A 57,671-nucleotide genomic window follows, 5' to 3' on the forward strand; every position below is an offset into this window, starting at 1 on the left:
CAACGGTCAACGGTCAACGGTCAACGGTCAACGGTCAACGGTCAACGGTCAACGGTCAACAATCTCATTCTTCTTTCAAAAACTTCAAATTCCGCTGTATTCCTTTCCATTTTGTCCGGCTGAGTGCTGAGTGACGGAATATCTTCCTGAACGACTCTTCCGTCATATGCTCCCATTCCGTAGTGGCAAGGTTCAGGATCTCGGGAATGGGGTGGAGGCCAGCTTCTTTATGAGGTTTGCTGAAGCGATTCCAGGGACAAACATCCTGGCAGGTATCGCAGCCAAAAGCCCAGTCGTCAAATTTTCCTTTCATCTCGTCCGGGATCAGCGAGTCTTTCAATTCGATCGTAAAATATGAAATGCATTTACTCCCATCCACCACTTTTCCCGGAAGGATAGCATCGGTAGGGCAGGCATCAATGCAACGGGTGCAGGAGCCGCAGTGATCACGTGCAAAAGGGTCGTCATAGCTCAGCTCAAGGTTGGTTATGAGCGTTGCAATAAAAAAGAAGGAGCCGTTTTTTGGAGTGAGCAGGTTGCCGTTCTTTCCGATCCAGCCCAGTCCGCTTTTTCGCGCCCAGGCCCGTTCGAGCACAGGAGCTGAATCCACAAAACCACGCCCATCCACGTCTCCGATCTTTTCCCTGATCCTTGCGAGGAAGTCATTCATTTTCGCCCGGATAATTTCATGATAGTCATTTCCAAATGCATATTTGGCAATACGAGGCGATCCTGTATCCTGCTGCTCCGAAGGGTAATAGTTCTGGAGTAACGTAATCACCGATCTGGCACCCGGAACCAGTTTGCCCGGGTCTACCCGAAGCTCGAAATGATTCTCCATATACTTCATGGAACCATGCATTCCCTGGTTAAGCCATTGCTCCAGCCTTCGCGCGTCTTCATCCAGGCGAACTGCTTTCGCAATACCGCAATAGTCGAAGCCCAGGCTTGCAGCAGTTTCTTTGATAAAACGGGTATGAGTATCAGTATTTTTCATGCATAAAAGCGGGACAAAGATACCCTCTAAAATCTGGGATATTTTATGTAAACTTGTTCCCGTTGATTTTCAAACCGATACCACCAAACTCCACCCGCATGAAAGTTCGATTCCTGCTATTGTTTCTGCTATTTCTGGAATTCACACCCATCTTCTCCCAGGAAAAGGCAAAGATCAAATTCGGGAAAGTAAGCGTTGAAGACTTTAAAGCAAAATATACGGTAGATACAAGTTCCGGCGCCGTTATCATCGGCGATATAGGTTCAACAGACTTCGTCGGCAACACAAAAGGAGGGTTCTCCATCGAATTCAAACGCTACTGCCGCATTCATGTACTGAATAAAAGCGCCTATGAGATCCTGGAAGTAGAGATCCCCATTTATACACAGGGTGACCGTGAAGAAGAGCTGAGCAGCCTGAAGGCCGTTACCTACAATCTTGAAAACGGGAAAGTAGTAGAGACAAAAGTTGATCCTAAAAACGATGTATTCAAGGAAAGGATCAGTCGCAATAAAGTGATCAGGAAATTTGTGTTTCCAGCCGTACGGGAAGGCGCGATCATCGAAATGGAATATAAGCTCAAGTCTGATTTTCTTTTTAACCTGAGACCATGGAATTTCCAGGATAGATATCCGACACTTTGGAGTGAATACATTGTAGGTATGCCCGAGTTCCTTAACTATGTTTCATTGACGCAGGGATATCAGGCTTTTTATATCAAAGAGCAAAAAGATAAACGGGAATCGTTTGCCGTCGAAGTGCCAAAACAGGGCGTGCTGCAAGGAACCGGCAACGAACGGATCAACTTCTCTGCGGGTATAACTTTTTTCAGGTGGGTAATGAAAGATCTGCCAGCTCTCAAAGAGGAAGGGTTTACTTCCACTATCAGTAATCACGTTGCCAGGATAGAGTTTCAGCTGTCAGAATACAGGGAACCATTTGTTCCCAAAAAAGTAATGAGCACATGGAATGAAACCATGCACGTGCTCATGAATGATGAAGACTTTGGCCTTTCATTGCAGCAGCCAAATGAATGGCTCGATGGAGTAATGCCTGGTGTGCTGAAGAATGCATCCACTTCCCTTCAGAAAGCCAGAAATATCTATGAATGGGTAAGGGATAATATGGTCTGCACCCGGCGCAATTCGTTTTATCTGACAAAGTCTCTGAAGAATACTCTGAACACTAAAACAGGTACGGAAGCAGAGATCAATCTGTTGCTGATCTCGATGTTAAGGAAGGCTGGATTGCAGGCAGACCCTGTGATCCTCAGTACGCGCAGTAATGGCTATACTTATGCGTTATATCCTTTGATCGATCGCTTCAATTACGTGGTCATCCGTCTGTTGATAGATGATAAGAAATACTTTCTTGATGCCAGCAGGCCTCAGCTGGGGTTTGATAAGCTCGGGTTCGACTGTTATAACGGCCATGCGCGGGTGGTTGCTGACTCAGCAGAAGGAGTGGAGCTGAAGTCCGAATCGTTGATGGAGAGATCACTGACCTCTGTTTTTTTATCAAATAGTGCAGAGGGAAAACTGGTGGCCGGTCTGCAACATGCCCCGGGCTATTATGAATCATCCGCCATTCGTTCGGCAGTAAAAGATAAAGGGCTGAATGCTTATATGGATGACTTGCGAAAAAATGTGGGAGATGATGAATCAACGGTCAGTGAGGCAAGTATCGATTCGCTGTATAATTATGAGTCTCCGCTTGTCGTCAAGTGTAAAATAACCTATCCTGCAGATAACGCAGATGTATGGTATTTTGATCCCGTATTTATGAAGAGCTGGGCGCAGAATCCATTCAAATCGGCAGAAAGATTCTACCCTGTAGAAATGCCCTATGCCGTGGATCAGACTCACTTGTTCCGGATGGATGTTCCGGAAGGATATACTGTGGACGAATTGCCGAAATCGGTCATTGTAAAACTGAACAAAGAAGATGAAGGCAATTTCGAGTATCGCACAATGGAAGCAAATGGAGTGATCACTATCCGGTGCAGATTAAGGATCAGCCGTACTTATTTTGATCCGGAAGAATACAATATGCTGCGCGAGTTTTTTGATCTTGTAGTGAAAAAACAAAGTGAACAGATCGTATTTAAAAAGAAAAAATGAAGACAATACTGTCAGTTCTTTTGATGTTATGCTTCACCTCATTTTGTTATGGTGTTGATGGTGGGTATGCTGTTTCAGGAATTTCCCCTTTACTCCGGATGAATGCCAATGCTGTGATCAGGTTGGAGGAGGTAACATTCAATATAAAAAGTTTGAAAGAAACAGTGCGTACCAATCATTATGTGATCACCGTGCTGAATGAAAAAGGTGACCGATGGGCAGAATTTTCCGAATACTATGATAATCTCCGCTCTATTGAATCAATGGAAGGAATACTTTACGATCCGTTTGGCAAAGTGATCAGGAAGGTGAAGAAAAAAGAGCTGAAGGATTACAAAGCTGGCTCTGAGGGAACGTTCATTGATGACGGCCGGGTCAAGGTCCATAACTTTTATCAGCGTTCTTACCCTTATACCATTGAGTATACGGTTGAGATCCGGAATAAATCCTCTATGTTCTTCCCGATGTGGGCTCCGCGTCCCGCCGCAGGGATCGCGGTTGAGAAAAGCACAATGAAGGTTATATGCCCTGCAGGCTATGAATTCCGCTATAAGGCATTTATGTACAATGAAGAACCGGTTGTATCTTTTGAAAAGAATACCCGGACCACTTTCTGGTCTGCTTCCAATCTGCCAGCCATACAAAAAGAACCTCAGGCCCCGATGTGGCATGAGATCTCCGCAACCGTATTGCTGGGTCCCGGAGATTTCCAGGTCAACGATTTTAAAGGAAGCATGAATACATGGACCGATTTCGGACGCTTCATTTATTCGCTGAAAGCCGGCCGGGATATATTGCCCGATAATATAAAACAGGAGGTGCATCAGATAGCCGATCCCGTTGCTGATATCAGGGAGAAGATCTCTTTATTGTATCAATACATGCAGCGCAATACGCATTATGTCAGCATCCAGCTTGGCATCGGAGGGTGGCAACCATTCGATGCAAAATATGTAGCGGCAAACCGGTATGGTGACTGTAAAGCATTGGTGAATTACATGTCAGCCTTACTGAAAGAAGCAGGCATTCCCTCTTATTATACCCTCGTGTTGGCCGGAAGGGATTCGCGGTATATGACAGCAGAATTTCCTTCGCAGCAGTTTAATCATGTGATCTTATGTGTGCCCGTACAGCAGGATACCATGTGGCTGGAATGTACCAGCCAGACATTACCAGCTGGATATCTGAGTGATTTCACTGCGGGAAGATCTGTGCTGCTGGTGGATGAAACTGGCGGTAAACTGGTAAGAACTCCCGATTACGGCATCAATGAAAATCTTCAGACACGGTATATAAACGCAAGCCTTAAAGAAGACGGTTCATTAAAAGTAAAAGCCACAACGAATTACCGGGGTTTATTGCAGGACAATCTGCATGGTCTGATCAATAACCTGTCGGGGGATAAAGTGAAAGAATACCTGCATGAGCAGTTGGATTTTTTTACCTACGATGTTGACAGGTTCGATTATAAAGAAGAAAAAACAGCAGATCCTTTTATCGACGAGACACTTGATATCAGTGTGAGTCATTACGCCTCAGTCACCGGGAAGCGCCTCTTTATTGTGCCTAACATCATGACAAGACTCTCTCAGAAACTTTCCGCAGACTCTATCCGTCGGTATCCTGTGGAACTGGGTTTGGCGTACCGGATGACCGACAGCGTGGAGATAGATCTTTTGCCAGGATACGAACCGGAATCATTGCCTGCAGACATGAATCTCTCTACACCCTTTGGCACTTACAGAGCTGCAACCCGGATCACAAACGGTAAGATCATCTATTCCCGAAGGATAGAAAAATATGGAGGGAAATTTCCTGCCGATCAGTATCAGCAGCTGGTTAAATTCCAGGAAGCGATCTATAAAGCTGACCGGGCAAGACTTGTGTTGGTCAGGAAATGAGACCGCTTCCCGGTAAACTCAAAGATTTATGTCGAAGCCAAGTGTGGCAATCGCTTCAAGATAAGTAAAGCCATGTGATACACGATTGCCTTTGCTTGCTGTTGTATTTGCTAACGCATTTACATACCGCACATAGCCTGTTTTCCCTGTTACTTCAAGGAAGATCCTTTTGAAAGGATACAATCTTGCACCGGCTTCCGTACTGATATTGTATCCGGCTACGTGGAACTTATTATTCAACCTGTCACCTCTCCAGGTAAAGTCTGTACGCGGGATGTTGATACCAGCGCCCGCTTTCCAAAGGTATTTTACGAGGCTTCTGGTACGTGCATGATTCTGAAAGGCCGTATAAAATTGTACGTAATTGATGTGAAGCCAGTTTGCTCCGTCTGTATGCTCAAGGTGAAGAAATGTCTTTGGATTAAGAACACTGTCTCCTTCCACAGGCTTTCCGTCTATGATACCGGTAACACGGGCAGTCTGGCCATCTGTAACGATATACTTTGTATGGTCAAAGTTGATCTCAATGGCTTTGCTGCGTTTATCATTTAAATAAAAACCGATCCGGTAGTTATACTGGGGAATGGAGATCTCTGTTGGCTTCTTAAGGATCGCATCAAAATCCCCGGAGTCATGCGCGCGGACATTATGCAGCGTGAAGTTGTCGCCATTACTCATTTTGAAATGAATATCGCTGCGACTGTAAGCATCTACATTGTATCCCCACTGGAAGTAGATGCCTTTGATCAAACGATTTTTCTTTACCTGTAATTCCTGCTGTGCGTGTAACATTTCCAAACCTGCCAGAAGGCAGGCCGACAGAACTATAAATTTTTTCATCCGGCAAAGTTAGGGCCGGCGCTGTAACATGTATAGCACAATTGTGAAGAACGGATTTGGGGGAACGGACGTCGGGCGGCAGGGTATTGGTTTAGGGATGGATTCCGCAATTCAGTAATTCGGTAACCTCTGACCGGCGTTCAGCTGTCAGAGGAAGATCTATTGACAATTGCCTCCAACTCCTTCATCCACAATCTTTTTGAGCTCAAGGTGTATCCCTGCTTTTTCTTCGTTCAACAATGTTTTCGTAAAAACTAGGTAGGCATACCCCCTACAAAAGTCGATCATCGGCCAGCTTCCGAACAATCCCGGGCTTGCGAGAACGGTTGCTTTGCCATCTTTTTCCGTCACCGCCCAGCTGCCCAGTGTATAGCCGAACCCTTGCGTCGCTTTTGGGGTATATTTAATCTTTAAAGCGTCTGTCTGGACCTGAAGCAGGGTATTTACCGCTTCTTCGCTTAAAATCTGCTTACCATTTGCCTGGCCCTTGTTCAGCAGCATTACGAGAAATTTCATGTAGTCATCCGGAGTGGAAAAAGCTCCGCCGGAGGGGTTTACCGGGCCGCCATCAACCGTTGTAAAACTCGTCTTGCGCATGCCCAGCGGTGTGAAAAGTTTTTGCTTGATCAGTACATCAAATCGTTTTTTGCTGATAACTTCCAATACTCTTCCGGCGATATTTACCCCGATCTGGCCATACCAGAAATCGTTGCCGGGATTCGCCCTGATCTCGCGTGCCGCAAAAGAATTAACTTCTTCTTCCAGTGACTGGAACTTCGTACGTTGGAACATCTTTTTCAGAAAATTAGCATTGTCATCGATACCTGTCATATGTGACAGGCAGTTGCGAATGGTGATATAGCTTTTGCCATAACGGTCAAATTCGGGCAACCAGCGGCCAACCTTGTCATCAAGCGAAAGCTTTCCTTCATCGATAAATTGCATCACAAGGGCCGCGGTAAGCCATTTACTGCTGCTGGCAATCGCAACCGGAACGGATGTTTTGGTGTTATAATCACCCAGCTCTTTTTTGTAGATAAGCGTGTCTTTCCAGATCATCACCACTGCATCGTTGCCAAGCAGCTTTTGACGGCTTTTGAGTTCGGAGCTCAACCGGGCAGTATCTAACTGCGCTGCGGCGGGCTGCAAGATTAACAGGGAAAGGGCTACAGATATGACTTTCATGCAGTTTGAAAGAGATTTATATGACATTCTTACTGTTTTTTTGGCTTGGAACACTAATTGGGTGTTACGCAAAGTATATAACACGAATTATGCGGGTCAGCATTTCGTGTTGGGAAGATAGGAGAGGTATCGCTGATTACAGCATACTGTTTGTTAAATAAAATCAACGCTAATATTTTAGATATGAACTTAGGAAATTTTACCATAAAAGCAGCGGAAGCCTTTCAACAGGCGCAGCAGATCGCATTTAATTCGCAGAGCCCGAACATTGAAACGGAGCATTTGCTGAAGGCGTTGCTTGACCAGGAAGATTCTCCGGTGGAGTATCTCCTGAAAAAGAATAATGTTACCATAAACCTGGTGGAAAGCCGCCTGGAAGAATTGATGGCAAAATTGCCCAGGACCTCAGGCGATGCCGCCCAGCAGATCAGCCGCGATGCCAACCAGGTAGTATTGCGTGCGGGAGCTGCATTGAAACAGTTCAGCGACGAATTCGTTACACCGGAACATATACTTCTTGCCATCGTACAGGGCAATGATGAAAGTGCCAAAGCACTTAAAAATGCCGGGTTAACAGAAAAAGGGTTGGTTGCAGCTATCCGCGACTTGCGCAAAGGAGATACTGTTACGTCACAAACCCAGACCCAGGAGTTCAATGCGCTGAATAAATATGCAAAGAACCTGAATGAACTGGCAAGACAGGGAAAACTTGATCCGGTGATCGGGCGTGATGAGGAGATCAGACGCACACTGCATATTCTTTCACGACGCACAAAAAATAACCCGATCCTTGTAGGTGAGCCGGGTGTTGGTAAAACCGCCATTGCCGAAGGTATCGCGCATCGGATCGTAAATGGAGACGTTCCTGAAAACCTCAAGTCCAAAGTGATCTATGCGCTGGACATGGGACTGCTTATTGCCGGTGCAAAATATAAAGGAGAATTCGAAGAACGCCTGAAAGGTGTTGTAAAAGAAGTGAGCGGGAGCGATGGGGAGATCATTCTTTTTATCGATGAGATCCATACCCTCGTGGGCGCTGGTGGTGGCGAAGGTGCCATGGATGCCGCAAACATTCTGAAACCTGCCCTGGCCCGCGGTGAATTGCGTGCAGTAGGTGCCACAACATTGAATGAATACCAGAAGTTCTTTGAAAAAGATAAAGCCCTTGAAAGGCGCTTTCAGAGAGTGTTGATCGATGAGCCGGGTATTGAAGACGCTATTTCTATCCTTCGCGGATTAAAGGACCGCTATGAAACCCACCACCACGTTCGTATCAAAGACGAAGCAATTATTGCGGCAGTGGAGTTGTCGAGCCGCTATATCACCGATCGGTTTCTACCCGATAAGGCGATCGACCTGATTGATGAAAGTGCTGCAAAACTTCGCCTCGAGATGAATTCTATGCCGGAAGAACTGGACAGGCTTGTACGGCAGATCCGCCAGTTGGAGATCGAACGTGAAGCGATCAAAAGAGAGAATGATGAAGAGAAACTGCGGCTGCTGAATACAGAGATTGCAAATCTTTCTGTAGAGCGGGATACTTTCAAAGCAAAATGGAAGGAAGAAAAAGATATTGTAGAGAAAGTGCAAAGTGGTAAGGCTGCCATAGAGCAATTAAAACTTGAAGCAGAAAAAGCGGAACGTGAAGGAGACTACGGTAAGGTGGCAGAGATCCGTTATGGTAAGATCAAAGAGCAGGAAGAACTGATCACACAGTTCTCCGGTCAGCTTGCCGGGATCAGCGAGAATTCAAGGATCATGAAAGAAGAAGTAGATGCAGAAGATATCGCGGAGAGTGTAGCAAAGATGACCGGTATCCCTGTTACTAAAATGATGCAGACCGATAAAGAAAAACTGCTTTACCTGGAAGAACATCTGCATGAAAGAGTGGTGGGCCAGGATGAAGCGATCACCGCGGTAGCCGATGCCATCCGACGCAGCCGCGCGGGCCTAAGCGATCCGAAGAAGCCGATCGGTTCCTTCATATTCCTCGGCACAACAGGCGTCGGTAAAACGGAACTCGCGAAAGCGCTGGCTGAATACCTTTTCGATGATGAAAGTATGATGACCAGGATCGACATGAGCGAGTACCAGGAAAAACATACTGTCAGCCGGCTGGTTGGTGCACCTCCGGGATACGTGGGCTATGATGAAGGTGGACAACTGACCGAGTCAGTTCGTCGCAAGCCTTATAGTGTTGTATTACTGGATGAGATCGAGAAAGCACACCCTGATGTATGGAATGTGTTACTGCAGGTACTTGACGATGGCCGTTTGACGGACAGCAAGGGCAGAGTGGTGAATTTCAAGAATACCATTATTATCATGACCAGTAATATTGGTAGCCACCTGATCATGGATGCGTTTGAAAACGTGAGCGAGAAGAATATTGAAGATGCGGCGGATAAAGCAAAAGTGGAAGTGATGAATTTGCTCCGTCAAACGATCCGCCCGGAGTTTTTGAACAGGGTAGATGAGATCATCATGTTCCAGCCGCTGCTCAAAAGGCAGATCATGGGTATCGTGAAGATCCAGCTTGAGAACCTGAAGCATCTGGTGTCACAGAGTGGTGTGCAGCTTGAATTCAGCAACTATGCGCTCGAATATCTTGCAGACCAGGGATTCGATCCACAATTTGGTGCACGCCCGTTAAAGCGGCTGATCCAGAAAGAGATCGTCAACCAGTTAAGCAAGCGGATACTTGCCGGCGATATCGATAAAACCCATCCTGTGCTGGTGGATGTGTTTGATAATACAGTAGTGTTCAGAAATGAAACACTTGAGTTGGAGAGAAAGTAGGAGAACCTATTCCTTCATTGTCTAATGAAGTTTTTATAAAATGAAAGCAAGGTGAAGAGCCTTGCTTTTTTTATTTGCTTATGCAGGACGGTAATAGGCGAAGAGTCTTCCTTTGCAGTTAAGGTGTGGAGCCCAAAAAATAAAGCAGGTTTTTTCGGGTGTACCTCCCGGAAACAAAGAATACCCAACAGCAAAGCTCCGGCGGATCCAGCAGGTCAGATGATCTTATAGTTCTTATATTCTCCCGGAAACCACCCCGTCCATTTGCCTACAACCCGTTTGAACCTGTCTTTCGCCGAAGCATACTTCAGTGAAGGATCCGGATGGAAGGCCCAGTTCTGCGCGTTCACTCGCTCCTGCATAACCGCAGGATGTGTACCGGTGAACAGTTTGACGGGCTGGGTCGCTTTCTCGTAAGTATAATCATTCATATACTCTGTGTAACCGGAGATAGCGGCGGCATTATTGTCATAAAGTTTGATCTTTTGTTTTTCCTTTTCCCGCATGGCCTCCGGTTTGCGGACCCAGCCATAGTGGTAGATATAGGCGTTGATCAATTTTACGCGAAGCTTATCATTTGGCTTTTTGCGAAACCCCTGTGCATCCCGGTAGGAAAAGATCTCTTTATTATTCCGTACGATCCTGATCTCCCGGCGATACCATCCTGCGTTAACGCCAACGTACGCATAAGAACCAAAGAAATGCGTATAGTGAAACAGGAACCCATCTACTTTTTTATCGTCCAGGTACTGCTGCATAGACTCCCGCATGACGGGGTGATACTTTTCATGGATCACTTCATCGCCCTGGATATAAATGCACCAGTCGTATTTATCAGGAATAGCCTGGAAAGCCTTATCCGTTTCCACCGCCAGCACTCTTCCCTGAACCAGGCCTTCTTCCCAAACCGTTTCAATGATCGTGATCTTGGGTCCCAGGCTTTTGATCTGTTCAAGCGTATCGTCTGTTGATTTACCAACAGCAACGATCACTTCATCGCACAGCGGAAGGATGGACCTGATAGCTTCCAGGAATGGGTATTCAAGCTTTACGCCATTACGTACAAAAGAAAAACCACAGACTTTCATAAAACCGGGGGTGATGTTTTGGTGACAAAACCCTTATCGGATAGCAAATGTAAGCTGAAGGCTTCATAGTTCGATGGCCAATGGCTGATGACGGGATCCCGGCATCAGCCATCGCTGAAAACGTCCATAAATACCTGTCGACAGTTATCAGGCCTTATAAGCCACCGGTCACCAGGATATTACCTGATTGCGAACACTACGGACACGTCGAATTTAAGTTTGATCTTTTTGAAATCTATAGCCTCACCGCCGTCAGCCATTTCATAGCCGGCATTGTTTGAACGTAAGGCAACGTTTGCATACATTGGTTGCATCCATTCAGCAGGTTCGTTGATGGTCACGGCCTCTCCCAGTTTTTCGCCGATCGCTTCTGTAAGGTATATGCCTTTTTCACGTGCGGCCTGGATAGCCTTGATCTTTAGTTGTTTTTTAAGGTCGGTCATGCGGCTGTGGCTTGTTGAAACGATCCGGAAGCTCTTTGTTGCTTCGTCATCCAGTTTCTCCACAAGCTGATCCATTTGTCTGCTGCCGGAAAACTTTACCTGGTAAATGATCTCTGCCAGCATATCCGGAGCCTTCTTTTTCTTTACTTCGTAATAATTATTATTACCGGCGTAAGAGGCAATGCTGATCAGTGAATCGGACAAACCAACTGCTTTGCAGGCGGCAAGGAAATCAGCCTTGATCTTTTCCAGGTCTCTTTTGGGATCTCCTTTCTTCAGATATTCCATGAGGCGGATCTGAACATAGATCTCATCAGGAACGATCTCGAGTTCGGCACTGCCATTAACGGTAATTGTTTTAGGAAATGGGTTAAGCGAATATCCTGACTGACCCTGCTGGGCGATGGTTGTCTGGGTAATCAATAGAATGGCAAATACTGCCGCAAGCGTCTTCATTATTCTTTTCATAATCGATGTTTTCTTATTGATACGTTTTAAAAAAGGAATACACAAAAGGTTTTGCGTATTCACTTTTCTTTAGCAATTTCATTGTAGTGACAATCGTGTAAGCGATAACGTGGGTTCAACCCAAAACAAAATATGATATGTTACGAAGAGCATTGCCGGCAGACTTACCGTTTATATTTGACCTGTACATGCATCCTGCAGTCAATCCGTGGCTGTTGTATGATCCGATGACTATCGAAGCATTCGAACCTGTCTATCTCGAACTCATCCGTGAAGATGTTAAATACATTTTTTCGGATGGAGTGCAGGACGCAGGAATGGTAAAATTGATCCCATACAAATACAGGACGGCGCATATCCTTTATGTGGGCGGGCTGGCGATCCACCCGGATTTTTCGGGCCGCGGTTACGGAAGACTCCTGATGCAGGATGTGGTTGCAAAAGCCCGGGAGGATAACTTTAAACGGTTAGAACTAAGCGTGACCATCACAAACGGAAAGGCAATACAGCTATATGAGCAGGAAGGATTTGTGAAGGAGGGAATATTGAAGGGGTACAGCTATCTCAGCCGGGAAAACAAATATATGGATGAGGTCTTAATGGCCCGGCTCCTGTAGATATGAGGAGGATTTTGCCCAATAATTTATGCTGGAAATGACACGATCCAGCCCTCTTACGGGTTAGGAAAAATGTTGATAAGTAAATGATCAACGAACGCTTTTTTCCAATATTTTTAAAATATGCTAGACCACTACCACCTTCTTCAAACGATCTATTCTATCGTAAAGGAAGATCCGCAGCCGGAAAAATATGCCTGCCGGCCGCGGGAACTGATCCTGCGTCAGTTCCAGGACTGGTCATTTATCAGCCAGCAACTGAACCTGCTTGAAACAGAAGAGTTGATCATCACAGAACAACATGACACTCTTATCATACGCATTACACCTCTCGGAATGGAAATGGCGAGAGGGCGGGAAGTGGTTGATCGTTAACCGTTGTCCGTTGACCGTTGTCCGTTGACCGGAATTCGAGTGAGGTGGAATAGAATTGCATCTTCGGGTACAAATTAAAAGCGTGGGGCTACCGTTGATAAACGATAGCCCCACGCTTTTAATTTGTGTCGGTCAACGGTCAACGGTCAACGGTCAACGGTCAACGGTTCACCGCTTCCTCCTGAAACGAAACATGCTCCAGCAAATGCCAGAGCATGTATTCATTGGGAATATTATCGGACAGTGGCTTACTTAACCTTGTTAACTACTACGTCCTGGATCAGGCGAGAGTTCTTGCTGATTGAGTATACTACTGGTTTACCAGCTTTCTTATCAGTGATCTCGAAAGTAACATCAACATCACCAAGCTCTTCAGTGTTCAGCATGAACTTTTTAGAGATGCTTGTTCCTTTTACATGGTCTTTGTAGAGAACATTGTTGAACTCGTCGCGAACAACGATTGTGTATTCGTTCTCAACTGTGCCATTGTAGCTCAGGTGGAATACTGGTTGATTTTTCAGGTTGCCGATGAATTTCAGCTCAAGACCTGAAGGATTTGTTTCGTTTGCAGAAGCTGCGTTAGCAAATACCAGGGTCAAACTAAGAACCAGGGCAACAGCAGCGATACGGGTGTTAAATAATACAGTTTTCATGACTTTACTTTTAGGTTTATTTATAATATTATGCTATACAAAGTTTGTGGGGCAATCGAAGCAAGTAGACCGAGGGGCAAGCTTCCTGGTGATGTTTGACCGGCTACTGATGAACCGGTGTATTTTTCTCTCTTGCTGACACAAAATTACGTCTGCGATTTTCGTGTTGCAAACCATAATATGTCTGTTTTCGGAATGCTAAAGGATCGCGTCATCCTCTGAAACCCTTGCCAGCAAAGGGTTTTAACATAAAAAAAACGCTATGCCCAACACATATTTTTAATTAAATAATTCTTCAGAAAAATCATTTCCAACTGAAATAGTGGGGTAATTACCTGTAAGATCGATGGAAACTTACTCGCAGCTGGCACAAAAATGGTGATAAACGTCCTGGAATTTCAAAAACCATCTATTATTGCGGCAGTAATTTGTTTTGCGGCGCGGTATAATACAATAAGGAGTAAAAATATCTTCTCCAAAACTTTTTTTCTCAGAAGGGCTTATAAAAAGCTGATTAACAGCCAAAAAATGACCTTTTTGAAAATTAGCTTTTTTGGGCATATGTAGGGGATCAAAAAGTACTACCTTCAGCCGCAACGAGGTTGATCAGAATTAACTCAACCAAAACATAAGGAGATTGTTATATACATGACGCCCGGCCGATAGAACGGACAAAAGTCAAAAAGGAGAGATACTAATATGGCATTTAAAAAAGAGATCGAGGAGATCATTGAACCGAAGGACATTTTTGTAGGACAAAAGGACGCCCCTGTAACCCTAATGGAGTTTGGCGAATACGAAAATGAGGATTGCGCAAAAGCCAATGAAGTAGTTAAGCAATTGCTGGAAGAATATGAAGGAAAGATCCGCTTTAACTTCCGCCACTTCCCACTAACCCGTGTACATCAGCGCAGCCTGAAAGCTGGCGAAGCTGCCGTAGCGGCAGCCCAGGAAGGTAAATTCTGGGAAATGCACAACGTATTGTTCAGCAACCGCCGCAGCCTGGGTACAACCAGCCTTAAGCTCCACTCTAAAGAAGCCGGAGTAAAAAGCAAAAAGTTCCTGGACGATCTTGTGAATGGTGTGTTTGGCTGGCAGGTACAGGATGACCTTAAGGAAGGCCTGGATCGCGGAGTAAAAGAATTACCCGCATTCTTTATCAACGATGAACCATTAGTTGGTAAACCAACTTATGCAAATCTCAGTGCGGCAATTGAGCAGGCCCTGAAAAAAGGCAAAAAGAAAGCCCCTGCGAAACAAAGAGCGTAGTAAAGTAAAGATTCAAAAGTAAAAATAAAAAGACCTGCGAAAAGGTAATGAATTTCGCAGAATGAGAGTTTTTGACTTTTTACTTTTGAATTTTACTTCGGTTACAACGATAAATAAGAAAGGCCCGCATTTGCGGGCCTTTCTTATTTATCGTTGTAACCGTGGGATATTACCAACGGCTCTTAGAAAAAGAAGGTTTGTTGTTGCTTCTTTCTTCACGAGGTTTTGCGATCATTACTTTGATAGCGCGACCTTCTACGATTCCACCGTCCAGTTCAGCAATTGCTTTTTGAGCAGCAGCGTCATCAGGCATTTCCACGAAACCGAAACCTTTGCTACGGTTAGTGAATTTGTCCATGATAACTTTTGCAGAAGAAACTTCACCATATTCAGTAAAGAACTCTCTGAGATCTTCGTCTTGTACGGCGAAGCTTAAATTTGAAACGTAAATGTTCATCTTGAAAATGAAATAATTAATAAAAAATTCTTGAGAATAACGCAACGTAAAGAAGACTAACTATTAGCAGAGTGCTTAGCAGAAAAAATCGTTCAATTACAAATACTTGCTGTTCGCTCAAATTGACAGGCAAATATACAACAAAAAACTCACAAAACCCGGTTGATGTATCTTTAACATTATGATAAAGCAAAATGAAGCCGAATACTGGCAGTTAGGTCCCGTTGATGGGATCCCAATATTACTTCAACCTGTCGCACACGCGCTCCTGCAGGCACGCAAAGAAGTGAAAGAGATCATGACTGGTTTTCCCGACCAACTTCTCTGGAAACGCCCTGCAGGACTCGCTTCCGTCGGATTTCACCTCCACCATCTTTCAGGAGTGCTGGATCGACTGTTCACTTATGCCAGGGCTTTACCTCTTACTGATGAACAATTGCACTACTTAAAAAATGAGGGAAAAGATGATATTAGAAATGGATTAATGCTGCAACTTGTTGATCATTTTTCTGAAACCGTTACAGCCGCATTGGCTCAACTCACCCTAACTCCGGAAAATACACTTACTGAACCACGCGGTATCGGCCGTAAACAAATACCCACCACCGTGCTCGGCTTATTGTTTCACGCAGCTGAACATACGCAACGGCATGTCGGGCAGTTACTCGTAACTGCAACAATAGTTAAGCATCAATGCGCTTCTTCGCCACACGAATGATCAAACATCAGCTACCTTAAAAGGTTTGACCTCTATCTGTTGCCACACCTGGCCAAGTATATACGGCTCTTCAGCCATCCATGCTTTCAATGCTGCATCTGATTCAAACTGGACCACCATCATGGAGCCTTTCATTTTGCCGGCATCATCCAGGATGGCACCTCCCAGCACAAAATTGCCGGACGCTTTCAATGCTTTCGCTTTTTCAAAATGCAGGGGCCTGACGGACATACGCCTTTCCAATGCCGACTCGTCAGTACCATCCATCCCGGTAATTAGATACTGTTTCATGATTATTTAGATTTTCTTGTTTAGATTACAAGGTAAGCTGTCTGCCGGAGCTCAGACTCAGATCACAGACATTAAACTTATAAACTTCTTGCTAATGGGAAAAATAGAGTTTAAGGCGACCCTTCATAAGTTTGATGAAAAGGGGGATAAGACCGGTTGGACTTATATTGAGATTCCTGCCGGGCTTGCGGACAAGTTAAAGCCCGGGACAAAGAAAGGATTTCGTGTAAAAGGACAATTGGATCAACATAAGATCTCCATGGTATCGATCATTCCCATGGGAGGAGGCGCTTTCATTCTGCCTTTTAACGCAGCTATGCGAAAAGGTACAGGCAAAAAACATGGTGCCATGCTAACGGTCAGGCTGGAAGAAGACAAAAAGCCTTTTCAATTCAATAAGGACTTTCTCGAATGCCTGGCTGACGAGCCATCCGCGCAAACTTTTTTTAATACGCTTACGGGCTCCGTTCAACGATATTTCAGCAAATGGGTTGATGAAGCAAAAACAGATCAGACCCGCGCCAAACGCATTGCACAGGCAGTTAATGCACTAAGCCGCAGTACCAGCTTCTCTGAAATGGTCAGAAACCTTAAAGAAGAGAAAAAGAAATTTCAGTGAAGAAAGAACCTCTCAAAATACTCCACCGCAGGGCCGGAAGAGATGTTTTGAGAGGTTTCGTTTTCTTGATCCTGTTAAGGAGTATGAGTCGTTAATAAGGGCCGCCGGATCAGTTTTTTTAAAATTACACTATTGCAGCCAGTTCAGGAAAGAGCTCATCCTGTTCAACCTGCTGCTGTAAAAGCCTGGACGCATAATAAGCACAAAGTTTATTCGGGTTATATGTTGCAAACTCTTTCGCGAGTTTATTTAAGTTCTCCTTATACGCGCTGTTGCCAAGTAATTTCGTTACGGCTTTTTTTATCTCACTTGCGGTGGGATTCTCTTTCCTTAGGTTGATCCCCAACTTGAAATACCCGACACGTGCATTGATCTCGTTCTTTCCTTCATGTACGCCTGCAACGATCATTGGCACTTTGTTTTCTATACCCAGCATCACGCCGCCATACCCGCCATTGGTGATGTAGGCATCCGCATAAGGCATGATCTCTGAGAAAGGAATAAAGTCGGCAATGATGATATTCTTCTGTGGAAATCTGCTTTGCAGTTCAGCCGTGCCGCTTCCTCCTGTTGTTGCTATAACAAGTATATCAGTATCCTTCAAGGCTTCAAGTGTTGGAACAATGATCTTTTCGATATTTTTTTCAACCGTGCCCTGGGTTACGATCACCATTTTTTTATACTCCGTCAATCGTTTGTCAAACCACGATTGTAATGTTCTTTTTGATGAAAAAGGTAGCAATGCTCCCGCAAAACGAATATTGCTGCTAAGGTCGCTTCTATAATATTCAAACCCCGGCGTGCCGCTTTGAAGAAATAATGTTGTTTTCTTTGGTAAAAGATCAAATACGGTCTCCCTGTTGTGCGGTATGTCATACTTATCAAGGATTTCATGCAATACCTGGTTGGGCCGCTTGAATAAGATCTTATCGGAGATCTTTCTTAGTAAAGCCTGTTTGATCTTTCCTATTAGTGAATAGGACGGAGTCATACCAAGTCCAGAAGGAGGAAGATCTTTCGAAGTCTCAGTCAATGGCAGCACACCAATGCCGATCACCGGTATTTTCATCAGGTCTTTTACAAAAGGAACTCCTGTAAATGCACAATCCGCGATCAGCAGGTCGAATGCAAAGCTGGTGCTGTATAGTTGCAGCAGATCTGCATAATATTCCGGACCGCGAAGAATGAAAATGTTCGTAATGTCAAAACGCAGTTTTGCAATCATTCCGTTGATCTTTTCCCTTTCAGGAAATGCATTATCAACATCCGAAATATCCATGGCTGCTTTCATCGGAACATGCGGTATCCCCATTTGCTTTAGCCTGGGTGCATATTTCTCAGACGTATACCATCTCACATCGCAGCCAAGATCCTGGAGATAAACCGCAAGACCCGTCAATGGGTTGAAGTGTCCGTCCGCTGGAAAATTGGCAAAAAGAATTTTCTTTCCGGCCAGGTGCCTGATCAACTCGGTATTGTTCATCGTTACAGATTTTAATTGTAAAACACGAAGTCAGAAGCAATATTACACCGGCTATGAACCGCGGGAAATACAAGACTGTACCAGCTGTCAGGCCCACAGCTTCAAATGTGTCGTGAGGGAAATGAAGTGGCGCGCAGCGCTGGGGAAGGGCTGCGGAACAGATGGCAGACAACAGGCCAGTGTGATGAAATTAACCACAGAAGGGAAAGAGCATCGCCTGTAGTTTAGAACTGCCCCGGGTTCTTCCGATCGTCTGCGGTCAGTGGCCTAAGCCCTCTTCCCCCTTCGCCCATTTTTCCCCATATTTGCAAATGATTTCTTCTATCCATGATTTCCGTAAGCCGTTCTTTATCGGCGTAGCAGGCGCAGGCATGAGTGCAATTGCGCAATATTTACAGGGAAGCGGCAAAGCTGTATCTGGCAGCGACCGTTTTTTTAAGCCGGGCGAATTCAACGAAACAAGACAGAAGCTGGAAGCCGAAGGAATTGCCTGTTTTGAACAGGATGGTTCGGGTATTACTCCGGAAACAGATCTCGTAGTAGTTTCAACAGCCGTTGAAGATACCGTCCCTGAAGTGCAAAAGGCAAAGCAACTTAATATACCGATCATCAAACGTTCTGAACTGCTTGCACTGATAGCCGCCAGTAAAAAAACGATTGCAGTAGGCGGCACGAGTGGCAAAAGCACTACCAGCGCGATGTTGTTTGATATCCTGGAACATGCAGGTCTTAAGCCCGGTATTATCAGCGGAGCCGGACTGGTAAGCCTGATCAAAAAAGGACTTATTGGCAATGCCCGGGTAGGTGAGTCTGAGTGGCTGGTGATCGAAGCGGATGAAAGTGACGGATCGATCGTTCAATACAAACCGGAAATAGGATTACTGTTGAATATCGATAAAGACCATAAAGAGATCGAGGTATTGATGGATGTGTTCGCCACGTTTAAAGCCAACAGTCAGCGGTTCGTGGTAAATCGTTCTCATCCGCTCGCGATGCGGTTATCTTCCGATATAAAAAATGATTTCTCCCTGCAGCCCGATCATCCCGCCGGATATACGGCCTCCAATTTCACGCAGGATGGGTTGACGATCGGATTCAGCGTAAATAATGAAACTGACTTTCATCTAAACCTTTTAGGCCGTCATAACATGGAGAATGCGCTGGCCGCAATAGCAGTCGCTGCGCAAATTGGTGTGCCGCTGAAAGTAAGTGCTGAGGCGTTGAAAAAGTATGAAGGTATTTATCGCCGCAACCAGGTATTGGGAAATAAGAACGGCGTTTGGGTGATTGATGATTTTGCTCATAATCCCGTGAAGTGTGCCGCAGCGATCTCTGCCTGTCAACCCGTGGCTCCGAAAGTGATCGCCTGGTTCCAGCCGCATGGTTATGGTCCGACCAAATTTCTGCGGAATGATTTTGTACAGGAGATCTCTGCCGTCCTTCGCGCATCTGATGAAATATGGATGAGCGAGATCTTTTATGCCGGAGGAACCGCGGTGAAAGATATCTCGGCCAATGACCTGATCGGCGATCTGCGGGCAGCTGGGAGCAATGCTTTTTTTATTGAAGACCGTAATGAGCTGTTGAACGCGATACGGTCCCATCTGACCCCTAACTGTGTATTACTGCTCATGGGCGCAAGGGATCCTTCACTCGAAAGTTTTGGAAAAGAAATTTGGGAGAACCTGTAGCAACGCTTTAGCGCTGCTGCAGGAGATACCAGCAAAGTGTCATCAGCAAACCATATTTAGCTTTATCCCACACCGGTTTGTGGCCAGATTGATTGCTGATCATATTTTCAGGCAGAGGGAATGCACACACTGCCAGCGGGCTTTCCTTAGATTCCTGATAGATCGTAACAGCCTGATCGCGCTGGCTGTCTATATTGTAAAAGAAACGCTCTTCGTCGAGTTCAATAAAGTTCCTGTTATTTTCAGAACGGGCATGTCCCATACGGATGCCATATTCATTACACAGTACAGTCTTGTTCTTCAATAGTCCTTCCTGCCTGATCAGGAAAACGCGCCGTTCCTCGGCAAACTCAACACGGGCTGCGCTGGAGGCAGGGTGAAAAGCCAGCGTAACCAGCTTTTTGCCATTGTTCCATAAAGCAAAAACAGATTCTTCAATCGTTGAGGTAACAGTTTCCCATTTCATAAATGCAGGGTTTTAAGGTTAGCAATGACGCGGAAAAAGTACAACGCTTAGATGAGATGGATGGCTGATAACTTAAAATTAATGTTAACTTCATATTCGGCGCTTTGCCGTGAACAAACTGTGGACAAGTGGCCTGTAATCCACAGCTTTATGTGATATTTGCAGGGTCAATGGTACGATTATGCTTACATCTGATGAAAAAGGCTTCCTGGAGCGGGCGATCGCTTTATCCCGGCAGGGGATGGTAGAAGGAAATGGCGGTCCTTTCGGCTGCGTTATCGTAAAGGATAATGAGGTCGTGGGAGAGGGATATAATATGGTGACTTCTAGAAACGACCCAACGGCTCATGCGGAAGTAGTGGCTATCCGTAATGCCTGCGCCAACCTCAACACTCACCAGCTTACAGGTTGCGATGTTTATACAAGTTGCGAACCCTGCCCGATGTGCCTTGGCGCTATTTACTGGGCTCGTCCTTCCCGCGTGATCTACGCGAACACACGCGAAGATGCAGCACTGATCGAATTTGATGACGCATTTATTTACAATGAGATTAATGCACTGATGGAGGACCGTCGGATCCCGTTCCAGCATGAGCCACATCCAATGGCGAAAGAGGTCTTTCAGCAGTGGGGAGAGTGGGTAGGCAAGAAGCGCTATTAGGCCGGTTTTTTTTAGATGAATGGGAAGTATCCTTGCACTCGCAATGATCTCTTTGTTCCGAAAGTTTTTCCTTACCAGGACACTTGTCTGAACAGGATCTAAGGCACCCGGGTATGATAGACTATTTCAATACTTTCAGAAACCCGAGATATCCCTGTTTATTTTGCTGCTTTTGACACAACGATATAACTGATAATAATAAGCAGGATAATGATCACCACCGAGATAACGATCCACGATTGATCAGGAAGCTTCAGCTTATCGCGGCGTTGTTTCTTTCTTTCCGTTTTCTTTTTCAGGTCACGGTTGAGCATTTCAACCATATGACTCACCTGGCGTTTATCAGAAAATTCCTGAAGGCCGTCCAGCGCGTCAGCGGCAAATTCATTTTCCGCCAGGATCTTTTCTACTTCATGCTTTTTTTCTGCGGATAGTTTGTCCTGCAGATACAGCATTAATGTCTCCTGGTCGATCTCAGTTGATAAATTAGATAATATGTCTTTCAGGTTTTCCTGCATGACGCTTTATGAGGCCTTTAATTTTTTTTCGATCAGTATTTTCAGATTTCTTTTCCCGTTTTGTATATGGCTTTTTACCTGCATCATTGTGTAGCCGGTTTCGTCGCTTATTTCCTGGTAGCTTTTTTTCTGCAGGTAGAACAAAGTTACACATTGCTGCTGCTCACTGTTCAATTCCTTCAGAGAGTCTTCCATCAGTTCCAGCGTATGATCTTCCTGGCTCATCCGCTGCAGATCAGTGTCTTCGCCAGGGGTTGCAAGCAGGCGTTCGGTCAGCTCTGCGGGGATCTTACCCTGCCGGTCACGCAACTTCATCAGACAGTGGTTTTTTGCCACCATGTAAAGCCATGATTTGAAATAGGAAACTTTGTACTTTCCCAGTTCCTGTATCACTTTCAGAAATATTTGCTGAACACTGTCTTTGGCTTCCTCCTCATTTTTGAGATACTTCATGCATACACCCAGCAACAGCAGTGTATAGCGCTGAAGAAGGATCCCCAACCATTCATTATTATGGTCGCGTTCAAACCGCTCGAGCAGCTCCTGGTCCGTGATATGGTCAAATTTTTCAGCCTTCACAAACGAAAAATAGGTAATTTGATTTTGGGGTCAAAGTCAAAATCAAAAGTAAAAATTAAAAAGTGAAAAATACAGCCGAAAGATCGATGGCTGTTATTAACAGAGCTCTTTTGATTTTTTGTCTGACTGCATATATGATGCAGAGAGGAAACAATTTCATAATATTCACGGGAAATCATTTTAATATTTTCGCGCTATGGATTATGCGATCATAAAGGTGCCGGCCGCACCTGTCAGAAGGAAGGCGAGGCATCAGGGAGAAATGACCAATCAGTTGTTGTTTGGTGATACAGTAAAAGTGTTGAAGAAAAAAGGTGATAAATGGCTCAAGGTTCGAAACCTCTCAGACGGATATGAAGGGTGGGTTACACGTACCCATGTAGCTGAAGTGCCTGAAAAGGAAGCAAAAGCCGGAAGTGTAGCTCCGTTCGTAACCGGTGAGCTGATCAACACGATCACCATCAACCAGGTGCCTGTACACATTCCGATCGGTGCGACGCTCCCTGCCTGGGATGGCGCGCGGGGAAAGATCAATGGACTGGTATACCAGTTCGATGGCAAAGCTGTAAAACGTTACGGCGCTACTCCGGATGCTTCCCTTATAAAATCCACTGTTGCCCCATGGTTGAACGCTCCATATATGTGGGGAGGTAAGACCATCTTTGGTGTGGATTGCAGCGGGTTTGTGCAGCTTAACTTCAAGATGATGGGGGTTGACCTTTCGCGTGACGCATGGCAGCAGGCACAGGAAGGCAAGATCGTAGATAAGATCAAAGATGCTGTTTGCGGTGATCTCGCTTTTTTTGATGATCACGATGAGATCGTGCACGTAGGTTTGCTCTTGAGCAATGATACGATCATGCATGCCTCAGGGAAAGTGCGGATCGATCAGATCGATAAAAAAGGGATCATTAATACAGATACAGGCAAGCGAACTCATTCCTTAAGGGTTATAAAGAGGAGTTGGTAAAGAAGCGAAATTGTTGTTTGTTTTCAATCGTAAGGTCAGGTTCAGAACCGGCCGCTGTGTATTGTCTAACGTGCCCCAGGCAACAGTAAGCGGGGCCAGGCCATGCATGGCTACAAAATAATTATACGCGGCACCGACGATCTTTCCGCTCTCGTCTTTGAACTCAATGAAATCCGTATCAAAAAAACGCTTCCGGTATTTGCGGTAGATCTTTTCAAATTCGGCCTTTACCTCTTTTACCCCTTTCTCACTTTCTTCAGCGAATGCGGTCAGTTGATAAACAAGAATGGTATCTCCGGGAGGCATACTGTCTATATACTGCACAGGCGTTTCCTTCAGCATGATCTGAACTTTGCCAGGTTTGAAAAAGAAAGGATTGAACTGGCCGTAGAGGCCCTGGAACGAGAACAATGAACTGTCTGTACGGAGTTTGGTTTCTTTCACAGTGATGCCCTCATCTTTCAGCAGATGTTGCATAAATGCGCTGAACTGGCCGAGGAAAGGGTCTGAACGAAAATAACTGTGAGTAAACTCGACCAGCCCTTCGTACTGTGCGAAAGAGTTTGCAGATAAGCCAACTGATAACAGTAGAATGATGTAAAGTTTCTTCATTACAGGTTCCGGTTGTGGTTGATGCAGCAATTTAAGCTTTTTGCTTTCCGAACGGTATCATCCTCATCTGATTTTAACAAATGTGCTTAAAACAGGATCTGGCGTATGGAACCGCATTATGCGGGCCATACGCCAGATCATTGATAGAGGTGCCCGGCTATTATTTAGCAGGATAGTTCTCCTTGTAAAAATCAATCGCTTCCTGGATCACTTTATAGGCAGTTTCCTTATCCTGGAAATTGTCGATCTTCACTTCTTTATTCTCCAGTACTTTATATTGTTCAAAGAAGTTGCGTAACTCAAGCAGGTAATGTTGAGGAACATCTTCGATCGTGTTGTAATGGTTAACGGAAGGGTCGTTCGAAGCAACAGCAATGATCTTATCATCCAGTTCTCCATTATCGATCATCTGCATATTGCCGATCACCGTTGCTTCTACAAGGCAAAGCGAATGGATCGATTGAGAGCAGAGTACCAGGATATCCAGTGGATCGCCGTCTTTTCCGAGAGTCTGTGGAATAAATCCATAGTTCATCGGATAGTGGAAAGAAGAGTAGATCACACGGTCAAGCATCAAAAGACCGGATTCTTTATCTACTTCATATTTGGAGCGAGAGCCCTCCGGGATTTCGATCAGGGCAGTTACTTTTTGGGGCGCTTTGTTTCCATAGTTTACGCCGTGCCAGGGATGATTAACTGTGAGCATTGGTAAAGTTTAATGTTTCGCTTTTAAAAAATTAGCGGCTGGCAATCGTTAAAAAGTGCTGAGCTGTGACGGAATATTTACTGTCTGGCAGAAGTGTCCATCACTTCTCAGCATTTGGGTTATAGTTTACAACAGGCAAACCTGTTTTCCGTTTTTCTGAATATTCAACCAGGTATCTTGACACCCAGTACCATACGGTACTTGCTGGCGTCTTTGACGAGAGGACTCATTGTAAGTCTCTGAGAATAAGAGCAATTAAGTTTTTTTTCAGAAATAGGGCCTGTTGCTGACCGCATTGGGCGGCAGCATTTGACATCATGGCAAAGAATCCACCGGCATTGCTTCTAACCCTTGTTTGAAGATATATTTGAAATCTACCAGCCACTGACCGTTCTGGCTGATCACTTTCAACGAATCTTTTTTGTTCCTGAAAGAATTAGAATAATAGATCACGCTGGCAGAGTCATTGATCTGGCGGGTTTCGTGGATCCGGATAGACGCCTCTCTGTATTTGTTCTTTTCTTCCTTGGTCAGATTTCTGCTCATCCGCTCCATTAGGTGCAGATCCTGCAGATTCAACGAATCATTGACCATAAAAGTACCTGCTTTCTCAAAATCACCATTCAGCGCGGCCTGGATAAAGTTCCGGGCAGCATCGATCGCATTCTCTGATTTGATCTCCTCAGCGTTTTTACACGCCACAACGCCTGTCAGGCAAATGATCAGGGCGGCTAACAGATTTTTTTTCATTGGCTGCAAAGTAACGAAAAAGGTGGGGAAGGAGGAAGAGGGATTTTAGGCGTCATTCACCGTTCACCGTTGTTCGAATACCGTTCACCATTGTCCGAAGAAGCGGCTGAATCCGGAAGCTGGCGTATAAGATCATGAAAACCCTTCGTAATGAAGGGTTTTCATGATCTTATACGCCAGCTTCCGTCGTGTTTGCCGGTGAACGGACAACGGTGAACGGGCAACGATTTTAATCTTTCTTCAACGCCTTATTCAACGAATCCAATGCCTTTACACTTTCCTGCATTTTAGCACTGATAGAGTCTGGGTTTAATTGCTCCAGAGCCTGATTGAGAGAGTCTATATTAGCTTCCTGACCGTCTTCTTGCATTTTCTTGCCGGCCATTTCAGCCATAGAAGCTTTGTCGAAGGCTACTTTCCACGCACCATCTTCTTTTTTGAGGATGAATTCGCTTGTTTCGTTTTTCTTTTTGTCCGTTACAGGAACGATCGCTTTATCGCCATCGATACGTGTTTCGCCAAATGTCATATTCGCTTCATCGTATTTCATGTCTTCTTCCATTTCTTTCGACTTCATGTTCTCTGCTGTTTTCATAGCCATTTCCAGCATGCTCAACATGGATTCGCTTTCTTTGGTAGCAAATTTTCTTGCTCCTTTCAGGTCTTTATTTGACATGGCTTTAAAGAAACCGATCAGCGTTGCTTTAGGATCTGAGTTGCTTGGTCCGGATTTGCAGGCAACCATGGTAAGCATCAGGCCAGCGCAAATGGAAAAGACGATTTTTTTCATTTTTCGTGTTTTTGATTATTAGTGTGTAAATGTAGTCAAATCAGGATGATCTGTCAATAACCTTCATGTGGGGTGTTCATTATCTTCAATAAACGGCAGCAAAAACCTTTTTACAGGCAGGATGCGTGAACAGGTTATCTGGTGCGAGGTAATCCAGTCCGGGAATTTTAACGGGTATGAACATTGAATCGTTCTGAAAAGCCCGTTGAAACATTTTTGCCGTGAACTCACTGCAATACATCTTATCGTCAGTCGCCAGGTCGAATTTCATATCAAAAGTGATCTTCTCTGCAAATGCTGTTTTCGCCTCATTTATAAGCCTGCGTGTTTGGATGGTATCCATCCTGAAACGGAATACACCAAAACCCTTATTCGCTTCGGATGCTACAAACAGTTTCAAAGGTTCCCGCAGCAATGCCTGGTCCGGGTTGAATTCTCCTCCCAGCGCATGATAAACGAAAATGCTATCGTGTTCAATGCTGGCAATGCCGCAATGCGAATAAGTTTTATCTGTCTGGCAGAATTGCCGGAGACTGTTACTGGTAAAATCGTTGCCCGTCCGGGTGACCATGTCACCTGTCCTGATCACTGCGATGGCGGAGGCCAGTTGCGCTTTGTTATCTTTTGGTGTGGGCTGGAGAGCTGACTGCGTAATTGTTTCTTCTCTGGCAGGAGTTTTACACGCTATACAAAAAAGCAAGAGACAGCTGGTGAGCTGCCTCTTGCTTATACGAAACAGGTTAGTAAAAAGTAAAGGGGGCATTAGCGTTGCTGTGTTACCGGATTCTCTCTTTCATGTTCTTTGTTGTACGCACGGATGATATGTTTCACCAGTCTGTGACGTACCACATCTTCTTCATCCAGTTCGATATGAGCAATGCCGTCGATATTGCGGAGGATGCGTACGGCGGTCGAAAGTCCGCTTCGCTGATTCCTGGGCAGATCCACCTGCGTCATGTCTCCCGTGATGATAGCTTTTGCATTAGCGCCAATACGTGTAAGGAACATCTTCAGTTGAAGATCCGTCGCATTTTGTGCCTCATCAAGGATAATGAACGCGTTATCGAGGGTTCTTCCGCGCATATAGGCCAGCGGTGCGATCTCGATAGTGCGTGTGCTCATATAATAGCCGAGTTTATCAGCCGGTATCATGTCATCCAGCGCATCATATAGCGGCCGGAGATATGGATCGATCTTTTCTTTCAGGTCGCCTGGCAGAAAACCGAGGCTTTCGCCGGCTTCGACCGCAGGCCTTGTCAGGATGATCTTCTTGACCTGTTTGTTCTTTAAAGCCCTCACAGCAAGAGCTACCGCCGTGTAGGTTTTACCGGTACCTGCTGGTCCGATGGCGAAAACGACATCGTTCTTTTCAGCTTCCTGTACCATTTTCTTTTGATTGGCTGTACGCGCACGTACAGACTTTCCGTTTGGCCCGAATACAAGCACTTCATTGGGATGACGTTCTACAAAGTGGTCAACTGTTTCACCGTCATCGCCGCCCAGCACCTGCTCAAAGTAATTCTCTGTCATGTGCCCGTTCTTTTCGAGGTAAGACACGATCAGCGTGATCTTTTCCTTTGCATTTTCAATCTGCTCGGGAGAACCGCTTAGCTTGACCTGTGTACCGCGTGAAAGGATCTTGAGGAGAGGGAATTTCTTTTTTAGAATGTCCAGTTTGCCGTTGTTAACACCGAAGAACTCGATAGGGTTTACGGTTTCGAGGTTGATGATTGTTTCAGTCAATGCGGATTAATTTAATCTTAATACAAACCGGCGAGAGGTAATGGCCGGGTTCGTTTGCGTCTTCTGAAATTTGTTACAGAAGCTTTACCCCTCTTTCCAAATATAACTTGGAATCATAATCACTTCCTAAAGTTACTTATTCACAAATGTGAATTCTCTTTCAGGGATGTTAAAGTGTTTTTTGATTGCCGAAGAACTTTGTTTGTGTAACAATTTCAGGTATGAAAAGTTTGTGCCAGAGTATAGTGATTGGTGAAGGTGGGGTTTAAATTTTAGTGAAGGTTTCAATGCCGGAAGTCCGGCAGCCTTTTTGGGGAATGTTTTTGTTTCGACGGGGAGCGTCGAGGACTCCTTTTAGTTGTTTGCCGGGCGGGCAAAGGGCGCTTTTTTTCGAGGGTTGCCTTGAAGTGACCTTCTACTTTTTTTGCCGGCGGGCAAGGCTTTTTTTCGACGGGAGGTCGAAAGACTCCGTTTACTTTTTTTGCCTTGATGCAAAAAAAGTAACAAAAAAAAATCAAGGCTGGGAAAAAATGGCTAAAAATGGGAGGATGTCACCTGCACCCAAAAAAACTCGCCGGAGGAGTATGATGAATTGATTGGCGTGCTGGATCAGACAGTTTTTTGGCGCCTTCGCACACCTTCGGTGTGGCTCAGACGGTGCCAGCCTCCCATTTTCTTAACGCCATTTTTTCCAAGGCCGGGGGCGTTGAGAGAGGAGGATTCGGTTGCGAGGAAGATTTGTTGCATCCCAGTAATAGTATCATAGTTTGAAACTGGTAATCTTTCTATTTGACACATTTTTATAAGAGAAAAATAAGCCTGCGAGAACCGTGAGGCTACATTTATGAAAGGCCTTCTACCTGCTTTGAGCCGGGGGTGGCCTAGCGCAAATGGCGTTAAAAAAATTATGGGCGTAACCGACGAGCCGAAGGCGAGGGCGCTAAAATATTGTCTGAGCCAGCACGCCAATCAATTCGACATACTCCTCCGGCGAGTTTATTTTAGTGCCAGGTGCAGCCCATAATTTTTAGCCATTTGCGCGTAGCCTTGATCTTTTTTTGTTACTTTTTTTGCATCAAGGCAAAAAAAGTAAACAGAGTCTTCGAGGCAACCCCTCGAAAAAAAGCGCTCTTGCCCGTCCGGCAAAAAATGTAAGCAGAGTCTCCGAAACAAGGAAGATCGGTTGCGAGGAATATTCGTTGTATCTCAGTTACGCTATCACAAATTGACGTGTTGCTATTCCTGATAACAGAAAACAAAACTTGCTAGAACCGTGAGGCTGCATTTATGTAAAGGCATCCTGCCTGCTTTAAGAGCGGCGGCCTAGCGCGAATGGCGTTAAGAAAATTATGGGCGTAACCGACGAGCCGAAGGCGAGGGCGCTAAAATATTGTCTGAGCCAACACGCCAATCAACCCCAAACATTCTTCCGGCGAGTTTATCTTAGTGCCAGGTGCAGCCCATAATTTTTAGCCCCCGCATCGAGTGCGGGGCTGGCTATTTGCGCGTAGCCTTGATCTTTTTTTGTTACTTTTTTTTGCATCAAGGCAAAAAAAGTAAACGGAGTCTTCGAGGAATCCCTCGAAAAAAACGCCCTTGCCCGCTCGGCAAAAAAAGAGTCTTTCGACACTCCCGTCGAAGAAAAGCCCGCCGGGCTTCCCCGGCCCAGCAACATCACCATCTCGCTACAACCTTAAAGTTCACCAACCTCGGCGTCAGCCTCTGCGGCATCGCATATGTCGTATTTGAAAAATCCTTCACCAAAAGATAAGAGATCGTATTATCCCTGTCGATCAGGTTGAATACTTCCAGGCTTGCCCAGATATTATCAAAACCAAGAAAAGGGCTATGACTTCTTCTCCGGCTTTTATCCGCGTCGAGAAGAAGCGCACTGAAACCAATATCCACTCTGATATAGGCTGGTATCTCCAGCGCACTGCGGTATTGCACATTATTGGGAATACTGTACGGAAGATTCGTGCCATACAGCAGGTTAAGATACATCTTGAAATTCTTGTTGGTCGCCAGGTAATCCTGGAAGAACATGCCAAAGGTGATCCTTCTGTCAGTAGGGCGTCTTACCCAGCCTTTCTCAACCAGAACGCTGTCTACCGGTTGATTTTGTGCATCAAGCGTGTATTTCTTATATGTATCGCCGGTAATATCTTCTTTGGTGTTCATAAACCCAATGCTGATCCAGCTCTCCGCATCCTTTACCAGTTCTCCATAAAGGCGCATTTCGATGCCTGCCGCGTATGCTTTAGCGTTGTTTTCGCCAAAGTAACGTACCCGGACGTTGTCCATATCGTACGGCACCACATCCGTCATATGTTTGAAATAGGCTTCGGTAGTCCACCGCATCGGACGTCCGTAGCCGGTGAAATTGTAGTCAAATCCAAGCACACCCTGCCAGCTTTTCTGTGCTTTCAGTGCGGTGTTGATGCTGCCATCATACCGGCGAAGTTCCCGGTAAAATGGAGGCTGATGGTAAGCGCCTGCGGCAAAACGAAAGATGAAGTCTCGCTTCCAGTTGGGCTTCCAGCTGGCGCCGATCCTTGGTGAAACCAGCAGTTCTTTATTCAAAGAATTGTAGTTGAAACGGACGCCGGCAGTTAGAGTGTACGTGTTCAGAGAATCTCCCAGCACAATGTTATCCTGCAGATAGCCGGAGAATTTATCGATATCAAGATCCGCGACTGATTTAACTGATTTGGCCAATTGGAATGATGAAGGATTCAGCGGCAATGAATAACCGGCTGAATCCTGGTACTCCCATTCATTCAACCTGTCATTGATCTGCGTTCTGTCATACCCCGCACCCCATTGGAATGCATGTTTGCCCCGATCGAAATTTCCTTTATGTGAAAAATTCCAGTTGGTGATATTCAGTTTATTCCGGGAAAAATTCTGGAACACCCCTGCGCCAAGCGGGTTAACGATCATTCCAAATGTTGGCTGGCTCTGATCAAAATCGCGATCACCAAAAAGGTAAGCTCCGGTGATGTCAACATTCTCCTGCTCATCATTCTCAAATCTTGATACAAGCCATTTCAATCTCAGCTGCCGCGTAACCTGGTTGGTAAAAGCCAGGCCGGCCATATTGGTTTTGTACTGATCTTTTTCCTGTCCTTCAAAATAAATATCCAATCCGAGATTAGCGGTAAAGTAGGGGGAGAATACGGAACTGGTGAGTTGGGAAAATGCAGGGACCAGGGAAAATTTGGTCTGGGATAAGGTGCCGAATAACTCCGCCTGCCAGCGTTTGCTGAGCTGGTACTGGAACATCGCCTGCACATCTGCGGAAGATGGCACATAGTTGCCCTGTGTTTCCTGACGGCTCAGCAGATTTCTGTTGCTCCTGTTCCGCGCACCTATCAGGTAGCTGAACTTATCATTCCTGCTGGTGCCTTCCAGATGAAGACCTTGCTCAAGAATGCCCACGTAAGCTGAGCCACCAAAACGTTTTGGTTTTTTATACTGGATGTCCAGCACGCTGCTCATCTTATCTCCGTACTTCGCCTGGAATCCACCGGTATAAAAACTGATATTTCTAACCAGTTCGGGATTGATAAAACTCAAACCTTCCTGTTGTCCATTACGGACCAGGTAGGGACGGAACACTTCAAAGTCATTTACATAGATCAGGTTTTCGTCGAAGCTGCCACCGCGGACAGAGTACTGGGATGTGAGCTCGTTATTGGAACCAACAAATACCTTCAGTAAACTTTCCACACCTGTTGTAACCGAGGGCAGGTTGATGATCGTTTTTGGATTGGGGCGGATCAGACCGGCTTCACGGCGGTCACGCTGATCTGTCACCACCACCTCCTGCATCACACTTGCCGTTCTTTCAAGACGGAGAACGATGAACTCTTCTTCGTTCTCATTCAAGAGGAAGTTCTTTTGTTCCGTCCGGAACCCTGTGTAGCTGAACACCAGCGCAAATGCCCGGTCAGCCGGCACCTTTATCCGGAAATAGCCTGTGTCATTGGTGGTGATCCCCGATTGGTTTCCAAGTTGAGTAATGGAGACATGTGAAAGATAGTTCTCCTGTTCATCGATCACGCGGCCGGCAACAAATGCATATTTTTTCTGCGCGAAGCAGGAGAGCGATAGCAGTATAAAACTGATCGCTAAGGTCAGGAGCTTACAGGTATGCAAGGGTTTCAAAGATAGGAGAAGGCGCGCAGTCATGTTAAGGGTTTCGGTTCTCTATGGAAAAGCATTATCGTGCAGCCTTTAGCGCCGCGATCGTTGCTTTCGGATCTTTTGATTTGAAAACGGTGCTTCCTGCAACAAGTACATGTGCACCGGCCAGGATGATCTCCGCCGCATTTTGTTCAGTCACCCCACCATCGATCTCTATCAGCGTGGACAGGCCTCTTTCATCGATCATTTTCCGAAGCTGTCTGATCTTTTCGATTGTATGCGGAATAAAATGTTGTCCGCCAAAACCAGGGTTCACACTCATCATACATACCACATCGGTATCATGAAGTATATCACTCAGATCCGATACAGGAGTGTGCGGGTTGATCGCTACACCGGCTTTCATGCCCAGGGATCTGATCTGTTGCAGATTGCGGTGCAGATGAGGACAGGCTTCTATATGCACGGACAAATTATCGGCCCCTGCATTTTTGAACTGTTCCGCATACAATCCCGGTTCAAGGATCATCAGGTGGACGTCGCAGACCTTGGTGGTCGTTTTACGGATGAATTCAATGATCATCGGACCGTAACTGATATTTGGAACAAAGCGTCCATCCATCACATCAAGATGAAACCAATCCGCTTCACTTTCATTCAGCATCTTACATTCTTCTTCCAGCTTCAGGAAATTGGCCGCCAACAGTGAGGGTGCAACAATAGCCATGCGATAATTTTATTAGGTAAATATACGTAATGGAGGGGAGAGGCCGGGGGGTAAAAGGTTTAAAAGTTTAAAGGTTTAAAAGTTTAAAGTTGCAATTGTTGTGTACATCCCGATGAAACTATCAAACTTTGAAACTATTAAACCTTTAAACTATTAAACTTTTAAACCGTCACTTTCAACTTATCTTACTTTCTCCATCGCCTCCTTCGCTTCAACAAACGTTTTGTCGAGCGAGAATGCTTTTTCATAGCTCAGTTTTGCATCAGCTTTCTGACCCTGGAGTTCCTGGCATCGGCCGATCCAGTACCAGGCATCCGCGAATGCGGCATCGACGGTGATGGCCAGCTGAAAGGTCTTTAAAGCTTCCGGTATTTTTTTCTGGTTGAAAAAGATCTTTCCTTTTTCGATATAGGCATTGAGATAGCGATGGCTTCGCTGGATCGTCTGGTCAAAAAAACGAAGGGCGTTGGCATTGTCGCCGGTATTCACATAATAAAGGCCTTTCACATACAACGGATCTGCGCTCACTTTCATAGAATCTCTCAGAAGCATGGTGTCGGCCAGTGTAAGTGCTTTTGGGTTCTTTGTTTCCGCATATTGATACATCAGTTTGTTCGCGAGTTGGATGTTGGAGGGTACCAGCTGATGCACTTTTTCCAGTGCTGCGATCGTGCCGGGTGCATCGTTTTTCTTCTCCAGGAGTTCTGCTTTCAATGCCAGTGTATTTAACTGGTTAGGGTCGGTATGAAGTATTTCTTCACAAACCAGGATCGCTTTATCGGTTTCCTTTTGTGCATCGTAAGAGCGCGCCAGTAGAATGCGGAGGAAAATACTTTGAGGAAGGTCCCTGATCGCCTGCTGTAAAAATGCGGTTGCTGAATCCGGCCTTTTCTCCAGCAGGATATTCCCTACTCCGATCGCATATGGTTCCTCTGCATTGATCGACCAGGCTTTCCGGAAATCGGCAAGGGCTGGTTCGGGAAGGTTATTGCGATTGAGCAGTACCGCTCTTCTGAAATACAGATCGTCCCGATCGGGTTCCCGGCCAATGCTATCGGTAATGGCGGCATAGGGAGGCTGTGCCAGGAGCTCAGCATAAGCAGCTTCATTTTTATTGCCACCACAGGATACCAGCAGGATCGTCGAAAAAAGCAGGAGTATGGAAACTTTCATATGTTTTTGTTTTTCCGGATGCCCGGAATTAGCGACGGGAAGCGATCTATGACAATTGTCTGACAAATCAGATCCCGCCCAAAAATACCTTTGCGGGCGCTTATATAAACGAAGAAACATGAAAAAACTTGCTTTAGGTCTCTCAGTAATTGGGTTTTTAGCCCTGTCTTCCAATGCACTGCTGGCTCAGCAGCACGGAACACCCGTGGCAGATACGCTGCATTATCCCGAGGAGACACATTTCAAAAACATTCAGCAACTCACTTTTGGTGGCGATAATGCGGAAGCGTATTGGAGCTACGACAGCAAGTGGCTCGTGTTTCAGCGTACCAGTCCAAAAAACGGCATCGCCTGTGACCAGATCTTCATCGGAAAAGTGCCGGAAAAAGCCGGTGAGAAATTCGAATATAAAATGGTCAGCACCGGCAAAGGCAGGACTACCTGTGCCTTTTTCACCAAAGACAACAAACACATTATCTATGCATCTACTCACCTCGGTGCGGATACCTGCCCCCCCACACCGGACCGTGCGAAGTATGGCAACAAATACATCTGGCCACTATATCCCAGCTATGATATTTTCATGGCTGACCTGAACGGCAAGATCGTAAAGCAATTGACCAACTCAAAGGGATACGACGCCGAAGCGACCTTAAGCCCTGACGGCAAAAAAATGATCTATACCAGCGATAAGGACGGTGATATCGAGCTTTACATCATGGATCTTGCAACAGGCAGGGAACAACGCATCACTAACGCACCCGGCTATGATGGCGGCGCCTGGTTCAGCCCCGACGGTAAAAAGATCATCTGGAGAGCATCCCGCCCCAAAACAGATGCAGAAGTAAAAGAATACAAAGAACTGCTTGCTGAACATCTCGTAGCTCCTACCAATATGGAAGTTTGGGTTGCCAATGCCGATGGCAGCAATGCCCGCCAGGTAACTTCTTATGGACAGGCAAACTGGGCTCCAAGCTATATGCCAGACAGCAAACGGATCATCTTCGCCTCAAACCACGAATACAAAAGAGGGTTTCCGTTCAACATGTATACGATCAACGAAGACGGAACCAATCTCCAAAAAGTAAGTCGCGACAAAGGCTTTGACGCATTCCCCATGTTCTCTCCCGACGGTAAAAAGATCGTCTTTGCCAGCAACAGGAACAATGGAGGAACGAGAGATACGAATGTGTTTGTGGCGGAATGGGTCGAGTAAGAAGTTTAATGGTTTAAAGGTTTCAGAGCGGGTGCAGAGGTTTGGAAGGTTTGATCTGTTTCCATAAGTTAGTATATTGAGAAAGGTTGCAAAACTTAGGCTTTGCAACCTTTCTCTTTTTTGTAGTAGCGCTATAAGTTCTGAAACTTACAACGTGTCAGCCTTCCAAACCTTTCCAATCCTTTCCAATCCTCCCAAACTTTTAAACCCTTAACCATTAAACTTTCAAACTTCCTTACCTTTGGCGGCAAATCATCCACATTATGGCTACAGGCATGTTACACCTCCACAATTTACTCCGTTGGGTAGTTTTGATACTTCTGCTGGTTTCGATATTTAAAGCGTATACAGGCTGGCAACAGAAAAGATCTTTTACAGCTGGCGATAGAAAGGTCTGGTTGTTTACACTGATCTCTTCCCACATAAATCTTTTGATCGGACTTTTTTTATTGTTCTTGGGAAAGCAATATGGCATCCTGAAAATAAAAGATCAGTTACCGGAAGGCATCAGCATCATGTCCAACAAACCGCTTCGTTTTTTCTGGATAGAGCATCCGGTATTCATGATCATTGCAATCATTCTCGTCACGGCAGGATATAAAATGGCAAAGAAGCCTATAGCTGACGAATTGAAATTCAAGAGAGCTTTCTGGCTGTTCTTCATCGCACTATTGGCAATACTGGTGGCTATCCCATGGCCATTCAGGGAAGTTATCGGCCGCCCGCTCTTCCCCGGCATGCACTAACGCGAATGAGCACGAATGGCCGCGGACTAACACGAATAAAAGCACTAAAGCAGAGAAGCTATTGATCAATTCATCAGTAGCTTCTCTGCTTTAGTGCTTTTATTCGCGATCATTCGCGGCCATTCGTGTTCTATTCGCGATCATTCGCGGCCATTCGTGCTCATTCGCGTTCGCGTTCTATTTGCGTCCCAGCTCTATTACTTCGCCATCCTTCATATCCTTTCCATCAATCACGAACCGGATCAGCGTTCTCATTTTATGCCAGCCCTGTTTGCCGGCGGCGCCGGGATTCATGTGAAGGCATTGATGTTGCTGATCAAACATTACTTTAAGGATATGGGAGTGCCCGCTGATGAAAAGCAGGGGTTTGTGGAGCAGAAGCTCTTTTCTGGTTTCAGGATTGTATTTTGGTGGAGCGCCACCGATATGACGCATCATCACTTTTACGGACTCGCAGGTGAATACAAGTTGCTCCGGATAGTTTGAGCGGATATCCGTTCCATCGATATTACCGTACACGCCGCGAAGTGGTTTGAACTTACGAAGTTTTGCCGCAAGTTGGTCATTGCCAAAATCGCCTGCATGCCAGATCTCATCGCAATTGTCAAAATGCTTGAAGACTGCTTCGTCGAGAAAGCCGTGTGTGTCGGATATGAGTCCTATTCTTGTCATAGATCAATCGATCAATCCGTTTTGTTTTAATTGTTGCAGGATCATAACCGCGCCGGGCGCCTGATTTTGTTGCTGCAGATATTCTTCCAGGGAAAAGAAAGCAAGTTCGCCGATCTCAGCTGAAGCGGTTGGATCTATTTCTTTTTGAAGAAGAAAGCAGTCCTGTTCCATGATCAGGCCGGTTTGCTCACCGAAAGCCGGTGCGGTGATATGCGTATAGAATTGCAGATCGGTAGCTTCAATTTGCGTATTCAACTCTTCCGCGATCTCCCTGCAAAGCGCTGCGAGCGACGTCTCGCCGGCATCTACTTTCCCACCGGGAAGATAGAAGCATTGTTTGTTGCGGCTGAAGGCAAGGAGCAGTTTTTTGTTACGGATATAAAGAAGGCCTGCTGTTGCGAGTTGCATAAGCGTGTTTGTTTTATAATGTCTAGGCCAGAAAGGTAAGCAATAACTTAAAAAATGAAGTTTAGGGATGATATTCGTGTTAATAAAGATCAGCTTTCCGTTTAGCTTAATATTTTTATTTTATATTTTAGAGCGGACTTGGAATGACTTATGGAGGATTGATTCAGGAGAACACCGAATGAATTTTTCATAATATCTTTTACAGGGGCTCTTCGTATTACAAATGAAAAATAAAACCTTAGAAATGCTTGATTCGAAAATTCAAAACCTAAAGAATGCTCTCTCTGAAGTTGCTCCCCGGATAGTTACTTTATCTCTTAATCAAGGCGCTTCGGATGATGAAATTGAGGTGCTGCAATCGCTGACAGGTAAATCCCTTCCCGATGATCTGAAACAGCTTTACAAATCCATCAATGGAAATATTCAGGAAGAGAACTGGGGCAATTTCTTTTATGGCCTTACTTTTTATTCGATCAGCGAATCGATCGATGAACTTAATTCCAGAAAAGATTTTTCGGAACAACACGACGCTGTTAAATTGAAATATTCTGATGCGCAGATTGACGGATCGGATCTTTATAACCCCAACTGGATACCCGTTGCAACTGACGGAAGCAGGGATAGATTATTTGTTGATATGGCTCCATCAGATTCAGGTACTCCGGGACAGATAATTTATATTGAAGGCACCGACCTTGCAGGTATCCTTGTTGCCGAGTCGATAGAAAAACTATTGGAGCAATTTACCAACGACCTGAAGGAAGGGCGTTATCATCTCGCAGAAGATGCACTGGAAGACGGTAACCATTGGCTGGAGACGGAAGACTCCATAACTCTATATAAACTGGCTCAAGGAAAAATATATAATTAACCAGGCTTCTGCAATTGTTTTACGGGATAGATAAAATATAAGAATATTTCTCATGTGGTTTTGGATCATTGCTAAAGTAATCTCTGCTTATATTATTTCCACTTCTGTTTTTCTGGTGATGGCTTTATTCTTTACCGCACCTCGAAAACGGATCGATACGTTTCTGGACAGGGCAAACCTTTTAATCTTATCTGTTCTGCTCATGTATATCGTGACGCTTGGGTTCGGGTTTGTGGAATTTCTGCTCTCTAACGAAGGCAATTCAGATGCCATCGATGGTGATATTTTACAGCGTTCAAAAAGAAATCACATTTACTCATATCCCTATACTCTCTGCCTGGTTTTTTTGTTTCAGTTGTTATTTTTCATTCGAAGGAATAGAGTTGAAATATCCCTTACAATCGTCTCTATCATTTTGTTAACGGCTGTGCAGAATTTCGAATGGGTGGTTATCTTTATTACGCGGCTGTACAGAGACTACCTGCCCTCCAGTTGGTCAGTATATTACAGATGGACAGGTGAGCTATGGAGTTTGCTATTTTCAGCGATTTATTTTTTAATTTGCTGGAACTCCTGGCAGATCAATAAGAGCGGAAAAACAGCAACGAAGCAAACGGATTAACGTTGTGAAGCCCGCTTCTCTCAATTATTGCATAACGGTCTAAGAGGATTTTATGAGGCAGCAAACTGTGTATTGTTCAATGATCCTATGTCAGGTGCGGCATTGATGAAAGCAACCGAATTAATGCAATATCTTACCCGGCAATCATTAAATAGTCATGATAAACTGTAGTGTGTCTGGGGTATCAAATAAAAAGAGAAATTCTTTTGTTTAATCAATTTACATAACTCGTAATTCTTTTATGTTGGTGGTGTTTTTTATAACTGCTTTTTTACTTGGTCTTGCCGGCGGTATCGTATATCTTATCTATTTGCCATTCAGAAACTATTTGATCAGGAAAGGTAAACTCACGGCGGAAATGAATCGTAAGGTGAATATTGCCTATATCTTTGTTATACTGGTATTGTCCGGATATTTCACGTTTGACGCATTCTTTCCAGGTAAAAGCTTTTTTAAGAATGAATTCAATACTGTTACGTTAAGAGAGCTTCCTGAGTCGGCAATATTTATAGAAAAGAATGCATCCTATCCAGACTTTCACGGAGACTATTGTTCCAGTTCCCAGATCATGCTTTCGCAGATTGACTACACAAACCTCTTAAATGAAATAACGAATGACACTCGCATTTCAAAAGATAAATATATTGTTGGATCAGATGAGTTCAGTAAAACGCTGGGGGATAAGAAAGCCGGCGATATCACTAACGTATTCAGGAGGAGAATTGGAGTGAACAACGACTTTTATTACTACATTGGATTTTACAAAGATGGCAGAACAGTTTTTGTGACTGTTTGTGTAGTGTAGAACACCATTTTTGTTTGAATTTTATAATCCGTAACTTTATGTATGCGGCTGTTGAAGGGCTATAAGCCGCGATATTTAATTGTAACGATTCATGCCATTTAAAAGAAACTTTCTTTACTGGATTGATAAACGCCGCTGGAAGTACATTTTCCTGCTCTCGACTCTGGAGCTTTCCCGGCGAAGCGCAATTCAATAGTAATATGCTATATGATGCCTCATGAGGCTGTTGCATTTTTACTTCACAGATGCTTTCATTATTTGTAATCTTCTTACCCATGCCACATTACCATAAACTGGGAAACATTCCCCATAAGCGCCATACCCAATTCCGCAAACCGGATGGTGGTTTATATTCTGAACAGTTATTCTCAACCGAAGGATTCAGCAATGATTCCTCCTTATTGTACCATATTTATCCGCCAACTCAGATCATCAAAACCGAGCCACACCAAAATGTAGCGCCTGAAATAGCGGAAGAAAAAATGCTGAAACACCGCAGCTTCGAAGGCTTCAAGGTAAAGCCCGCCAAAGACTTCCTGCAAAGCAGGGTTCCTGTACTGGTGAACAATGACTGCCATATCGTGCTCGCTGCTCCACAGGAAAGCATGACAGATTATTTCTATAAAAACACAGATGCCGACGAAATGATCTTTGTGCACGAAGGCAAAGGCGTGCTGAAAACACAATATGGCAATCTGCCGTTTGATTATGGAGATTATCTCGTAATACCAAGAGGAACGATCTACCAAATACATTTTGAATCAGCAGACAATCGCTTATTCATCGTCGAATCATTCAGCCCCATACGTTATCCCAAAAGGTACCTAAGCAAGTACGGACAATTGCTCGAGCATTCGCCCTATTGTGAACGCGATATCAGGGCCCCGCAGGATATCAATCCTGTTGATGAGAAAGGAGATTTCCTGATCAAAGCGAAAAAGAAAGGTATAATGTATGGTCTGCATTACGGTACTCATCCGTTTGACGTGGTAGGGTGGGACGGATGCTGTTATCCATTTGCTTTTTCGATTCATGATTTCGAGCCGATCACCGGCCGCGTGCATCAGCCCCCTCCCGTTCACCAGACATTTGAGGCGCACAATTTTGTAGTGTGCTCGTTCTGCCCGCGTTTGTATGATTATCATCCGCAGGCGATTCCTGCGCCATATAACCACAGCAATATTGACAGTGACGAAGTGTTGTACTATGTAGATGGGGATTTCATGAGCCGCAAAAATGTGACCCGAGGCATGATCACCCTTCACCCGGCCGGTATTCCACATGGTCCGCATCCTGGTGCGGTCGAAAGAAGTATCGGAGCGAAAGAAACAAAGGAGCTGGCTGTGATGGTAGATACTTTTCATCCGCTGATGCTGACAAGGCAGGCGCTGGAAATAGAGAATGACGGGTATGTGATGAGCTGGGCTGAGTAGGGTTTGCTGAGATGAATATTCTTAAAGCTGTTCAGGTTTCCGGACAGCTTTTGTTTTTACGACTGTGCTCTCTTAAGCTGCTGAGCCTGAAATAACTCAGATTGACCTGAACCCTGGACACGGTGAATTACATTGGCAACGATCTTCCCGGTGAAATAAGCATCGTAATAGCATGAGAATAGCATGGATTAAGCAACGTTATAGCATGGTGAAAGCATCGTTATAGCATTGGGGAAGCATGGGAATAGTATCAGGGTAGCATCAGGATAGTATTCCGCCAGCTTGGCGCTGGTAGCGGGAAAGCTCTACGTAACCATCGGTCTGGCATTTCCCGGACTACTGTGATCCATCCTTTCGGCATGCCGGAACCATCAGTGAAGCTCGGGCCCGGTTGGTAGGAGTGGCTTGCGCTGTCTGCCCGCGCGTATGGACCCCTCTAAATCTCCCCTTCAGGGGAGAGTTTGCACTCCAATATAAAAGCGCCCCAATACAACGCACAATAAGCACCAACGCGAAAACTGGCATTTCTTTAATAAGCGACTTAAAGTCTCCCCTGAAGGGCTAATCGTTACCCAAACTTTCGGAGGAGTTGAAGAATTTACTGTCTCATACTGTAGCTCACGATTTCAATCCAATGTCGTTTAGTTAGCAGCCCCGAAGGAACGCGGCGGCGATACGCGGAGAGCGCGGCGAAAATACAAGATATTCTATGGCTGTTTACGTTGCGGACGCTGCGTATCGCCGCCGCGTTCCTTCGGGCTACCAAATTAAACGACATTGGATTGAAATCCTGGGGAAATAAACTATCTGAAGGAAGCAGACGCCCGTCGTAAAATTTGGGTAACGACTAACCTGAAGGGGGGAGATTGAACTTAAAGACATTGGCCCCCATCACGCCAGCCAACCCGCCGGTTTCACCGGTGCGAAGGATTGGCACGCTTATAGCTTTTTTTCCTTATATTCATATCACCTAAAACGATTTTGCCATGCTCAAATTAAATGACCTCAAACCCGGAGATATCATCTCCATTAATGATGAAGGAATTGAAAGAGAAGGAATGGTAGTGCGTGTAAGCCGTGAAGATCACCAGGCGCTTGTAAACAACGGTATCCAGGAATTCTGGTACAGCCCACAGGAGATGAAGGCAATCCCGCTGGATGAGGCACAGCTTACCCGTTTGGGATTCACGCGGGAAGTGATGGATAATGGCATGAAATACAAAAAAGATTCTTTCCGGCTTGTCACTCCAAGGACTGGGGATTTCTCAAATATCGATATGTGGTGGCGCGAAGACCGCCGGCATTTCAGTTTTCCGCTTGGTGTGCATGAGCTGCAGAACCTGCATTTGGATATGACGAAGATTCCACTGGCGATGGCGTAGGAAGCGATGGCCGATGGCGGATGACCGAAGGACAGTCTGAAGATTGAATAATCTACATATAATTTGAATTTTAAAACGGCAGGCCCGAATTCTTTGATCAGAATTCAGGTCTGCCGTTTTATTTTCTGGTAACTATTGACTTTTAAATTGTTAAGGGATACTCACCTCGGCCATCGGCCATCGGTCAGCGACCATCATCCTTCGAAAACCGTTTGCTTTTGAGGCCAAAATTCCCTAACTTCGCACGTTCCGGGGAAAAATAGGAGACGATTTTTCTTTTTTACAGTATATACTCCTATCTTTGCACCCCTAAAAATAGTATGTCGAAACAACCCCTTATCAAACAAGATGGTATCATTCTGGAAGCGTTGTCAAACGCAATGTTCAGAGTGAAGCTGGAAAATGGTCACGAAATACTGGCAACCATCTCGGGAAAGATGCGGATGCACTATATCCGGATCTTGCCTGGAGATAAAGTGGGAGTGGAGCTGTCTCCATATGATTTGACACGAGGAAGGATCAATTTCAGGTACAAATAAACTGATTCATGAGAGGAGCATCGGGCGAATCTCAGAACATTTAGAAATAAAAAAAGTGATTCGTCATGAAAGTTAGAGCATCCATCAAAAAAAGAAGTGCAGATTGCAAGATCGTACGTCGTAAAGGCAAGCTGTATGTGATCAACAAAAAGAACCCTCGCTTCAAGCAGCGTCAAGGGTAATAATTGAGGCTGAGAGATTCAGTTTCAATGTTTAATGTTAATAACAAACAATAAATAGAAGAGAAATATGGCACGTATTGCCGGTGTTGACTTACCAAAAAACAAAAGAGGCGAAATAGGGCTGACCTATATCTATGGTATCGGACCTTCTACCGCCCAGTACATTCTTGACAAGAACAATATTGATCGCAGCAAGAAAGTACATGAGTGGAATGACGACGATCTGAATGCTATCCGTACAACCATTACGGATGAGCTGAAGGTTGAAGGTCAGTTGCGTTCCGAAGTGCAAATGAGCATCAAGCGTTTGCTTGATATCGCTTGCTACCGTGGCCTCCGTCACAGGAAAGGTCTCCCGGTTCGTGGTCAGCGTACTAAAACCAATAGCCGTACACGTAAAGGAAAACGTAAAACGGTTGCTGGTAAGAAGAAAGCGACTAAGAAATAATTAAAAAGTCAAAAGTAACCCCGCTTAACAATTGAAGACACTTTCAATCGCTAAGCGGGGTACTTTTGAATTTTGCTGTTCATAAGACTTGCACAGACATGAATCAATTTCGGATAGCTTCGTAAGTCGGCAGGAGAAATGATTCAACCATTTCGTATAAATGATAAGGATTGCATCCTTGTCAACACGGACTTGAGCCGGGACGGGATGACATTGAAACAAACATTAAAGATTACCTCAGAACATGGCAAAAGCACAACAACAGAGCGGTAAAGCTGCCGCGAAGAAGAGAGTGGTGAAAGTAGACGCCTATGGCGATGCTCACATCTCTGCAACATTCAACAACATCATCATCTCCCTTACCAACAAGACTGGCCAGGTTATCTCCTGGAGCAGTGCTGGTAAAATGGGTTTCAAAGGTTCTAAAAAGAACACTCCTTACGCAGCGCAGATGGCAGCTGCTGACGCGGCTAAAGCTGCACTGGACGCTGGTCTGAAAAGAGTAGACGTTTATGTGAAAGGTCCGGGTTCTGGTCGTGAAGGTGCAATCCGTTCTCTTTCTCAGAGCGGTGTTGAGATCGTGATGATCAAAGACGTAACTCCGCTCCCACACAACGGATGCCGTCCTCCAAAGAAAAGAAGAGTTTAATTATATGTTGTACGTAGTCTTCAGACTACGTACAACTATTTTAAATACGCCTGTTGTACGTAGTCTCTGGCTACGTATAACTTTCATTAATTAAAGGGTGCCCGATTAATTTTTTTAAAGCTTTTTAACGATCGACGCACCGCACTCTAAAAAAGCTTAATGAAAGTACATTATGGCACGTTACAATGGTCCAAAGACCAAAATCTCCCGCATCTTCGGTGAGCCAATTTTAGGAAATGGTAAATGGTTGGGTAAAAACAGCAACCCTCCCGGTCAGCATGGTGAAAAACGCAAGCGTAAAACCTTAGGTGAATACGCTCTGCAGCTGCGTGAAAAGCAGAAAGCGAAATACACTTACGGAATCCTCGAAAAACAATTCCGTAAAACGTTCGACGAAGCTTCACGCCGTAAAGGTGTAACAGGTGAAAACCTGATCAAACTCCTGGAAGCGCGTCTCGACAATACAGTTTTCCGTATGGGTATCGCTCCAAGCCGTCCTGCTGCCCGTCAGTTGGTTAGCCACAAACACATTGAAGTAAATGGTGAAGTTGTAAACGTTCCTTCTTTCCAACTGAAAGCTGGAGACGTTGTTACCATCAAAGAAGGTAGCAAAACAAGAACTTCTATCACTTCTGTTGTTCGTGCCAAAAACCCAAAATTCAGCTGGATCGATTTCAACGAAACTGAATTAAAAGGTACTTTCATCACTTATCCTGAAAGGGAAAGCGTTCCTGAGAACATTAAGGAGCAACTGATTGTTGAATTGTACTCCAAGTAATAAGTAACCCCGCTTAACGGTTGAAGACTCTTTCTACTGCTAAGCGGGGTAACTTCTTACTATTACCATTTAAAAACTTAAATCTAAATATGGCCATTTTAAATTTCCAAAAACCGGATAAGATCATTCTGCAAAAGGCGACTGATTTCGAAGCTCAGTTTGAGTTTCGTCCATTGGAGCCTGGCTATGGTGTTACGATCGGTAATGCTCTCCGTCGTGTGCTGCTTAGCTCACTCGAAGGTTATGCAATCATTGGTGTTAAGATCGAAGGTGTTGAGCACGAATTCGCTACAATGAAAGGTGTTAGCGAAGATGTGGTGGAAATTTTCCTGAACCTGAAACAGGTTCGCTTTAAAAAGATCGTTGATCATGAAGTGGCGAACGAGAAAATTCTCCTGTCACTGAAAAATAAAACAGAATTCACAGCTGGTATGATCGGTGAAGGAACTCATTCTTTCCAGATCATGAACCCAGACCTGCTGATCTGTACACTGGATTCTTCCGCTAAAATGGATATCGAACTGACGATCGGTAAAGGCCGCGGTTACGTTCCTGCTGAAGAAAACAAACCTAAAGATGCTCCGATCGGTTACATCCCTATCGATGCGATCTACACTCCGATCAAGAACGTGAAATACACGATTGAGAATACGCGTGTGGAACAACGCACCGACTTCGAAAAACTGATCATGGAAGTGTCTACAGATGGTACGATCCATCCTGAAGAAGCCGTTAAACAAGCTTCAAGGATCCTGATCCAGCATCTGATGATCATCACTGACGAAAACATCACTTTCGATAACAAAGAAGAGAAGAAAGAAGACCTGGTGGATGAGCAGACACTGCAACTGCGCAAAGTGCTCAAAACTCCACTGGAAGATCTGGACCTCTCTGTTCGCGCCTTCAACTGTCTGAAAGCCGCTAAGATCAATTCCCTCAGCGAACTGGTTCAATACGAGCAGGAAGACCTCATGAAGTTCCGTAACTTCGGTCAGAAATCCCTGGCTGAGATCGAGCAGGTGCTCACTGAGCGCGGTCTTGGTTTCGGTATGGATCTGCTCAAGTTGGGAGTAGATAAAGATGAACTGTAGAAAGTTTAAGAGTTTAAAAGTTTAATAGTTTAATAGTTCAATCCGAACAGAAAACTTTTAAACTTTTAAACCTTGAAACTTTTAAACTCTTTTTATAACGTAGGCTGTAATTCCTGACACGGTACAGCCGGTAAAACTCAAATGTCATGCGTCACGGAGACAAAGTAAAAAATCTAAGCCGTACAAAGGCACACAGGGAAGCCCTGCTGGCGAACCTTACCTGCCAACTGATCCAGTACAAACGTATTGTAACTACCCTCGCAAAAGCGAAAGCGCTGCGTGTGTACGCTGAACCTCTGATCACAAAAGCAAAAGATAACACTACGCACCAGCGCCGTGTTGTATTCAGCTATTTGCAGGATAAAGAGGCTATCAAAGAACTGTTCGGTGCTGTTGCTGAAAAAGTAGCTGGCCGCCCAGGTGGTTATACACGTATTATCAAATTAGGCGCTCGTCCTGGTGATAATGCTGAGAAGGCTTTGATCGAACTCGTTGACTTCAACGAAATTTATGGTAAGGGTAAAGGTGAAGCTAAGGAAGGTGCTAAGAAAACACGCCGTAGCCGTACTTCTGCCAAGAAGGGTACTGAAGCTAAAGCGGAGGAAACCACTACCACAGAAGAAAAGACAGCAGAATAAGATTTTCTTCCCAACGTATAAAAATGCCCCGCACTCGGATGAGTTCGGGGCATTTTTTTTAACTTAGGACATCACTATTCATAGCGATGACCGATGACCAATGGCCGGTTCGTTGTCCGTTGTCCGTTGACCGTTGACCGATATGTAGTTTTCAAGATACATTAAGGTCATCAGCCAACGGTCATTGACAGGAACCCGGACAACGGACAACGGTCAACGGCCAACGATCAAAGACCATGAATCAAAACAATAAAAATCTTACTCAGTTCCGGAATGAAGTAGGCATAAGGTTCCAGCTGTACAACAGTCTGTTCACTTCTTTGCCGTTTCATCGTATCGAAAAAACAGGAATACTCTTGTCCCTGCTCTCCAATAATTGCGAAGAAGGATACAAAAAGAATCAAAGCCCGATCGCCATTATTGAAGAGTTCTTTGGAAAGCATACGTCTTACACGAACGAAAAAGAAAAGACAGATCTTCTTTTCCGGTTTGTTCAGTATGTAGAGCGGCAGGTGGTATTATTCGACGCATTGGAAGATGCCGCATTCCCTGAAGTTCATGATCTGAATGGAATGGGCACATTGAAACACCTGGAATCTGAGATATTGCAGGATAATAAACAAGCTGAATTAGCGTCAAAACTGAAGGATTTTTCAGTACGGCTTGTGCTTACCGCACACCCTACACAGTTTTATCCCGGCTCTGTACTTGGGATCATCAATGACCTGTCCAGGGCCCTTGCAGATAATAACTCCATCCTGATCAATACATACCTGCAACAGTTAGGCAGAACGCCATTTTTCAAGAAACAAAAACCTACACCGTTTGATGAGGCTGTCAGCCTGATCTGGTATCTGGAAAATGTATTCTATGCAGCTGCAGGGAGGATCGTCTCATCACTGCGTAATCAGTTCCAGGATGCAGTCAGCAACGATAACCCGATCTTCCGGATGGGTTTCTGGCCGGGCGGCGACAGAGATGGTAACCCATTTGTAACAAGTGAAACAACCATACAGGTGGCTGAAGCATTGCGTGGAAGCATTCTTAAATGCTATTATCTTGATGTACGCAGGTTAAAACGCCGTCTTACATTTGCCGGCGTTGAGACCATTCTTACAGAACTGGAAAATCGTCTTTACAATAATCTGTTCATCCCCGGTGTGAAAACAGAACTCACCAGTGAAGATGTGATCAGGACGCTTGAAGAGATCCGTGAGATCATCATTTACCAGCACAATGGATTGTTCCTGCATAAGGTAGATAACCTGATCAATAAGATCAGGATCTTCGGCTTTCATTTTGCGTCACTGGATGTGAGGCAGGAAAGTTCTGTACATGGAAAAGTACTCGACGCACTTGCAGCTGCAGGAGTCATTGACGGAAGCTATAGCAAACTTAACAATGAAGAGAAGATCAGGGTGCTTTCATCCATTGAAACAGTTGCGGACGCAGGCAAACTGCAGGAACCGCTTCACCAGGATACGATCAAATCCATCGAAGCAATAAAAACGATCCAGCAGTCCAATGGCCAGGAAGGTTGCAACCGCTACATCATCAGCCAGTGCAACAGCGCATTGAATGCAATGGAAGTGTATGGTCTTTTCCTGCTGTCCGGCTGGAAGAAAGAAGAGATGAACATAGATATCGTTCCGCTGTTTGAAACGATCGGTGATCTGAGAGAAGCGGCAGATATCATGCGCACTTTATATACGGATCCTGCTTACCGCGCACATCTGCAAAGAAGGAATAATCGCCAGACTATCATGCTTGGCTTCTCAGACGGCACGAAAGACGGTGGTTACCTGATGGCGAACTGGAGTATCTATAAGGCAAAGGAACAACTGACAGCCATCTCAAGAGAATACAAGATAGATGTTGTCTTCTTTGATGGTCGCGGAGGTCCCCCATCCAGAGGCGGTGGTAAAACACATAAGTTCTATGCCTCCATGGGGCAGAATATTTCCAATAAAGAAATACAGCTGACTATCCAGGGGCAAACGGTGAGCTCCAATTTCGGGATCATTGATGCTGCGCAATACAATATCGAGCAGTTGTTGAATGCGGGTATTTCAAACGATCTTTTCCCGACAAAATATTTCACGCTGAATGAAAAGGAAGAAAGCCTGCTGCAGGAGTTATCCGAATTTGGCTATGAGGCATATAAGGAATTGCGTGATCACCCCTACCTGGCAGACTATCTGTTGCATGCAAGCCCGCTGAAGTATTACAGTGAAACCAATATTGGCAGCCGTCCTGCGAAACGTGGTAAAGGCGCTGGTATTTCATTAAAGGATCTGCGGGCTATTCCGTTCGCTGGATCATGGAGCCAGTTGAAACAGAACGTGACTGGTTTCTATGGTGTAGGATCAGCATTGAAGAGACTGGAAGAGGCAGGTCGGTTCCAGTCTGCCCAGCAACTTTATAAAGACTCATTATTCTTCAAAACACTGATCGATAACTGTGAGATGGCGATGATGAAATCTTTCTTTCCGCTGACAGCTTATCTCAGTGGACACAAACAGTATGGAGAGATCTGGCAGAAGATCTACAATGAGTTTGAACTGACGCGGCAGTATCTTACAAAACTTTCAGGACATACAGAGCTAATGGCTGATTATCCGATCGATCAGTTGTCAATACAAATGCGTGAACGCATCGTATTGCCTCTGCTGACGATACAGCAATATGCACTGACCAAGGTGCGTGAGTTTGAAGAGCAGCTGATACAGACACCGATGAAAGAGGTGTATGAGAAGCTGGTGATGCGGTGTTCTTTTGGAATTATTAATGCGGGAAGGAACTCAGCATAAGGTATCGCAGAGTACGCAAAGAAAACGCAAAGGGCGCTGAGAAGAATTGAAAATTTCTCTGCGCCCTTTGTGTTTTCTTTGCGTACTCTGCGATACCAGATAGCACAAAAGTAACAGGGCACCGCAATCAAGCAGTGCCCTGTTAAGAAGAAAGTAAGTTTTTATTAAGCAGTTGTTATGAGTGATCAGAATGCGAAGATCCCTGCAAGCATAAATGTTGCAGTGCTTTTCTTTCCGGTGATATCATCACTTTTGCTGAACACCGGCTGAGAGGCATTGTCCAAACGGAATTCAGGGATCAATGTGAAGTTTCCTGTTTTGTACTGTGCAGATAAAGTAGTCTGGAACACATTCGCCCCCACTTTCACAGCATCTTTCTCATCAGCGAAATATTCTGTGCGCAGCGTAAGGCCGAACGCAGGAGAAGGGTCGAGATTCAGATACAATGCAGATCCCCACCATTTGTCTGTACCATCTTTTACATCATTCTTCAGCAATTGAACAGTACCATCATACCCGATACCGAATTTGTCGGAGATCTTTGCAGAAGCTGTGATACCAACCTGGTTTACACTTACCGCATTAGGTGTGGATTTAGCACCAAACCAGCCAGAGTAGTTGGCATAGATCGAGAATTTGTCTCCGACATGGCTATACTGCGCATTGAGCACTTTTGTACTTGCCCAGTCAGGAGAAGTGACATCCGTCGGGTTAGCTACACCGATCATAATGCCATTGCCGTTGCTGAGAGCGAAATCAGCTTTGATACCTGTGTGAGAGAATGGTCCGTAAGAGAACATGTAAGACATGCTGTAGTTACGGTTGACCTGTGGATCGAGTACTTCATAACCGATATGTGTTCCCCATTTACCCAAAGAGAGCGTTACATTCTCAGATGGTTTGAAATACACATAAGCCTGTTTGATAACCTGTAAGGTTTTGTCATCTGCATAAGAGAACTCTTCCGCACGTTTGCCAAAGCCCAGATCGGCGACAACACCGGCTTTCTCTGTCGCATAAGTAGCTTTTACAGAAGCCATACCGAGCTGAAATGTATTCTGGGAATTGGTAAAGCTGGTAAAACTGTTATAACCAAGACCTCCGGATGGGGTATTGTCAAAGTTGAAACGGTAATATGCATCAACAGAACCGGAGATTTTCAGGGGATTTTCTTTTGCAGTAGAGTCTTGAGCAAGAATATTTGTACAGGCACACGCTGTCATTAACAGCAAAAGGCTATTTTTTTGTAACATTGTATTACATTTTTAGATGTTAAGGAAAGGGCACAGTAGGTATAGACTTTTACGAGAAGTTTACACCAATTACTCTGTGCCTTTTTCTATGGTTAATGGTTAAGAGAGACGGGGAAAGAGGGCATGGATTTTACACGTTGTCCGTTATCCGTTCACCGTTGACCGGAATCTTCTTTGAGAGTCTGCTTAATAATTTACTGAGATATACTTTACCTGTCCGGTTGAATAAAATCCGCCAGCCTTCGCAAAGGCTCCGGCTGGCGGAGGACGGTCAACGATCTTAGTTATTCGGCGATTGTCTTTTCTTCGAAGACGCCGTTATTGTGTACAAGGAGAGTTCCCTGAACATATTTTTCATTGTGTTGAGAAGCATCCAGTCCTTCTTCTTCTTCTTCTTCAGTTACACGCATTGGCAATACCATATTGATCACTTTGAAGATGATGAATGATACAACAAAGCTATAACCTACAGCAAGCAGCATACCTGCTAATTGGATCAGGAACTGAGAACCAGGGAACAGTGCTGTTTCGCCCGGTTTAACCGTACTGAACACACCTGTCAGAAGCATACCCGTGATACCGCCAACACCATGGCAGGCGAAAACATCAAGAGGATCGTCCAGTTTTGTTTTGTGCTTCAGGAATTCTGCAACGATATTAGAAATGATCGCCGCGATAAAGCCTATGAACAAAGCCTGGGGAACACCAACAAAACCAGCAGCTGGTGTTATTGCAACAAGGCCGACAACAGCACCTATACAGAAGCCAAGAACAGAAGGTTTTTTTCCGCGGATAACATCCCAGAACATCCAGGATAAACCAGCCGCCGCAGCAGCAGTATTAGTAGTAGCGAAAGCATAAACTCCGAGTGAGCTTGCACCCACTGCGCTGCCTGCGTTGAAACCAAACCAGCCAAACCAGAGCAAACCAGTTCCGATCAGGACATAGGGAATATTTGCAGCGGCAGTGCTGGTATTTTTGCGGCGCTTTAATACCAATGCTCCAGCCAGTGCAGCTGTACCTGCAGAAATATGCACAACAGTTCCACCTGCGAAATCCTGTACACCCCAACCAAACATCAGGCCTTCAGGATGCCATGCCATGTGGCAAAGAGGTGCGTACACAAGCACGCCGAACAAAACAATGAAAAGTGTATAAGAGCTGAAACGAATCCGCTCTGCAACCGCACCTACTACGAGGCCGGGAGTAATAATTGCAAACATTAACTGAAAGAAAGCAAACAAAGGCAACGGAATTGAAGAAGCCAGGCTCCAGGGCTCGCCACTTATTACATCTTTAAAGAAAAAGAATGTACGGGGATCGCCAATCACACCGCCGATGGATTTTCCAAAGCAAAGGCTGAAAAGTACCACGATCCAAAGGACAGAAATAATACCAGCCGATACGGTGCTTTTGATCATGGTAGAAAGAACGTTCTTGCGTCCAACCATGCCGCCATAGAAAAAAGCCAGAGCCGGGGTCATCAGGAACACAAATGCACAGGATACAAGCATCCACGCAATGTCTCCGCTGTTGTAAGTGTACTTAGGGGCACCATCCTCGCCTACAACGGAGGCTGGGTCAAATGATGCTGCAGGACTCACAAATATCGCTGCAATCGCTACGATCAGCAGGATAAGGAAGGGAGCCACCTGTTTCACGGTTGTTTTGCTCATAATCAGTAAGTGGGGGTTTTGATATTAAATAAAAATGTTATGCAGCAATCATTAATTCTAAATTAGAGCATTTTTAGCATAATTGTATTTAATGTGAAAAATATTTGAAGAAATGTTTAGAAAATGTGGATTCAGTTAACTAATTAGTATAATTATTATATTTTGTAATATATCTAATTCTCTTGATCTGTATCATTGATTTAGCGTTGCTACTTTTTCGAATCGCGTGAAACTGAGCTCGTTTAAGAAGTTTTCAGAGCTTGTATTTGCAGGTCAACCCCGAAGAATTAAAGTGGGGCAGAATTGCAGGGGTTGGATTTTTTCGAAAAAAAAGCCGAAGTCTTTGTCGGCATATAGGCGCGAAGGCAAAAGGCAAACAGACTTTTCAGCCTCCGCTCGTTGAAAAACGATCAAAAAAAAGCCAGCGTAAGAGTCGAACTCTCACGCCGGCTTTTATAATGCTCTCGCTGGTGAATTACAATGAAGCCACCTGCAATATCGAATCTTTTGTTTCCAGCAAAGACGTACCACCTGTCAGGAACTCGTCCACTTTCCTCGCGCACTCACGCCCTTCGCTTATGGCCCACACTACCAGTGACTGACCGCGTCGTGCATCACCGGCGGTAAAGATCTTTGGAAGACTCGTCTGGTAACTTTTATCAGAGGCTTTGATATTGCCACGCTCATCTTTTTCGATCTCCAGCAGATTCAATAAACCTGCATGCTGCGTATGAACGAATCCCATGGCGAGTAATGCCAGTTCGCAGGGCAGTTCTCTTTCACTACCGGGTACTTCCACCATCTGTGCAGGACGTCCATCTGTTGAAGCCTTCCATTCAAGGTTTACTACTTTCAAGGCTTTCAGATTGCCATTGCCATCTCCGATGAATTCTTTCGTAGCAATAGCCCAATGTCTTTCGCAGCCCTCTTCGTGAGAAGACGTTGTTTTGAGAACCATTGGATAGGTTGGCCACGGCATCAGCGTTGTTCGGCTTTCCGGTGGCTTTGGTAATAATTCAAATTGTGTAACGGTCATTGCCCCGTGACGATTGGAGGTTCCCACACAATCAGAGCCTGTATCGCCACCACCGATCACCACTACATTTTTTCCTGTAGCCAATAACTCTTCATGAAGAATATTGCTTTCAATATTTCCGAACGCTAACGGATCTTTCCCTGCATTACGCTTGTTCTGCTGTTTCAGGAATTCCATCGCATAGTGAACGCCTTTCAATTCACGGCCGGGGATCGGGAGATTGCGCGGCACGGTGGAGCCACACGCAAGTACAATGGCATTGTATTCGCGCAACAGGTCATTGATCTGAACATTCACCCCCACATTTGCATGGCACTGGAAAGTGATCCCTTCTTCTTCCATTACCCGGATCCTTCTTTCCACAACCCATTTCTCCAGTTTGAAATCTGGAATGCCATATTGCAGAAGACCGCCTGGTTTGTCGTCACGCTCGAAAACCGTCACAAGATGTCCTGCATAGTTCAATTGAGCAGCTGCGGCAAGTCCGGCAGGGCCAGAGCCGATCACGGCTACTTTTTTCCCTGAGCGGAGATTTGGTTTCCTTGGCTTTACAAAGCCTTTATCAAATGCGATCTCTATGATATGTTTTTCGATCTCTTCAATTGCTACCGGCGGTTGATTAATGCCAAGCACGCATGCTGATTCGCATGGAGCAGGGCAGATCCGTCCTGTAAACTCGGGAAAGTTATTGGTCGAAGTAAGAATATCGTAAGCTTCTTCAAAATCTTTCCTGTACACCGCATCGTTGAACTCAGGGATCACGTTACCGAGAGGGCAACCGCTATGACAGAAAGGTACACCGCAGTTCATGCAGCGCGCAGATTGATCATTCAGTTTCTGCTCACTGAATTTCTCAACGAACTCTTTATAATTATGCAGCCTTTCCTGCACCGGTAACTTACCAGGCAATTCCCTGGTAAATTCTTTAAATCCTGTTGGCTTACCCATGAGCGACAGAGTTTATAATTGAAACTGCTAAAAAGTAAAAGTCAAAATTAAAAAGTAAAAAAAAACAGTCTTTTATAGTTTGACCTGGTACTCCTGGCAGTAATTTTTTAATTTTTACTTTTGAATTTTTACTTCGGCCGTGTTTGCCCGCTTTAAAGCAACCACCTTCTTGTAGTCTTTAGGAAACACTTTTACAAAATGCTGGAGTTGATTGTCCAGGTCCTGTAAAATGAATCGTGCAACAGTGCTGTCTGTATACTCGAGGTGTTTCTGGATGAGTGTGAACAATTCGTTCTTGTCTTCCAGTTCGCAAGCGTCAAGGTCGACCATTTCAAGGTTGCAGTTCTCTTTGAACTTACCTTTAACGTCATATACATACGCGATGCCGCCGCTCATACCGGCTGCAAAGTTTCTTCCTGTGTCGCCAAGTATGACTACAAGTCCACCTGTCATGTATTCACAACCGTGATCGCCTATTCCTTCCACCACCACATTTGCTCCTGAATTACGGACGCAGAAGCGTTCGCCGGCCTTTCCACGGATAAATGCTTCGCCGTTTGTTGCGCCATAGAATGCCACGTTGCCAATGATGCTGTTCTCTTCCGGAACAAATGATGCGTTGCGTGCGGGATAGATGATCAGTTTAGCACCGCTTAATCCTTTACCGAAATAATCATTCGCATCACCTTCCAGCTCCAGTGTTACCCCTTTGGTGTTGAATGCACCAAAGCTTTGTCCCGCTGTGCCGGTGAATTTGTAATGGATCGTATTCTCCGGTAATCCCGCTGCGCGGTATTTCTTTGTGATCTCGTTGGACAATACGGTGCCTGCCGTACGGTCTGTATTGATGATCGGGAATGACGCACGGACTGGTGTTTTATTTTCCAGGGCAGGTTTGGCTGCCTCAAGCAGTTTCCAGTCAAGGATATTCTGCATGCCATGATCCTGCTCTTCTGTGTTGTAAAGGCCTGTGTATTCAGATGCAGGCTCTTTGTAAAGAATAGGAGACAGGTCGAGGTTCTTATATTTCCAGTGCGTGATATCGTCTCTTACTTCGAGGTTCTCTACCTGGCCGATCATTTCATTGACGGTCTTATAACCGAGCTCTGCCATGATCTCGCGCAGTTCCTGTACCATAAAGCGGAAGAAATTCACTACGTGATCCGCTGCGCCGGTAAAGCGTTTGCGCAGATCAGGATCCTGGGTTGCCACACCAACCGGGCAGGTATTCAGGTGGCATTTGCGCATCAGGATACAACCTTCTACAACAAGCGCGGCTGTTGCGATACCCCATTCTTCAGCACCGAGCAGGGCTGCAACAGCAATATCGCGACCTGTTTTCATTTGACCATCAGCCTGTACCACTACACGGCTGCGGAGTTTATTTTTTACAAGAGTTTGGTGTGTTTCAGCCAGGCCAAGTTCCCATGGAAGACCAGCGTGTTTGATAGACGATACAGGTGATGCACCCGTACCACCGTCAAAACCTGCGATGAGTACTACGTCCGCTTTTGCTTTCGTAACTCCTGTAGCGATCGTTCCCACACCCGCTTTGCTCACCAGCTTTACACTGATGCGTGCTTTACGGTTTGCGTTTTTCAGATCAAAGATCAGCTGCGCAAGATCTTCGATTGAATAAATATCGTGGTGCGGAGGAGGAGAGATCAATCCAACGCCCGGAGTAGAGTGTCTTGTTTTGCCGATCCAGTCATCTACTTTATGTCCGGGCAACTGGCCGCCTTCGCCTGGTTTTGCGCCTTGTGCCATCTTGATCTGCAGCTCATCTGCTTCAGTAAGATAGAGGCTCGTTACACCGAAGCGGGCAGACGCCACCTGTTTGATGGAACTGCGCATAGAGTCACCGTTCTCCAGTGGTTCATATCTTCTTTCATCTTCACCGCCTTCACCTGTATTGCTTTTTGCACCGATGCGGTTCATGGCAATAGCCAGCGTGGTGTGTGCTTCCCAGGAGATAGAGCCAAAGCTCATGGCACCTGTAGCAAAGCGTTTGAAGATGCTTTCAGCCGGCTCTACTTCTTCAATAGAAACAGAAGGCCTGATCTTTTTGAACCGGAACAAGCTTCGTATCGTGCAGGCTTTTTCGCCCTGTTCGTTTACTAGCTTTGAGTATTTTTTAAACGTTGAGTAGTCGTTATGCTGCGTTGAATGCTGCAGCAAATGGATTGTCTGCGGATTGAAAAGGTGGAATTCTCCTTTTCTTTTCCATTGGTAAATGCCACCTACAGGTAAGCGGTCGACAGGAATATCTTTCTTGCTGAAAGCAAAGTAGTGCTTGGCCAGCGCTTCTTTTGCGATCTCATTGAGGCCCATGCCTTCGATACGTGAAGTTGCACCGGTGAAATATTTGTCCACCACTTCTCTGTTCAGCCCGAGGATCTCAAAGATCTGCGCGCCCTGGTATGACTGCAGTGTAGAGATCCCCATTTTGGAGAACACTTTCAGCAAACCATCATTAACAGCTTTGATGTAATTTTTCTTCAGTTCATCATGTGAGAGTGTTGTTTTCAGTTTTCCTGACTCTTTCATATCCCGGATCGAAGATAATGCGAGATATGGGTTGATGGCGGTTGCTCCGAATGCGATAAGGCAGGCGAAGTGATGAACTTCCCACGCATCACCTGCTTCTACGATCACGCCAACCTGGCCGCGCAGTCCTTTGCGGATCAGGTGGTGGTGGATCGCGGAAACAGCAAGCACTGACGGGATCGGGGCGTGATCGGAGTCGATCGCACGATCCTGCAATACAAGTACTTTAAAGCCGTCTTCCACTGCATCTACGGCATAGCGGCAGATGCGCTCCAGTGCGGCCTTCAGTGCGCCGTCCTTTCCATTTGCACGGAAATAACATTGCAGTGTTTTTGCCTGGAATAAACCTGTATCGATACTTCTGATCTTTTCCAGTTCGTGATTGGTAAGAACAGGTTGTTTTAATGCTACGCTATGACATGTCAATGGATCTTCGATCAGCAGGTTTCCGTTATTGCCGGCGAAGCTGGCTAAAGACATCACCAGTCTTTCGCGGATCGGGTCGATCGGCGGATTGGTAACCTGTGCAAAGAGTTGTTTGAAATAACTGGTCAGGTGTTGCGGCTGATCGCTTAATACAGCCAGCGGTGTATCCGTTCCCATTGAACCGATCGGCTCTTTTCCATCGAGTGCCATTGGCGCAATGATGTTGTCCAGGTCTTCGGTACTATAGCCAAATGCTTTCTGATATTTAAAGATCTGGTCGTGCTCAAGATGGGTGAACATGATACGTGGCTCTGGCAGTTCTTCCAGGCGGATCTTGTATTTGTTCAGCCATTCGCCGTAAGGCTTTTGAGAACAGATCTGTGCTTTCAGTTCTTCGTCGCTGATGATCTTTCCCTGCTCCATATCCACGACGAACATCTTGCCGGGTTGTAAGCGTCCTTTTTCTTTTATTAAAGAAGGGTGCACAGGAAGTACGCCTGTTTCAGAAGCGAGGATCACGCGATCATCTGAAGTCACGCAATAGCGTGAAGGACGAAGTCCGTTTCTGTCAAGTGTTGCTCCAATGATCTTTCCGTCTGTGAAAGAAATAGAAGCTGGTCCATCCCAGGGTTCCATG

Annotated in this window: 52 protein-coding genes (1 of these 52 running past the window's edge); 25 read left to right on the forward strand and 27 right to left on the reverse strand. The window is 45.2% G+C overall.

The window, feature by feature from the left end; genetic code table 11:
* Positions 1–64 precede the first annotated feature (64 nt).
* Positions 65–997, reverse strand: coding sequence for a tRNA epoxyqueuosine(34) reductase QueG (queG, locus tag LZZ85_RS25365; RefSeq protein ID WP_237876458.1), 933 nt, complete (start codon positions 995–997; stop codon positions 65–67).
* Between the two features lie 98 nt (positions 998–1,095).
* Here queG and LZZ85_RS25370 point away from each other — a divergent pair, with 98 nt between their 5' ends.
* Both LZZ85_RS25370 and LZZ85_RS25375 read left to right on the forward strand, forming a co-directional pair.
* Complete coding sequence (locus tag LZZ85_RS25370; protein WP_237876460.1) at positions 1,096–3,117, forward strand: transglutaminase family protein; 2,022 nt, start codon at positions 1,096–1,098, stop codon at positions 3,115–3,117.
* Entirely contained in the window at positions 3,114–5,018 is a 1,905-nt protein-coding gene (locus tag LZZ85_RS25375) for a DUF3857 domain-containing transglutaminase family protein (protein WP_237876461.1), read from the forward strand. Before LZZ85_RS25370 ends, LZZ85_RS25375 begins: the two co-directional genes overlap by 4 nt.
* An 18-nt stretch (positions 5,019–5,036) precedes the next feature.
* Here LZZ85_RS25375 and LZZ85_RS25380 read toward each other — a convergent pair whose 3' ends face one another.
* On the reverse strand, positions 5,037–5,858 hold the full coding sequence (locus LZZ85_RS25380) for a hypothetical protein (protein ID WP_237876462.1): 822 nt from the start codon (positions 5,856–5,858) through the stop codon (positions 5,037–5,039).
* A gap of 159 nt (positions 5,859–6,017) precedes the next feature.
* On the reverse strand, positions 6,018–7,043 hold the full coding sequence (locus LZZ85_RS25385; protein WP_237876463.1) for a serine hydrolase domain-containing protein: 1,026 nt from the start codon (positions 7,041–7,043) through the stop codon (positions 6,018–6,020).
* 183 nt (positions 7,044–7,226) lie between these two features.
* Between LZZ85_RS25385 and clpB the strand changes: the two genes are divergently transcribed.
* Positions 7,227–9,842, forward strand: a complete 2,616-nt coding sequence (gene clpB / locus LZZ85_RS25390; RefSeq protein ID WP_237876465.1) for an ATP-dependent chaperone ClpB — start codon at positions 7,227–7,229, stop codon at positions 9,840–9,842.
* A gap of 215 nt (positions 9,843–10,057) precedes the next feature.
* On the opposite strand, the gene LZZ85_RS25395 is transcribed toward clpB, so the two are convergent.
* Together LZZ85_RS25395 and LZZ85_RS25400 are read right to left on the reverse strand one after the other, a co-directional pair.
* Positions 10,058–10,930, reverse strand: a complete 873-nt coding sequence (locus LZZ85_RS25395) for a glycosyltransferase family protein (RefSeq protein WP_237876466.1) — start codon at positions 10,928–10,930, stop codon at positions 10,058–10,060.
* A 179-nt stretch (positions 10,931–11,109) separates the two neighbouring features.
* Complete coding sequence (locus tag LZZ85_RS25400; protein WP_237876467.1) at positions 11,110–11,841, reverse strand: SIMPL domain-containing protein; 732 nt, start codon at positions 11,839–11,841, stop codon at positions 11,110–11,112.
* 137 nt (positions 11,842–11,978) lie between these two features.
* Here LZZ85_RS25400 and LZZ85_RS25405 point away from each other — a divergent pair, with 137 nt between their 5' ends.
* Positions 11,979–12,458, forward strand: a complete 480-nt coding sequence (locus LZZ85_RS25405) for a GNAT family N-acetyltransferase (RefSeq protein WP_237876469.1) — start codon at positions 11,979–11,981, stop codon at positions 12,456–12,458.
* 123 nt (positions 12,459–12,581) lie between these two features.
* The gene (locus LZZ85_RS25410) at positions 12,582–12,833 is read left to right on the forward strand and encodes a hypothetical protein (protein WP_237876470.1); all 252 of its coding nucleotides are present in this window, start codon (positions 12,582–12,584) and stop codon (positions 12,831–12,833) included.
* A gap of 248 nt (positions 12,834–13,081) precedes the next feature.
* On the opposite strand, the gene LZZ85_RS25415 is transcribed toward LZZ85_RS25410, so the two are convergent.
* Entirely contained in the window at positions 13,082–13,486 is a 405-nt protein-coding gene (locus LZZ85_RS25415; protein WP_237876471.1) for a hypothetical protein, read from the reverse strand.
* Between the two features lie 699 nt (positions 13,487–14,185).
* Here LZZ85_RS25415 and LZZ85_RS25420 point away from each other — a divergent pair.
* Positions 14,186–14,755, forward strand: coding sequence for a DsbA family protein (locus LZZ85_RS25420; RefSeq protein WP_237876472.1), 570 nt, complete (start codon positions 14,186–14,188; stop codon positions 14,753–14,755).
* A 169-nt stretch (positions 14,756–14,924) separates the two neighbouring features.
* Here the strand turns inward: LZZ85_RS25420 and rbp are convergent, their stop codons facing one another.
* Complete coding sequence (gene rbp, locus LZZ85_RS25425) at positions 14,925–15,212, reverse strand: RNA-binding regulator (protein WP_237876474.1); 288 nt, start codon at positions 15,210–15,212, stop codon at positions 14,925–14,927.
* A 181-nt stretch (positions 15,213–15,393) separates the two neighbouring features.
* On the opposite strand from rbp, the gene LZZ85_RS25430 reads away from it, so the two are divergent.
* Positions 15,394–15,930: a DinB family protein gene (locus LZZ85_RS25430; protein ID WP_237876475.1), complete on the forward strand. Its 537-nt coding sequence runs from the start codon at positions 15,394–15,396 to the stop codon at positions 15,928–15,930.
* Here LZZ85_RS25430 and LZZ85_RS25435 read toward each other — a convergent pair whose 3' ends face one another.
* On the reverse strand, positions 15,931–16,221 hold the full coding sequence (locus LZZ85_RS25435) for a YciI family protein (protein WP_237876476.1): 291 nt from the start codon (positions 16,219–16,221) through the stop codon (positions 15,931–15,933). It lies immediately after the preceding gene.
* A gap of 94 nt (positions 16,222–16,315) precedes the next feature.
* Between LZZ85_RS25435 and LZZ85_RS25440 the strand changes: the two genes are divergently transcribed.
* Complete coding sequence (locus LZZ85_RS25440) at positions 16,316–16,840, forward strand: YdeI/OmpD-associated family protein (RefSeq protein ID WP_237876477.1); 525 nt, start codon at positions 16,316–16,318, stop codon at positions 16,838–16,840.
* Between the two features lie 124 nt (positions 16,841–16,964).
* Here LZZ85_RS25440 and LZZ85_RS25445 read toward each other — a convergent pair whose 3' ends face one another.
* Complete coding sequence (locus LZZ85_RS25445; protein WP_237876479.1) at positions 16,965–18,323, reverse strand: glycosyltransferase; 1,359 nt, start codon at positions 18,321–18,323, stop codon at positions 16,965–16,967.
* A gap of 311 nt (positions 18,324–18,634) precedes the next feature.
* Here LZZ85_RS25445 and LZZ85_RS25450 point away from each other — a divergent pair, with 311 nt between their 5' ends.
* A complete protein-coding gene (locus LZZ85_RS25450; RefSeq protein ID WP_237876480.1) occupies positions 18,635–20,014 on the forward strand; it encodes a UDP-N-acetylmuramate--L-alanine ligase in 1,380 nt (459 codons plus the stop codon).
* Positions 20,015–20,021: 7 nt separating this feature from the next.
* On the opposite strand, the gene LZZ85_RS25455 is transcribed toward LZZ85_RS25450, so the two are convergent.
* Complete coding sequence (locus tag LZZ85_RS25455) at positions 20,022–20,480, reverse strand: hypothetical protein (RefSeq protein ID WP_237876481.1); 459 nt, start codon at positions 20,478–20,480, stop codon at positions 20,022–20,024.
* A gap of 181 nt (positions 20,481–20,661) precedes the next feature.
* Between LZZ85_RS25455 and LZZ85_RS25460 the strand changes: the two genes are divergently transcribed.
* Complete coding sequence (locus LZZ85_RS25460) at positions 20,662–21,141, forward strand: nucleoside deaminase (RefSeq protein ID WP_237876482.1); 480 nt, start codon at positions 20,662–20,664, stop codon at positions 21,139–21,141.
* A 158-nt stretch (positions 21,142–21,299) separates the two neighbouring features.
* Here LZZ85_RS25460 and LZZ85_RS25465 read toward each other — a convergent pair whose 3' ends face one another.
* Positions 21,300–21,659: a hypothetical protein gene (locus LZZ85_RS25465; protein WP_237876484.1), complete on the reverse strand. Its 360-nt coding sequence runs from the start codon at positions 21,657–21,659 to the stop codon at positions 21,300–21,302.
* 6 nt (positions 21,660–21,665) lie between these two features.
* The gene (locus LZZ85_RS25470) at positions 21,666–22,238 is read right to left on the reverse strand and encodes an RNA polymerase sigma factor (RefSeq protein WP_237876485.1); all 573 of its coding nucleotides are present in this window, start codon (positions 22,236–22,238) and stop codon (positions 21,666–21,668) included.
* A 196-nt stretch (positions 22,239–22,434) separates the two neighbouring features.
* Between LZZ85_RS25470 and LZZ85_RS25475 the strand changes: the two genes are divergently transcribed.
* Positions 22,435–23,208: a C40 family peptidase gene (locus tag LZZ85_RS25475; RefSeq protein ID WP_237876487.1), complete on the forward strand. Its 774-nt coding sequence runs from the start codon at positions 22,435–22,437 to the stop codon at positions 23,206–23,208.
* Here the strand turns inward: LZZ85_RS25475 and LZZ85_RS25480 are convergent.
* The 9 genes from LZZ85_RS25480 to LZZ85_RS25520 form a co-directional block, all read right to left on the reverse strand.
* Entirely contained in the window at positions 23,182–23,820 is a 639-nt protein-coding gene (locus LZZ85_RS25480) for a hypothetical protein (RefSeq protein WP_237876488.1), read from the reverse strand. The two genes, LZZ85_RS25475 and LZZ85_RS25480, sit on opposite strands and share 27 nt — an antisense overlap.
* Positions 23,821–23,980: 160 nt before the next feature.
* Entirely contained in the window at positions 23,981–24,526 is a 546-nt protein-coding gene (locus LZZ85_RS25485) for an inorganic diphosphatase (RefSeq protein WP_237876489.1), read from the reverse strand.
* 315 nt (positions 24,527–24,841) lie between these two features.
* Positions 24,842–25,276: a nuclear transport factor 2 family protein gene (locus LZZ85_RS25490; protein ID WP_237876490.1), complete on the reverse strand. Its 435-nt coding sequence runs from the start codon at positions 25,274–25,276 to the stop codon at positions 24,842–24,844.
* Positions 25,277–25,505: 229 nt separating this feature from the next.
* Entirely contained in the window at positions 25,506–26,066 is a 561-nt protein-coding gene (locus LZZ85_RS25495; protein WP_237876492.1) for a nuclear transport factor 2 family protein, read from the reverse strand.
* A gap of 85 nt (positions 26,067–26,151) precedes the next feature.
* Positions 26,152–26,766 (reverse strand): YiiX/YebB-like N1pC/P60 family cysteine hydrolase, encoded by a 615-nt coding sequence (locus LZZ85_RS25500; RefSeq protein ID WP_237876493.1) that lies wholly within the window; start codon positions 26,764–26,766, stop codon positions 26,152–26,154.
* A gap of 62 nt (positions 26,767–26,828) precedes the next feature.
* Positions 26,829–27,809, reverse strand: a complete 981-nt coding sequence (locus LZZ85_RS25505) for a PhoH family protein (protein WP_237876494.1) — start codon at positions 27,807–27,809, stop codon at positions 26,829–26,831.
* A gap of 1,674 nt (positions 27,810–29,483) precedes the next feature.
* Complete coding sequence (locus LZZ85_RS25510; RefSeq protein WP_237876495.1) at positions 29,484–32,003, reverse strand: TonB-dependent receptor; 2,520 nt, start codon at positions 32,001–32,003, stop codon at positions 29,484–29,486.
* Between the two features lie 31 nt (positions 32,004–32,034).
* Complete coding sequence (gene rpe, locus LZZ85_RS25515; protein ID WP_237876496.1) at positions 32,035–32,685, reverse strand: ribulose-phosphate 3-epimerase; 651 nt, start codon at positions 32,683–32,685, stop codon at positions 32,035–32,037.
* Between the two features lie 180 nt (positions 32,686–32,865).
* Positions 32,866–33,858, reverse strand: a complete 993-nt coding sequence (locus LZZ85_RS25520; protein ID WP_237876498.1) for a tetratricopeptide repeat protein — start codon at positions 33,856–33,858, stop codon at positions 32,866–32,868.
* Positions 33,859–33,976: 118 nt separating this feature from the next.
* Between LZZ85_RS25520 and LZZ85_RS25525 the strand changes: the two genes are divergently transcribed.
* Entirely contained in the window at positions 33,977–35,074 is a 1,098-nt protein-coding gene (locus tag LZZ85_RS25525; RefSeq protein WP_237876499.1) for a TolB family protein, read from the forward strand.
* Between the two features lie 263 nt (positions 35,075–35,337).
* Positions 35,338–35,820, forward strand: a complete 483-nt coding sequence (locus LZZ85_RS25530) for a hypothetical protein (protein WP_237876500.1) — start codon at positions 35,338–35,340, stop codon at positions 35,818–35,820.
* Positions 35,821–35,997: 177 nt separating this feature from the next.
* Here LZZ85_RS25530 and LZZ85_RS25535 read toward each other — a convergent pair whose 3' ends face one another.
* The gene (locus tag LZZ85_RS25535; RefSeq protein WP_237876501.1) at positions 35,998–36,492 is read right to left on the reverse strand and encodes a metallophosphoesterase family protein; all 495 of its coding nucleotides are present in this window, start codon (positions 36,490–36,492) and stop codon (positions 35,998–36,000) included.
* Positions 36,493–36,495: 3 nt separating this feature from the next.
* Positions 36,496–36,900 carry an NUDIX hydrolase gene (locus LZZ85_RS25540; protein ID WP_237876503.1) on the reverse strand — a complete coding sequence of 135 codons (405 nt, stop codon included), beginning with the start codon at positions 36,898–36,900 and terminating at the stop codon, positions 36,496–36,498.
* A gap of 244 nt (positions 36,901–37,144) precedes the next feature.
* Here LZZ85_RS25540 and LZZ85_RS25545 point away from each other — a divergent pair, with 244 nt between their 5' ends.
* The 12 genes from LZZ85_RS25545 (at position 37,145) to LZZ85_RS25600 (ending at position 49,148) form a co-directional block, all read left to right on the forward strand.
* Positions 37,145–37,771, forward strand: coding sequence for an SMI1/KNR4 family protein (locus LZZ85_RS25545; RefSeq protein WP_237876504.1), 627 nt, complete (start codon positions 37,145–37,147; stop codon positions 37,769–37,771).
* 863 nt (positions 37,772–38,634) lie between these two features.
* Positions 38,635–39,198, forward strand: a complete 564-nt coding sequence (locus tag LZZ85_RS25550) for a hypothetical protein (protein WP_237876505.1) — start codon at positions 38,635–38,637, stop codon at positions 39,196–39,198.
* 275 nt (positions 39,199–39,473) lie between these two features.
* Positions 39,474–40,631, forward strand: coding sequence for a homogentisate 1,2-dioxygenase (locus LZZ85_RS25555; RefSeq protein ID WP_237876506.1), 1,158 nt, complete (start codon positions 39,474–39,476; stop codon positions 40,629–40,631).
* Positions 40,632–41,617: 986 nt separating this feature from the next.
* A complete protein-coding gene (locus tag LZZ85_RS25560; protein ID WP_237876508.1) occupies positions 41,618–42,013 on the forward strand; it encodes a hypothetical protein in 396 nt (131 codons plus the stop codon).
* A gap of 320 nt (positions 42,014–42,333) precedes the next feature.
* On the forward strand, positions 42,334–42,552 hold the full coding sequence (infA, locus tag LZZ85_RS25565) for a translation initiation factor IF-1 (protein ID WP_038084715.1): 219 nt from the start codon (positions 42,334–42,336) through the stop codon (positions 42,550–42,552).
* Positions 42,553–42,617: 65 nt separating this feature from the next.
* Complete coding sequence (ykgO, locus tag LZZ85_RS25570; RefSeq protein WP_038084689.1) at positions 42,618–42,734, forward strand: type B 50S ribosomal protein L36; 117 nt, start codon at positions 42,618–42,620, stop codon at positions 42,732–42,734.
* 67 nt (positions 42,735–42,801) lie between these two features.
* Positions 42,802–43,182, forward strand: a complete 381-nt coding sequence (rpsM, locus tag LZZ85_RS25575; protein WP_237876509.1) for a 30S ribosomal protein S13 — start codon at positions 42,802–42,804, stop codon at positions 43,180–43,182.
* Positions 43,183–43,426: 244 nt separating this feature from the next.
* On the forward strand, positions 43,427–43,831 hold the full coding sequence (gene rpsK / locus LZZ85_RS25580; protein WP_237876510.1) for a 30S ribosomal protein S11: 405 nt from the start codon (positions 43,427–43,429) through the stop codon (positions 43,829–43,831).
* 172 nt (positions 43,832–44,003) lie between these two features.
* Positions 44,004–44,609: a 30S ribosomal protein S4 gene (gene rpsD, locus LZZ85_RS25585; protein ID WP_237876511.1), complete on the forward strand. Its 606-nt coding sequence runs from the start codon at positions 44,004–44,006 to the stop codon at positions 44,607–44,609.
* A gap of 89 nt (positions 44,610–44,698) precedes the next feature.
* Complete coding sequence (locus LZZ85_RS25590; protein WP_038084682.1) at positions 44,699–45,700, forward strand: DNA-directed RNA polymerase subunit alpha; 1,002 nt, start codon at positions 44,699–44,701, stop codon at positions 45,698–45,700.
* A gap of 146 nt (positions 45,701–45,846) precedes the next feature.
* Positions 45,847–46,338, forward strand: a complete 492-nt coding sequence (rplQ, locus tag LZZ85_RS25595; protein ID WP_237876512.1) for a 50S ribosomal protein L17 — start codon at positions 45,847–45,849, stop codon at positions 46,336–46,338.
* A 236-nt stretch (positions 46,339–46,574) separates the two neighbouring features.
* On the forward strand, positions 46,575–49,148 hold the full coding sequence (locus tag LZZ85_RS25600; RefSeq protein ID WP_237876513.1) for a phosphoenolpyruvate carboxylase: 2,574 nt from the start codon (positions 46,575–46,577) through the stop codon (positions 49,146–49,148).
* 185 nt (positions 49,149–49,333) lie between these two features.
* Here LZZ85_RS25600 and LZZ85_RS25605 read toward each other — a convergent pair whose 3' ends face one another.
* The 4 genes from LZZ85_RS25605 to gltB all read right to left on the reverse strand — a co-directional run.
* Positions 49,334–50,401, reverse strand: a complete 1,068-nt coding sequence (locus tag LZZ85_RS25605; RefSeq protein WP_237876514.1) for an outer membrane beta-barrel protein — start codon at positions 50,399–50,401, stop codon at positions 49,334–49,336.
* Positions 50,402–50,685: 284 nt separating this feature from the next.
* The gene (locus LZZ85_RS25610) at positions 50,686–52,077 is read right to left on the reverse strand and encodes an ammonium transporter (protein ID WP_237876515.1); all 1,392 of its coding nucleotides are present in this window, start codon (positions 52,075–52,077) and stop codon (positions 50,686–50,688) included.
* A gap of 475 nt (positions 52,078–52,552) precedes the next feature.
* Entirely contained in the window at positions 52,553–54,061 is a 1,509-nt protein-coding gene (locus LZZ85_RS25615) for a glutamate synthase subunit beta (protein WP_237876516.1), read from the reverse strand.
* Between the two features lie 114 nt (positions 54,062–54,175).
* Positions 54,176–57,671, reverse strand: the 3' portion of a protein-coding gene (gene gltB, locus LZZ85_RS25620) for a glutamate synthase large subunit (protein WP_237876517.1). 1,031 nt of this gene lie beyond the right edge of the window; 3,496 of the gene's 4,527 nt are visible here — the last part of the coding sequence; its start codon lies off the right edge, out of view; the stop codon is at positions 54,176–54,178.

Source organism: Terrimonas ginsenosidimutans (genome assembly GCF_022012415.1).
Taxonomy (GTDB): Bacteria; Bacteroidota; Bacteroidia; order Chitinophagales; family Chitinophagaceae; genus Terrimonas_A; species Terrimonas_A ginsenosidimutans.

What these genes read in the sequence shown, in the direction of transcription:
- queG (WP_237876458.1), bottom strand. Translation starts at nt 997, where the DNA reads ATGAAAAATACTGATACTCATACCCGTTTTATCAAAGAAACTGCTGCA.
- LZZ85_RS25370 (WP_237876460.1), top strand. Translation starts at nt 1,096, where the DNA reads ATGAAAGTTCGATTCCTGCTATTGTTTCTGCTATTTCTGGAATTCACA.
- LZZ85_RS25375 (WP_237876461.1), top strand. Translation starts at nt 3,114, where the DNA reads ATGAAGACAATACTGTCAGTTCTTTTGATGTTATGCTTCACCTCATTT.
- LZZ85_RS25380 (WP_237876462.1), bottom strand. Translation starts at nt 5,858, where the DNA reads ATGAAAAAATTTATAGTTCTGTCGGCCTGCCTTCTGGCAGGTTTGGAA.
- LZZ85_RS25385 (WP_237876463.1), bottom strand. Translation starts at nt 7,043, where the DNA reads ATGAAAGTCATATCTGTAGCCCTTTCCCTGTTAATCTTGCAGCCCGCC.
- clpB (WP_237876465.1), top strand. Translation starts at nt 7,227, where the DNA reads ATGAACTTAGGAAATTTTACCATAAAAGCAGCGGAAGCCTTTCAACAG.
- LZZ85_RS25395 (WP_237876466.1), bottom strand. Translation starts at nt 10,930, where the DNA reads ATGAAAGTCTGTGGTTTTTCTTTTGTACGTAATGGCGTAAAGCTTGAA.
- LZZ85_RS25400 (WP_237876467.1), bottom strand. Translation starts at nt 11,841, where the DNA reads ATGAAAAGAATAATGAAGACGCTTGCGGCAGTATTTGCCATTCTATTG.
- LZZ85_RS25405 (WP_237876469.1), top strand. Translation starts at nt 11,979, where the DNA reads ATGTTACGAAGAGCATTGCCGGCAGACTTACCGTTTATATTTGACCTG.
- LZZ85_RS25410 (WP_237876470.1), top strand. Translation starts at nt 12,582, where the DNA reads ATGCTAGACCACTACCACCTTCTTCAAACGATCTATTCTATCGTAAAG.
- LZZ85_RS25415 (WP_237876471.1), bottom strand. Translation starts at nt 13,486, where the DNA reads ATGAAAACTGTATTATTTAACACCCGTATCGCTGCTGTTGCCCTGGTT.
- LZZ85_RS25420 (WP_237876472.1), top strand. Translation starts at nt 14,186, where the DNA reads ATGGCATTTAAAAAAGAGATCGAGGAGATCATTGAACCGAAGGACATT.
- rbp (WP_237876474.1), bottom strand. Translation starts at nt 15,212, where the DNA reads ATGAACATTTACGTTTCAAATTTAAGCTTCGCCGTACAAGACGAAGAT.
- LZZ85_RS25430 (WP_237876475.1), top strand. Translation starts at nt 15,394, where the DNA reads ATGATAAAGCAAAATGAAGCCGAATACTGGCAGTTAGGTCCCGTTGAT.
- LZZ85_RS25435 (WP_237876476.1), bottom strand. Translation starts at nt 16,221, where the DNA reads ATGAAACAGTATCTAATTACCGGGATGGATGGTACTGACGAGTCGGCA.
- LZZ85_RS25440 (WP_237876477.1), top strand. Translation starts at nt 16,316, where the DNA reads ATGGGAAAAATAGAGTTTAAGGCGACCCTTCATAAGTTTGATGAAAAG.
- LZZ85_RS25445 (WP_237876479.1), bottom strand. Translation starts at nt 18,323, where the DNA reads ATGAACAATACCGAGTTGATCAGGCACCTGGCCGGAAAGAAAATTCTT.
- LZZ85_RS25450 (WP_237876480.1), top strand. Translation starts at nt 18,635, where the DNA reads ATGATTTCTTCTATCCATGATTTCCGTAAGCCGTTCTTTATCGGCGTA.
- LZZ85_RS25455 (WP_237876481.1), bottom strand. Translation starts at nt 20,480, where the DNA reads ATGAAATGGGAAACTGTTACCTCAACGATTGAAGAATCTGTTTTTGCT.
- LZZ85_RS25460 (WP_237876482.1), top strand. Translation starts at nt 20,662, where the DNA reads ATGCTTACATCTGATGAAAAAGGCTTCCTGGAGCGGGCGATCGCTTTA.
- LZZ85_RS25465 (WP_237876484.1), bottom strand. Translation starts at nt 21,659, where the DNA reads ATGCAGGAAAACCTGAAAGACATATTATCTAATTTATCAACTGAGATC.
- LZZ85_RS25475 (WP_237876487.1), top strand. Translation starts at nt 22,435, where the DNA reads ATGGATTATGCGATCATAAAGGTGCCGGCCGCACCTGTCAGAAGGAAG.
- LZZ85_RS25480 (WP_237876488.1), bottom strand. Translation starts at nt 23,820, where the DNA reads ATGAAGAAACTTTACATCATTCTACTGTTATCAGTTGGCTTATCTGCA.
- LZZ85_RS25485 (WP_237876489.1), bottom strand. Translation starts at nt 24,526, where the DNA reads ATGCTCACAGTTAATCATCCCTGGCACGGCGTAAACTATGGAAACAAA.
- LZZ85_RS25490 (WP_237876490.1), bottom strand. Translation starts at nt 25,276, where the DNA reads ATGAAAAAAAATCTGTTAGCCGCCCTGATCATTTGCCTGACAGGCGTT.
- LZZ85_RS25495 (WP_237876492.1), bottom strand. Translation starts at nt 26,066, where the DNA reads ATGAAAAAAATCGTCTTTTCCATTTGCGCTGGCCTGATGCTTACCATG.
- LZZ85_RS25510 (WP_237876495.1), bottom strand. Translation starts at nt 32,003, where the DNA reads ATGACTGCGCGCCTTCTCCTATCTTTGAAACCCTTGCATACCTGTAAG.
- rpe (WP_237876496.1), bottom strand. Translation starts at nt 32,685, where the DNA reads ATGGCTATTGTTGCACCCTCACTGTTGGCGGCCAATTTCCTGAAGCTG.
- LZZ85_RS25520 (WP_237876498.1), bottom strand. Translation starts at nt 33,858, where the DNA reads ATGAAAGTTTCCATACTCCTGCTTTTTTCGACGATCCTGCTGGTATCC.
- LZZ85_RS25525 (WP_237876499.1), top strand. Translation starts at nt 33,977, where the DNA reads ATGAAAAAACTTGCTTTAGGTCTCTCAGTAATTGGGTTTTTAGCCCTG.
- LZZ85_RS25530 (WP_237876500.1), top strand. Translation starts at nt 35,338, where the DNA reads ATGGCTACAGGCATGTTACACCTCCACAATTTACTCCGTTGGGTAGTT.
- LZZ85_RS25535 (WP_237876501.1), bottom strand. Translation starts at nt 36,492, where the DNA reads ATGACAAGAATAGGACTCATATCCGACACACACGGCTTTCTCGACGAA.
- LZZ85_RS25540 (WP_237876503.1), bottom strand. Translation starts at nt 36,900, where the DNA reads ATGCAACTCGCAACAGCAGGCCTTCTTTATATCCGTAACAAAAAACTG.
- LZZ85_RS25545 (WP_237876504.1), top strand. Translation starts at nt 37,145, where the DNA reads ATGCTTGATTCGAAAATTCAAAACCTAAAGAATGCTCTCTCTGAAGTT.
- LZZ85_RS25550 (WP_237876505.1), top strand. Translation starts at nt 38,635, where the DNA reads ATGTTGGTGGTGTTTTTTATAACTGCTTTTTTACTTGGTCTTGCCGGC.
- LZZ85_RS25555 (WP_237876506.1), top strand. Translation starts at nt 39,474, where the DNA reads ATGCCACATTACCATAAACTGGGAAACATTCCCCATAAGCGCCATACC.
- LZZ85_RS25560 (WP_237876508.1), top strand. Translation starts at nt 41,618, where the DNA reads ATGCTCAAATTAAATGACCTCAAACCCGGAGATATCATCTCCATTAAT.
- infA (WP_038084715.1), top strand. Translation starts at nt 42,334, where the DNA reads ATGTCGAAACAACCCCTTATCAAACAAGATGGTATCATTCTGGAAGCG.
- ykgO (WP_038084689.1), top strand. Translation starts at nt 42,618, where the DNA reads ATGAAAGTTAGAGCATCCATCAAAAAAAGAAGTGCAGATTGCAAGATC.
- rpsM (WP_237876509.1), top strand. Translation starts at nt 42,802, where the DNA reads ATGGCACGTATTGCCGGTGTTGACTTACCAAAAAACAAAAGAGGCGAA.
- rpsK (WP_237876510.1), top strand. Translation starts at nt 43,427, where the DNA reads ATGGCAAAAGCACAACAACAGAGCGGTAAAGCTGCCGCGAAGAAGAGA.
- rpsD (WP_237876511.1), top strand. Translation starts at nt 44,004, where the DNA reads ATGGCACGTTACAATGGTCCAAAGACCAAAATCTCCCGCATCTTCGGT.
- LZZ85_RS25590 (WP_038084682.1), top strand. Translation starts at nt 44,699, where the DNA reads ATGGCCATTTTAAATTTCCAAAAACCGGATAAGATCATTCTGCAAAAG.
- rplQ (WP_237876512.1), top strand. Translation starts at nt 45,847, where the DNA reads ATGCGTCACGGAGACAAAGTAAAAAATCTAAGCCGTACAAAGGCACAC.
- LZZ85_RS25600 (WP_237876513.1), top strand. Translation starts at nt 46,575, where the DNA reads ATGAATCAAAACAATAAAAATCTTACTCAGTTCCGGAATGAAGTAGGC.
- LZZ85_RS25605 (WP_237876514.1), bottom strand. Translation starts at nt 50,401, where the DNA reads ATGTTACAAAAAAATAGCCTTTTGCTGTTAATGACAGCGTGTGCCTGT.
- LZZ85_RS25610 (WP_237876515.1), bottom strand. Translation starts at nt 52,077, where the DNA reads ATGAGCAAAACAACCGTGAAACAGGTGGCTCCCTTCCTTATCCTGCTG.
- LZZ85_RS25615 (WP_237876516.1), bottom strand. Translation starts at nt 54,061, where the DNA reads ATGGGTAAGCCAACAGGATTTAAAGAATTTACCAGGGAATTGCCTGGT.